We start from the raw sequence: 45486 nt of genomic DNA, 5'->3' as shown, positions 1-45486 counted from the left end.
AAAGGTAAATTCGAGCGGACCAAGCCGCACGTGAACGTGGGTACGATCGGTCACGTTGACCACGGCAAGACCACGCTGACGGCAGCGATCACGACGGTTCTCACGCAGAAGTTCGGCGGCGAGGCGAAGGCGTACGACCAGATCGACGCGGCGCCGGAAGAAAAGGCGCGTGGTATCACGATCAACACCGCGCACGTCGAGTACGAAACGGCTAACCGCCACTACGCACACGTCGACTGCCCGGGCCACGCTGACTATGTGAAGAACATGATCACGGGCGCGGCGCAGATGGACGGCGCCATCCTGGTGTGCTCGGCCGCTGACGGCCCGATGCCGCAAACGCGTGAGCACATCCTGCTGGCCCGTCAGGTTGGCGTGCCGTACATCATCGTGTTCCTGAACAAGTGCGACATGGTGGACGACGCCGAGCTGCTCGAACTCGTCGAAATGGAAGTGCGTGAGCTTCTGTCGAAGTACGACTTCCCGGGCGACGACACCCCGATCATCAAGGGTTCGGCCAAGCTGGCGCTGGAAGGCGACAAGGGCGAGCTGGGCGAAGTGGCGATCATGAACCTGGCCGACGCGCTGGATTCGTACATCCCGACGCCGGAGCGCGCAGTTGACGGTTCGTTCCTGATGCCGGTGGAAGACGTGTTCTCGATCTCGGGTCGCGGCACGGTGGTGACGGGCCGCGTCGAGCGCGGTGTGGTCAAGGTCGGCGAGGAAATCGAAATCGTCGGTATCAAGCCGACGGTGAAGACGACCTGCACGGGCGTGGAAATGTTCCGCAAGCTGCTCGACCAAGGTCAGGCGGGCGACAACGTCGGTATCCTGCTGCGCGGCACGAAGCGTGAAGACGTGGAGCGCGGCCAGGTTCTGGCCAAGCCGGGTTCGATCACGCCGCACACGCACTTCACGGCTGAAGTGTACGTGCTGAGCAAGGACGAAGGCGGCCGTCACACGCCGTTCTTCAACAACTACCGTCCGCAGTTCTACTTCCGTACGACGGACGTGACGGGCTCGATCGAGCTGCCGAAGGACAAGGAAATGGTGATGCCGGGCGACAACGTGTCGATCACGGTCAAGCTGATCGCCCCGATCGCCATGGAAGAAGGTCTGCGCTTCGCCATCCGCGAAGGTGGCCGTACCGTCGGCGCCGGTGTCGTTGCAAAGATTATCGAGTAAGAGCCAGAGATCTTCTCGGTAATTAGCGGTTTCGGGGTCGGCGAAGTCCGCCGGCCCCAAATGGTTTAGGGGTATAGCTCAACTGGCAGAGCGTCGGTCTCCAAAACCGAAGGTTGGGGGTTCGATTCCCTCTGCCCCTGCCAAATTCTTGCGCCAAGTGGCGCTGCTTAAGGTGTTATGGCGAATCCTTCCGTCGAAACTGTAAATACTTCCGGCGACAAGTTGATGTTGGTGGCGGGCGTATTGTTGGTCTTGGCCGGGTTCGTCGGGTTCTTCTGGCTCTCAGGCCAAGAATGGTACGTCCGCGGCGCAGCGCTTGCTGTTGGTGTCATCGCGGGTGTCGCAGTCGGTCTTCTCTCTGCGCCGGGCAAAGGGTTCATTGCGTTCGCCAAAGACTCGTACAAGGAAGTCCGCAAGGTTGTCTGGCCGACTCGCAAGGAGGCTACCCAGACAACTCTAGTGGTCTTCGCGTTTGTTCTGATCATGGCCATTTTCCTTTGGCTTAGTGATAAGTCGATTGAGTGGGTGATTTTCTCGGCGATTCTGGGTTGGAAATGATATGAGCGATACTCCGGCATCCCCGAGTGGAAAGCGTTGGTATGTGGTGCACGCCTACTCCGGCATGGAGAAGAGCGTGCAACGCGCGCTTCAAGAGCGCATTGAGCGTGCAGGCATGCAAGATCAGTTCGGTCAGATTCTTGTGCCGACCGAAGAAGTCGTAGAGGTAAAAGGTGGTCATAAGTCGGTCACCGAGCGTCGTTTTTTCCCGGGCTACGTCCTGGTTGAAATGGAAATGACGGACGAAACGTGGCACCTGGTAAAGAACACGGCCAAGGTCACTGGTTTTGTCGGCGGTGCGCGCAACCGCCCAAGTCCTATCTCGCCACGTGAAGTCGAAAAGATCATGTCGCAGATGCAGGAAGGCGTCGAGAAGCCGCGGCCGAAGACGCTGTTCGAGGTAGGCGAGATGGTCCGCGTGAAGGAAGGTCCATTCACCGACTTCAATGGCAACGTCGAAGAAGTGAACTACGAAAAGTCCCGAGTCCGTGTTTCCGTCACGATTTTCGGGCGATCGACACCGGTCGAACTCGAGTTTGGCCAGGTCGAAAAGCTTTAATCGAATACATCGCGCGTGGCTTTCGGGTCATCGCGCGATTCGCGCTTACGGTCCGCGGTATGGCCGTTGAGGAGCGTCAGTAGGCGGCACCGTCGAACACGCGCTATCACTCACCGAACGCTCACGCGTTCAGCAGAGGTTTCAACATGGCAAAGAAAATTATCGGCTTTATTAAACTGCAGATTCCTGCAGGTAAAGCCAACCCGTCGCCGCCGGTCGGTCCGGCACTGGGCCAGCGCGGCCTGAACATCATGGAGTTCTGCAAGGCGTTCAACGCGCAGACTCAAGGTATGGAGCCGGGTCTGCCGGTGCCGGTCGTCATCACGGCATTCGCGGACAAGAGCTTCACCTTCATCATGAAGACGCCGCCGGCAACCGTTCTGATCAAGAAGGCAGCCGCCGTGCAAAAGGGTTCGAGCAAGCCGCACACCGACAAGGTGGGCAACATTACCCGCGCTCAAGCGGAAGAAATCGCGAAGACCAAGATGCCGGATCTTACGGCAGCTGATCTGGATGCAGCCGTGCGCACGATCGCCGGCAGCGCGCGTTCGATGGGCATCACTGTGGAGGGCGTGTAAATGGCTAAGCTTTCTAAGCGCCTTCAGGCATTCGCGACCAAGGTAGATCGTCAGAAACTGTACGCAATCGACGACGCACTGGCTCTCGTGAAAGAGTGCGCGAGCGCGAAGTTCGATGAATCGATCGACGTCGCCGTTCAGCTCGGCATCGACGCGAAGAAGTCGGACCAGGTCGTTCGTGGCTCCGTCGTTCTTCCGGCTGGTACCGGCAAGTCGGTTCGCGTGGCGGTGTTCGCTCAAGGCGACAAGGCCGAACAGGCTCGCGCAGCTGGCGCGGACGTGGTCGGCATGGAAGACCTCGCCGAGCAAGTCAAGGCTGGCAATCTGAACTTCGACGTCGTGATCGCTTCGCCGGACACGATGCGTGTCGTCGGCACGCTGGGTCAGATCCTCGGTCCGCGTGGCCTGATGCCGAACCCGAAGGTTGGCACGGTTACGCCGGATGTCGCTCAAGCGGTCAAGAACGCAAAGGCCGGTCAGGTGCAGTTCCGCGTCGACAAGGCCGGTATCATCCATGGCACGATCGGTCGCGCATCGTTCGAGCCGGCATCGCTGCGTCAGAACCTGTCGGCGCTGATCGAAGCGCTGCAAAAGGCAAAGCCGGCGACGAGCAAAGGCGTGTACCTGCGCAAGATCGCCGTGTCGAGCACGATGGGCGTTGGCGTTCGCGTGGATCAAGCAACGCTGGCACAACAGTAACAATTTCGGGCGCGATCGGCTGATCGCGCTTCAAAAAGGGCTTTGGGCGGTTGCGAGACTGCAATATCGAGTCGAGCAACCGGTTGTCAAAGACCGTTGGTGGTGGTGCAGCAGGCAGGCATTGCCTTAATTCAAGCCAACGCAGATGGCGAACCCGAAACAGTTTTGCAGTGGTTGAAGTCGGTTGTCGATCATCCTGAATGATCACCAATCGATCGAAATACTCCTAACAATCGGACGCCGTTGTCGAACGTGGTGCATGAGGGTTGTGGCCCGAGTGCATCGAATCTGGAGGTTTAACCGTGCCACTGAACAAAGAAGATAAGCAGGCAGTCGTCGCTGAAGTCGCCGCGCAAGTCGCGAAGGCTCAGACGATGGTGCTCGCTGAGTATCGTGGGATCACGGTTGGCGATCTGACCAAGCTGCGCGCGAAAGCGCGTGAGCAACAGGTGTATCTGCGCGTGTTGAAAAACACGCTGGCGCGTCGCGCCGTGGAAGGTACGCCGTTCGCTCCGCTGGCTGAGCAGATGACCGGTCCTCTGATCTACGGCATCTCGGAAGATGCCATTGCCGCTGCCAAGGTCGTCAACGACTTCGGTAAGGGCAATGACAAGTTGATCATCAAGGCTGGTTCCTACGAAGGCAAGGTAATGGACAAGGCAGGCGTGCAAGCGCTGGCCAACATTCCGAGCCGCGAAGAACTGCTCTCCAAGCTGCTGTTCGTCATGCAAGCGCCTGTTTCCGGCTTTGCGCGCGCCCTGGCCGCGCTCGCTGAGAAGAAGCAAGGCGAAGCTGCGTAACGCACACGCTTGGGCACCAGTTGCTCAGTTAGGTATTAGCTAGATCGCTAGCTCGATCCGAATTCAATTTAGGAGTATTTCAAATGGCAATCGCAAAAGAAGACATCCTGGAAGCCGTTGGCTCGATGTCGGTTCTCGAACTGAACGAACTGGTCAAGGCGTTCGAAGAGAAGTTTGGCGTGTCGGCTGCTGCTGTCGCAGTTGCTGGCCCGGCAGGTGGCGGCGCAGCTGCTGCAGTCGAAGAGCAAACCGAGTTCACGGTCAACCTGCTCGAAGCAGGCGCGAACAAGGTTTCCGTGATCAAGGCAGTTCGTGAACTGACGGGTCTCGGCCTGAAGGAAGCGAAGGATCTGGTCGACGGCGCACCGAAGCCCATCAAGGAAGCGGTGCCCAAGGCTGCTGCTGAAGAAGCCAAGAAGAAGCTGGAAGACGCAGGCGCGAAGGCTGAAATCAAGTAAGTTTCATTGCGCTATGCGAAGGCTGGCGGTTTTCCACCGCCGGCCTTTTTGTGCTTTGTGGGGACGCAGTTTTTGTGCTTGTCGGCAAGCATGAAAGTCTCCACAGAAGCCAAAGAAAACGTTCGGAGCGGCAGATTTTTCCGATTGTTCTCTTTGTCTTCTGAAGCGACTGCAGAAGGCAAGTTTGGTCGGGTAGCGGGAAACACAGGCATCCGCTGCCGTCAGCCAGCGGTTGGTAGCGGCCAACCACCAAGCTTCTAGGCTCGCGCGTCCTCCCGGGCACGTGCGCGGGTCTCAGTCGGTGAACACCGGGCTGTGACATCGAGGTATCCCGCCTCGGTAACGCCCGCCGTGATTCGGAGATCGTATGCAATATTCCTTCACCGAGAAGAAGCGTATTCGCAAGAGTTTCGCGAAGCGCCCCATCGTTCACCAAGTTCCCTTTTTGCTGGCGACCCAGCTTGAATCATTCCAGACGTTTCTGCAAGCAGACACGTCGTCCTCGCAGCGCAAGTCGGAAGGCTTGCAGGCTGCGTTCACCTCTGTTTTCCCGATTGTCTCGCACAACGGTTTCGCGCGGCTCGAGTTCGTCAGCTACATGCTGTCATCGCCCGCATTCAACATCAAGGAATGCCAGCAGCGCGGCCTGACGTACTGCTCGGCTCTGCGCGCGAAAGTGCGTCTGGTTCTGCTCGACAAGGAGTCGCCGAGCAAGCCGGTCGTCAAGGAAGTGAAGGAACAGGAAGTGTACATGGGCGAAATTCCGCTCATGACGCCGACGGGTTCGTTCGTCATCAACGGAACGGAGCGCGTGATCGTGTCGCAGCTCCACCGTTCGCCTGGCGTGTTTTTCGAGCACGACAAGGGCAAGACGCACAGCTCCGGCAAGCTGTTGTTCTCGGCGCGCATCATTCCTTACCGCGGTTCGTGGCTCGACTTCGAATTCGACCCGAAGGACGTGCTTTACTTCCGCGTCGACCGTCGTCGCAAGATGCCGGTGACGATTCTGCTGAAAGCGATCGGCATGACGCCGGAGCAGATCCTCGCGAACTTCTTCGTGTTCGACAACTTCGGCCTGATGAGCGAAGGCGCGCAAATGGAATTTGTTCCCGAGCGCCTGCGCGGTGAAGTCGCGCGTTTCGACATCCAGGACCGCGACGGCAACGTCATTGTCACGAAGGACAAGCGGATCAACGCGAAGCATATTCGCGACCTCGAAAACGCCAAGACGAAGTTCATCTCGGTGCCGGAAGAGTACCTGCTCGGCCGCGTGCTGGCGAAGAACGTGATCGATCCGGAAACGGGCGAAGTGATCGCGAACGCCAACGAGGAAATCACCGAAACGGTTCTCGAGAAGCTGCGCGAGGCGAAGGTCAAGGACATCCAGACGCTCTACACGAACGACCTGGACCAGGGGCCGTATATCTCGTCGACGCTGCGTATCGACGAAACCGCCGACAAGATGGCCGCCCGCATCGCGATCTATCGTATGATGCGCCCGGGCGAGCCGCCGACCGAAGAAGCGGTCGAGGCGCTGTTCAACCGTCTGTTCTACAGCGAAGATGCGTACGATCTGTCGAAGGTCGGCCGTATGAAGTTCAACCGCCGTGTCGGCCGTGACGAAATCGTTGGCCCGATGACGCTGCAGGACGACGACATCCTCGCGACGATCAAGATCCTCGTCGAGTTGCGTAACGGCAAGGGCGAAGTGGACGACATCGACCACTTGGGCAATCGTCGTGTGCGTTGCGTCGGCGAGCTCGCGGAGAACCAGTTCCGTGCAGGTCTCGTGCGCGTGGAGCGCGCCGTGAAGGAACGCCTCGGCCAGGCCGAGAGCGAAAACCTGATGCCCCACGATCTGATCAACTCGAAGCCGATTTCCTCGGCGATCCGCGAGTTTTTCGGTTCGTCGCAGCTCTCGCAGTTCATGGACCAAACTAACCCGCTGTCGGAAATCACGCACAAGCGTCGTGTATCCGCACTGGGCCCGGGCGGTCTGACGCGCGAGCGCGCGGGCTTCGAAGTCCGCGACGTGCACCCGACGCACTACGGCCGGGTGTGCCCGATCGAAACGCCGGAAGGTCCGAACATCGGTCTGATCAACTCGCTCGCGCTGTATGCGCACCTGAACGAATACGGCTTCCTCGAAACGCCGTACCGCAAGGTCGTGGACAGCAAGGTGACCGACCAGATCGACTATCTGTCGGCAATCGAAGAAGGCCGTTACGTGATCGCTCAGGCGAACGCGGCAGTGGCCGACGACGGAACGCTGACCGACGAACTCGTGTCGTCGCGTGAAGCGGGCGAAACGCTGATGGTCACGCCGGATCGCATCCAGTACATGGACGTGGCGCCGTCGCAGATCGTGTCGGTGGCTGCATCGCTGATTCCGTTCCTCGAGCACGACGACGCGAACCGCGCGTTGATGGGCTCGAACATGCAGCGTCAGGCCGTGCCGTGTCTGCGTCCGGAAAAGCCGGTCGTCGGTACGGGCATCGAACGCACGGTGGCGGTCGACTCGGGTACGACCGTGCAGGCGCTGCGCGGTGGCGTGGTGGATTACGTCGACGCGGGCCGTATCGTGATTCGCGTGAACGACGATGAAGCCGTTGCCGGCGACGTCGGCGTGGACATCTACAACCTGATCAAGTACACGCGTTCGAACCAGAACACGAACATCAACCAGCGTCCGATCGCAAAGGTGGGCGACAAGGTCTCGCGCGGCGACGTGCTGGCCGACGGCGCCTCGACGGATCTGGGCGAGCTCGCGCTCGGCCAGAACATGCTGGTCGCGTTCATGCCGTGGAACGGCTACAACTTCGAAGACTCGATCCTGATCTCGGAAAAGGTCGTTGCGGACGATCGCTACACGTCGATCCACATCGAAGAACTGAACGTCGTTGCTCGCGACACGAAGCTCGGACCGGAAGAAATCACGCGCGACATTTCGAACCTCGCGGAAGTGCAGCTTGGCCGTCTCGACGAGTCGGGCATCGTGTATATCGGCGCGGAAGTCGAAGCGGGCGACGTGCTGGTCGGCAAGGTCACGCCGAAGGGCGAAACCCAGCTGACGCCGGAAGAAAAGCTGCTGCGCGCGATCTTCGGTGAGAAGGCATCGGACGTGAAGGACACGTCGCTGCGCGTGCCGTCGGGCATGAGCGGCACGGTCATCGACGTGCAGGTGTTCACGCGCGAAGGCATCACGCGGGACAAGCGCGCGCAACAGATCATCGACGATGAACTGAAGCGCTATCGCCTCGACCTGAACGACCAGCTTCGTATCGTGGAAGGCGACGCGTTCCAGCGTCTCGCGCGCATGCTGAACGGCAAGGTCGCGAACGGCGGTCCGAAGAAGCTCGCGAAGGGCACGAAGATCGACCTCGCTTACCTCGAAGATCTCGACCACTACCACTGGTTCGACATCCGTCTCGCGGACGAAGAAGCAGCGGCACAACTGGAAGCGATCAAGGACTCGATCGAGCAAAAGCGTCACCAGTTCGACCTCGCGTTCGAAGAGAAGCGCAAGAAGCTCACGCAAGGCGACGAACTGCCGCCGGGCGTGCTGAAGATGGTCAAGGTGTATCTCGCCGTTAAGCGTCGCCTGCAGCCTGGCGACAAGATGGCGGGTCGTCACGGTAACAAGGGTGTCGTGTCGAAGATCGTGCCGATCGAAGACATGCCGTACATGGCCGATGGCCGTCCGGCCGACGTCGTGCTGAATCCGCTCGGCGTGCCGTCGCGGATGAACGTGGGTCAGATTCTCGAAGTGCATCTGGGCTGGGCCGCGAAGGGTCTCGGCTGGCGTATCGGCGAAATGATGCAGCGTCAGGCGAAGGTCGAAGAACTGCGTCAGTTCCTAACGCAGATCTACAACGAGTCGGGCCGCAAGGAAGAGCTGGAAAGCTTCTCCGACGACGAGATCGTCGAACTGGCGAAGAACCTGCGCGAGGGCGTGCCGTTCGCGACGCCGGTGTTCGACGGTGCGACGGAAGACGAAATGTCGCGCGCGCTGGATCTGGCCTACCCGGACGAGATCGCAACGAACCTCGGCATGACGCCGTCGAAGAACCAGGTCACGCTGTACGACGGCCGCACCGGCGAGGCATTCGAGCGCACGGTCACGGTCGGCTACATGCACTACCTGAAGCTGCACCACCTGGTCGATGACAAGATGCACGCACGTTCGACCGGTCCGTACTCGCTCGTCACGCAGCAGCCGCTGGGTGGTAAGGCACAGTTCGGTGGTCAGCGCTTCGGTGAGATGGAAGTGTGGGCGCTCGAGGCGTATGGCGCGTCGTACGTGCTACAGGAAATGCTGACGGTCAAGTCGGACGACGTGACGGGCCGGACGAAGGTTTATGAGAACCTCGTCAAGGGCGATCACGTGATCGACGCGGGCATGCCGGAATCCTTCAATGTGCTGGTGAAGGAAATCCGCTCGCTCGGTATTGATATCGATCTGGACCGCAATTAATCGGACTACGGAGAGAAAGCAATGAAAGCTCTGCTCGATCTATTCAAGCAAGTCCAACAAGAAGAAGTTTTTGATGCGATCAAGATCGGCCTCGCGTCGCCCGACAAGATTCGTTCTTGGTCGTTCGGCGAAGTGAAGAAGCCTGAGACCATCAACTACCGCACGTTCAAGCCGGAGCGGGATGGTCTGTTCTGCGCGAAGATTTTTGGTCCGATCAAGGACTACGAATGCCTTTGCGGCAAGTACAAGCGCCTGAAGCACCGCGGCGTGATCTGCGAGAAGTGCGGCGTCGAAGTGACGCTGGCGAAGGTGCGTCGTGAGCGGATGGGCCACATCGAACTGGCCTCGCCGGTTGCGCACATCTGGTTCCTGAAGTCGTTGCCGTCGCGTCTGGGCATGGTGCTCGACATGACGCTGCGCGACATCGAGCGCGTGCTGTACTTCGAAGCCTATGTGGTGATCGATCCGGGCATGACGCCGCTGAAAGCGCGGCAGATCATGACGGAAGAGGATTACTACAACAAGGTCGAAGAGTACGGTGACGAATTCCGTGCCGAAATGGGTGCGGAAGGCGTTCGCGAGCTGCTGCGCGCGATCAACATCGACGAACAGGTCGAAATGCTGCGCACCGAACTCAAGAACACGGGTTCGGAAGCGAAGATCAAGAAGTACGCGAAGCGCCTGAAGGTGCTCGAGGCTTTCCAACGCTCGGGCATCAAGCCTGACTGGATGGTGCTCGAAGTGCTGCCGGTGCTGCCGCCGGAACTGCGTCCGCTGGTGCCGCTGGATGGCGGCCGTTTCGCGACGTCGGATCTGAACGACCTGTATCGCCGCGTGATCAACCGTAACAACCGGTTGAAGCGTCTGCTCGAACTGAAGGCGCCTGAAATCATCGTCCGCAACGAAAAGCGGATGCTGCAGGAAGCCGTCGATTCGCTGCTCGACAACGGCCGTCGCGGCAAGGCGATGACCGGCGCGAACAAGCGTCCGCTGAAGTCGCTCGCCGACATGATCAAGGGTAAGGGCGGTCGTTTCCGTCAGAACCTGCTCGGTAAGCGCGTCGACTACTCCGGCCGTTCGGTGATCGTGGTGGGTCCGACGCTCAAGCTGCATCAGTGCGGTCTGCCGAAGCTGATGGCGCTCGAACTGTTCAAGCCTTTCATCTTCAACAAGCTGGAAGTGATGGGCGTCGCGACGACCATCAAGGCCGCGAAGAAGGAAGTCGAGAACCAGACGCCGGTGGTGTGGGACATCCTCGAAGAGGTGATCCGCGAGCATCCGGTGATGCTGAACCGTGCGCCTACGCTTCACCGTCTCGGTATTCAGGCGTTCGAGCCCGTGCTGATCGAAGGCAAGGCGATTCAGCTGCACCCGCTCGTCTGCGCGGCGTTCAACGCCGACTTCGACGGTGACCAGATGGCCGTTCACGTGCCGCTGTCGCTCGAAGCGCAGATGGAAGCGCGCACCCTGATGCTGGCGTCGAACAACGTCCTGTTCCCGGCGAACGGCGATCCGTCGATCGTGCCGTCGCAGGATATCGTGCTGGGCCTTTACTACGCGTCGCGTGAAGCGATCAACGGCAAGGGCGAAGGCATGACGTTCACGGGCGTGTCGGAGGTGATCCGCGCGTACGAAAACAAGGAAGTCGAGCTGGCTTCGCGCGTCAACGTGCGTATCACCGAAATGGTGGCGAACGAGGACACGAGCGAAGGCGTGCCGGCGTTCGTGCCGAAGATCTCGCTGTACGCGACCACGGTCGGCCGTTCGATCCTGTCGGAGATTCTGCCGCCGGGTCTGCCGTTCTCGGTGCTGAACAAGCCGCTGAAGAAGAAGGAAATCTCGCGCCTGATCAACACGGCGTTCCGCAAGTGCGGTCTGCGCGAGACGGTGATCTTCGCCGACCAGCTGATGCAGATGGGCTTCCGCCTCGCAACGCGCGCCGGTATCTCGATCTGCGTGGACGACATGCTCGTGCCGCCGCAGAAAGAGACGATCGTCGGCGACGCTGCGAAGAAGGTGAAGGAGTACGACCGTCAGTACATGTCGGGTCTCGTCACCGCGCAGGAACGCTATAACAACGTGGTCGACATCTGGTCGGCGACGTCGGAAAGCGTCGGCAAGGCGATGATGGAGCAGCTCGCGACGGAACCCGTCACCGACCGTGACGGCAACGAAACGAAGCAGGAGTCGTTCAACTCCATCTACATGATGGCCGACTCGGGCGCTCGTGGTTCCGCGGTGCAGATTCGTCAGCTCGCGGGTATGCGCGGCCTGATGGCGAAGCCGGACGGCTCGATTATCGAGACGCCGATCACCGCGAACTTCCGCGAAGGTCTGAACGTGTTGCAGTACTTCATCTCGACGCACGGCGCTCGTAAGGGTCTGGCGGATACGGCACTGAAGACTGCGAACTCGGGCTACCTGACGCGTCGTCTCGTCGATGTGACGCAGGACTTGGTCGTCGTCGAAGACGATTGCGGCACCTCGAACGGCGTGGCGATGAAGGCGTTGGTCGAAGGCGGTGAAGTCGTCGAAGCGCTGCGTGACCGTATTCTCGGTCGTGTCGCGGTGGCGGACGTCGTCAATCCGGAAACGCAGGAAACGCTGTACGCGTCGGGCGATCTGCTCGACGAAGACGCGGTCGAGGAAATCGAACGCCTCGGCATCGACGAAGTGCGCGTGCGCACGCCGCTGACCTGCGAAACGCGCTATGGCCTGTGCGCCGCGTGCTACGGCCGTGACCTCGGCCGCGGTTCGCGCGTGAACGTCGGTGAGGCAGTGGGCGTGATCGCTGCGCAGTCGATCGGTGAGCCGGGCACGCAGCTGACGATGCGTACGTTCCACATCGGTGGTGCGGCATCGCGTGCGGCGGTTGCTTCGACGGTCGAAGCGAAGTCGAACGGTACGGTGCGCTTCACGGCGACGATGCGTTACGTCACCAACGCGAAGGGCGAGCAGGTCGTCATCTCGCGTTCGGGCGAGGCGATCATCGCGGACGACTTCGGTCGCGAGCGTGAGCGTCACAAGGTTCCGTACGGCGCGACGCTGCTGCAACTCGACGGCGCGCAGATCAAGGCCGGTGCGCAACTGGCTCAATGGGATCCGCTGACGCGTCCGATCATCACCGAGTGGGGCGGTACGGTGAAGTTCGAAAACGTCGAGGAAGGCGTGACCGTTGCGAAGCAGATCGACGACGTGACTGGTCTTTCGACCCTGGTCGTGATCGACGTGAAGCGTCGCGGCTCGCAAGCGTCGAAGAGCGTGCGCCCGCAGGTGAAACTGCTCGACGCGAACGGCGAGGAAGTGAAGATCCCGAACACCGAGCATTCGGTGCAGATCGGCTTCCAGGTCGGCGCACTGATCACCGTGAAGGATGGTCAGCAAGTGCAGGTCGGTGAAGTGCTGGCGCGTATCCCGGTTGAAGCGCAGAAGACGCGTGACATTACCGGTGGTCTGCCGCGCGTGGCCGAACTGTTCGAAGCGCGCTCGCCGAAGGACGCGGGTATTCTCGCGGAAGTCACGGGCACGACGTCGTTCGGTAAGGACACGAAGGGCAAGCAGCGTCTCGTCATCACGGATCTCGAGGGCAATCAGCACGAGTTCCTGATCGCGAAGGAAAAGCAGGTGCTGGTGCACGATGGTCAGGTCGTCAACAAGGGCGAAATGATCGTCGACGGTCCTGCCGATCCGCACGACATCCTGCGTCTGCAGGGTATCGAGGCGTTGTCGCGCTACATCGTGGACGAAGTGCAGGACGTGTACCGTCTGCAGGGCGTGAAGATCAACGACAAGCACATCGAAGTGATCGTGCGTCAGATGCTGCGTCGTGTGCAGATCGTCGACAACGGCGATACGCGCTTCATTCCGGGCGAGCAGGTCGAACGTTCGGACATGCTGGACGAGAACGACAAGATGATCGCGGAAGACAAGCGTCCGGCGACGTACGACAACGTGCTGCTCGGTATCACGAAGGCATCGCTGTCGACCGACTCGTTCATCTCGGCGGCATCGTTCCAGGAAACGACCCGCGTGCTGACCGAAGCGGCGATCATGGGCAAGCGCGATGATCTGCGTGGCCTGAAGGAAAACGTGATCGTCGGCCGTCTGATTCCGGCTGGTACGGGTCTCGCGTTCCACAAGGCACGCAAGGCGAAGGAGTCGTCGGATCGCGAGCGTTTCGACCAGATCGCGGCCGAAGAGGCATTCGACTTTGGTACGCCGGAAACCCCGGCAGCGGAGCAGCAGCCGCATACCAACGAGTAAGCGTCTTTCGCTGTAGTAGCCACGAACCGCTCAGCTTCGGCTGAGCGGTTTTTTTTTGCCTCTGCCATTCGGCTAACAACATATTCCTGCGCCTCGGCGCGCGCGGATGCGTTGGTAGAATTCGTTATCTCTCACGTTGCAGTGCACATCCCTCTTCCATGGCTCGGTCGCTCGAAATACTCAACGAAATCTTCGGCTATCCCGCATTTCGCGGACAACAGGCGGAGATCGTCGAGCATGTCGCGAACGGCGGCGATTCGCTCGTGCTGATGCCGACGGGCGGCGGCAAGTCGCTGTGCTACCAGATTCCCTCGCTCGTGCGCAGCGAGGCCGGGCTCGGCGCGGGTATCGTGGTGTCGCCATTGATCGCGCTGATGCAGGACCAGGTCGCGGCTCTGACGGAAGTCGGCGTGCGCGCCGCATATCTGAATTCGACTTTGTCGGGCGCGGAGGCCGCGGCCACCGAGCGGGCGCTGCGCGAAGGCGACATCGATCTCCTTTACGTCGCACCCGAACGCCTGATGACGCCGCGCTTTCTCGAACTGCTCGAGCGCGCGCGCGTCGGACTTTTCGCCATCGACGAAGCGCATTGCGTGTCGCAATGGGGGCACGATTTCCGTCCTGAGTACATCCAGCTTTCCGTGCTGCACGAGCGGTTTCCGGATGTGCCGCGGATCGCGCTCACCGCGACTGCCGATGCGATCACGCGCGATGAGATCGTCCATCGGCTCGCGCTGGACGATGCGCGCATATTCGTTTCCAGCTTCGATCGGCCGAACATTCGCTATCGGATCGTCGAGAAGGACAACGCGCGTTCGCAACTGCTCGATTTCATCCGCGCCGAGCATACGAACAAGGACGGCACGACCGATGCGGGCGTCGTGTATTGCCTGTCGCGGCGGAAAGTCGAAGAAACCGCGGACTGGCTGAAAGGCCAGGGCATCCGCGCGCTGCCTTACCACGCGGGCATGGAGTTCGAGACGCGCCAGAAGCATCAGGAGATGTTTCAGCGCGAGGAAGGCATCGTCATGTGCGCGACGATCGCGTTCGGCATGGGCATCGATAAACCGGATGTCCGCTTCGTCGCGCATCTGGATTTGCCCAAGAGCGTCGAAGGCTATTACCAGGAGACGGGCCGCGCCGGCCGCGACGGTCTGCCGGCGAATGCATGGATGGCGTACGGGCTGGGCGACGTCGTGCAACAGCGCAAGATGATCGACGAATCCGAGGCTGACGACGCACACAAGCGCGTGCAGAGCGGCAAGCTCGATGCCTTGCTGGGTCTGTGTGAGGCGGCGTCCTGTCGTCGCGTGCGCCTCCTCGCGTATTTTGGCGAGACGAGCAAGCCGTGCGGCAACTGCGATACATGTCTCGAGCCGCCCGCGTCATTCGATGCCACCCGCGAAGCGCAAATGGCGCTGTCGTGCGTGTATCGTGCGCAGAAAGCGAGCGGGTTCCATTTCGGCGCGGGCCATCTCATCGACATCCTTCGTGGTACCCGCAGTGAGAAAGTCCTGCAGCGCGGACACGAGAAGATATCGACCTTCGGCGTCGGCGCCGCGCTCTCCGAACCCGAATGGCGCGCCGTGTTCCGGCAACTCGTCGCGTTCGGCTATCTCGCTGTCGATCACGACGGTTTCGGCGCGCTCGTGCTGACCGACGCCAGCAAGCCCGTGCTGAAGGGCGAAGAGCAAGTCACGCTGCGCAAGTATGTGAAGCCGACTCGGGCGCGCCAGTCCTCCAGCCGTACTGGTGAACGCGCGGATCCGACCGCCGGCATGTCGGCACGCGAAAGGGCGCGTTGGGAGCGCCTGCGCGCCTGGCGCGCAGAGACCGCGAAGAGCGACGGCGTGCCGGCCTACGTCATCTTCCACGATGCCACGCTCGCCGAGATCGTCCGCAGCGATCCCGACACGATCGACGATCTGCGCCACATTCCCGGGATCGGCGTGCGCAAGTTGGAGCGCTTCGGCGACGAATTGCTCGCCGTTGTCGGCTCCGACTGATGTCTGGCTTGCGAAAAGCCTCGAAATCATCGCAACCTATTGACCCGATTGCGATTTTCGGAATATCATGCTTGGTTCTCGTTCGCGGTCCGACTTTGGGCCTGGCTCAGCGCCGGGTGTGAATGGCGGAATTCATCGGCGAGATAGTCAAACGCGTAGCTCTTTTCGCTTTGCCCGAAAGAGTTTCGCGGATTTTGTTCATTTTTAGGATTAAACAATGCCAACCATCAATCAACTGGTTCGCAAAGGCCGCGCGTCGGAAACGACGAAAAGCAAGTCGCCGGCCCTGCAGGACTGCCCTCAGCGTCGTGGCGTGTGCACTCGCGTGTACACCACGACGCCGAAGAAGCCGAACTCGGCACTCCGTAAAGTCGCCAAGGTTCGTCTGACGAACGGCTTCGAAGTCATTTCGTACATCGGCGGTGAAGGCCACAACCTGCAAGAGCACTCGGTTGTGCTGATCCGCGGCGGCCGTGTGAAGGACTTGCCGGGTGTGCGTTACCACATGGTTCGCGGCTCGCTGGATACCCAGGGCGTCAAGGATCGTAAGCAAGCTCGCTCGAAGTACGGTGCGAAGCGCGCGAAGGCCGGCAAGTAAGTCGCGGTCGGAAGTAAGAATCAGGAATCAGGTCGCCGCAAGGCGGTTAAGGCGGTGGTGCCGGAAGCGCCGGTGCTGTCGAGTAAGTGGTCACCCGGCCAAGCTGGTTTAGTCGAATAGATGGATCGGGTTTGTTGGTGGCCGCGGAGTTGAGAATCAGCTCCAACTGAAAAAGTAAAGGAAGAATCATGCCGCGTCGTCGCGAAGTCCCCAAGCGGGAAGTGTTGCCGGATCCGAAGTTCGGTAACGTAGATGTAGCCAAGTTCATGAACGTGCTGATGCTCTCCGGCAAGAAGTCGGTTGCCGAGCGTATCGTGTACGGCGCTTTTGAACAGATCCAGACCAAGGGTGGCAAGGACCCGCTGGAAGTGTTCACGGTTGCGCTCAACAACGTGAAGCCGGTGGTCGAAGTGAAGAGCCGTCGCGTTGGTGGTGCCAACTATCAGGTTCCGGTCGAAGTGCGTCCCTCGCGTCGTATGGCATTGGCGATGCGTTGGTTGCGTGAAGCCGCGAAGAAGCGCAGCGAAAAGTCGATGGCCCTGCGCCTGGCAGGTGAACTCTCCGAAGCGGCTGAAGGCCGTGGCGGCGCGATGAAGAAGCGCGATGAAGTTCACCGCATGGCAGAGGCCAACAAGGCATTCTCGCACTTCCGTTTCTAAGCTCCCGCTCGTAGAGCAAACGGAAAAATCAGGGCGGGTGCGCTACTCCAGGCGCCTCGCCCGTTTGTGTTAGGGCGCGCTCGCATTCGCAGGCGCGTCGACCGAAAAAGGATCGAAAGTGGCTCGCAAGACACCTATCGAGCGCTACCGCAATATCGGTATCAGCGCTCACATCGACGCCGGCAAAACGACGACGACCGAGCGCATCCTGTTCTACACGGGCGTGAATCACAAGATCGGTGAAGTTCACGACGGCGCAGCAACGATGGACTGGATGGAGCAGGAGCAGGAGCGCGGCATCACCATCACGTCGGCTGCTACTACGGCCTTCTGGAAGGGCATGGGCGGCAACTATCCCGAGCACCGCATCAACATCATCGACACCCCGGGGCACGTCGACTTCACGATCGAAGTGGAGCGCTCGATGCGCGTTCTCGACGGCGCGTGCATGGTCTACTGTGCAGTGGGCGGCGTGCAGCCGCAGTCGGAAACCGTGTGGCGTCAGGCTAATAAGTACAAGGTTCCCCGTCTCGCGTTCGTCAACAAGATGGACCGTACCGGCGCGAACTTCTTCAAGGTCTACGACCAGTTGAAGAACCGCCTGAAGGCGAACCCGGTTCCCGTCGTGGTGCCGATCGGCTCGGAAGAAAACTTCAAGGGCGTGGTTGATCTCCTGAAGATGAAGGCGATCATTTGGGACGAAGCGTCCCAGGGCACGAAGTTCGACTACGTCGAGATTCCCGCTGAACTCGTCGATACGTGCAACGAGTGGCGCGAGAAGATGATCGAGTCGGCTGCCGAAGCCAGCGAAGAGCTGATGGAAAAGTATCTCGGCGGCGAAGAGCTGACCGAAGCGGAAATCGTCAAGGCGATCCGCGACCGGACGATCGCGTGCGAAATCCAGCCGATGCTCTGCGGCACCGCGTTCAAGAACAAGGGCGTGCAGCGCATGCTCGACGCTGTGATCGACTTCCTGCCGTCGCCGGTCGACATTCCGCCGGTTACGGGCGAACTCGAAAGCGGCGAGAAGGCCGAGCGCCGTGCTGCCGACGACGAGAAGTTCTCCGCGCTGGCGTTCAAGATCATGACGGACCCGTTTGTCGGTCAGCTGATCTTCTTCCGCGTGTACTCTGGCGTCGTGAATTCCGGTGACACCGTGCTGAACGCGACCAAGGACAAGAAGGAACGTCTGGGCCGTATTCTGCAGATGCACGCGAACCAGCGCGAAGAAATCAAGGAAGTGCGCGCGGGCGACATTGCGGCGGCCGTCGGCCTGAAGGAAGCGACCACCGGCGACACGCTGTGCGATCCGCAGCACCCGATCGTGCTCGAACGCATGATTTTCCCGGAGCCGGTGATTTCGCAGGCTGTGGAGCCGAAGACCAAGGCTGACCAGGAGAAGATGGGCCTGGCGCTGAACCGTCTCGCGCAGGAAGACCCGTCTTTCCGCGTTCAAACGGACGAGGAATCGGGCCAGACGATCATCTCGGGCATGGGCGAGCTCCACCTCGAAATTCTCGTCGACCGCATGAAGCGCGAGTTCAACGTGGAAGCAACGGTCGGCAAGCCGCAGGTTGCGTATCGCGAAACCATTCGCACGACGGCTGCAGATGTTGACGGCAAGTTCGTCAAGCAGTCGGGTGGTCGCGGCCAGTACGGTCACGCGGTCATCACGCTCGAGCCGAACGAGCAGGGCAAGGGCTACGAGTTCCTGGACGAGATCAAGGGCGGCGTGATTCCGCGCGAATACATCCCGGCCGTGGACAAGGGTATCCAGGAAACGCTGAAGTCGGGCGTGCTGGCGGGCTTCCCGGTGGTCGACGTGAAGGTTCACCTGACGTTCGGTTCGTATCACGACGTGGACTCGAACGAAAACGCGTTCCGCATGGCCGGCTCGATGGCCTTCAAGGAAGCAATGCGCAAGGCGAGCCCGGTCATCCTCGAACCGATGATGGCTGTGGAAGTCGAAACGCCGGAAGACTACATGGGTAACGTGATGGGCGACCTGTCGGGCCGTCGCGGTATCGTGCAGGGCATGGAAGACATGGTCGGCGGCGGCAAGATCGTCCGCGCTGAAGTGCCGCTGTCGGAAATGTTCGGCTACTCGACGTCGCTGCGTTCGCTGACACAAGGCCGCGCCACGTACACGATGGAGTTCAAGCACTACGCCGAAGCTCCGCGTAACGTCGCCGACGCGATCATCAACGCGAAAAGCAAGTAATTCGGCGCAAGCCACAAGCTTTAACCGATAACCAAACTTTGGAAGAAGGTAATCATGGCAAAAGGTAAATTCGAGCGGACCAAGCCGCACGTGAACGTGGGTACGATCGGTCACGTTGACCACGGCAAGACCACGCTGACGGCAGCGATCACGACGGTTCTCACGCAGAAGTTCGGCGGCGAGGCGAAGGCGTACGACCAGATCGACGCGGCGCCGGAAGAAAAGGCGCGTGGTATCACGATCAACACCGCGCACGTCGAGTACGAAACGGCTAACCGCCACTACGCACACGTCGACTGCCCGGGCCACGCTGACTATGTGAAGAACATGATCACGGGCGCGGCGCAGATGGACGGCGCCATCCTGGTGTGCTCGGCCGCTGACGGCCCGATGCCGCAAACGCGTGAGCACATCCTGCTGGCTCGTCAGGTTGGCGTGCCGTACATCATCGTGTTCCTGAACAAGTGCGACATGGTGGACGACGCCGAGCTGCTCGAACTCGTCGAAATGGAGGTGCGTGAGCTTCTGTCGAAGTACGACTTCCCGGGCGACGACACCCCGATCATCAAGGGTTCGGCCAAGCTGGCGCTGGAAGGCGACAAGGGCGAGCTGGGCGAAGTGGCGATCATGAACCTGGCCGACGCGCTGGATTCGTACATCCCGACGCCGGAGCGCGCAGTTGACGGTTCGTTCCTGATGCCGGTGGAAGACGTGTTCTCGATCTCGGGTCGCGGCACGGTGGTGACGGGCCGCGTCGAGCGCGGTGTGGTCAAGGTCGGCGAGGAAATCGAAATCGTCGGTATCAAGCCGACGGTGAAGACGACCTGCACGGGCGTGGAAATGTTCCGCAAGCTGCTCGACCAAGGTCAGGCGGGCGACAACGTCGGTATCCTGCTGCGCGGCACGAAGCGTGAAGACGTGGAGCGCGGCCAGGTTCTGGCCAAGCCGGGTTCGATCACGCCGCACACGCACTTCACGGCTGAAGTGTACGTGCTGAGCAAGGACGAAGGCGGCCGTCACACGCCGTTCTTCAACAACTACCGTCCGCAGTTCTACTTCCGTACGACGGACGTGACGGGCTCGATCGAGCTGCCGAAGGACAAGGAAATGGTGATGCCGGGCGACAACGTGTCGATCACGGTCAAGCTGATCGCCCCGATCGCCATGGAAGAAGGTCTGCGCTTCGCCATCCGCGAAGGTGGCCGTACCGTCGGCGCCGGTGTCGTTGCAAAGATTATCGAGTAAAATCTCCGATTCGCTCGATTTGAAGTTGCAGTACTGAAGTACAGATTGGAGCCGGGTGCTCGCCCTCAGCGAGTGTCCGGTTCCACGCTCTTTTGCCTAATGTGCGGTGCAACACCGCCTCGCTCTTTTCAAGGAATCGTCATGCAAAACCAGAAAATCCGCATTCGTCTGAAGGCTTTCGACTATCGTCTGATCGATCAATCGGCAGCCGAAATCGTCGATACGGCGAAGCGGACTGGCGCGATCGTCCGTGGCCCGGTGCCGCTGCCCACGCGTATTCAGCGTTTTGACATCCTGCGTTCGCCGCACGTCAACAAGACCTCGCGCGACCAGCTCGAAATCCGTACCCACCAGCGCCTGATGGACATCGTCGATCCGACGGACAAGACCGTCGACGCGTTGATGAAGCTCGATCTGCCGGCTGGCGTCGACGTCGAGATCAAGCTGCAGTAAATCCCAAAAGCATGTCCGGCGCGCTTCCTGGCGCGTCGGAAGGTGCTAAGTCTTTGATTGCTTGCGGGATTCGAAAAGCCTTGTTATACTCCAAGGCTTTTCGCGCCTATGCGCACGAAAAAGACGCAAGAAAGCCGCCCCAGTTTCTCGTAACGAAGCCGGCATTTGTAAATCAGCCCCGACCAATCGCAGTTGGGAATGGAGAAAACGATGAGCCTTGGACTCGTAGGTCGCAAGGTTGGCATGACCCGTATCTTCACGCCTGAAGGGGATTCGATCCCCGTCACCGTGCTGGACGTGTCGGACAACCGCGTGACGCAGATCAAGACCGTTGAAACGGATGGTTATACCGCCGTTCAGGTTGCATTCGGTGCTCGCCGCGCGTCTCGCGTGACGAAGCCTCTGGCGGGTCATCTCGCCAAAGCCGGCGTTCAAGCCGGTGAAATCCTCAAGGAATTCCATATCGAAACGGCCAAGGCAGGCGAACTGTCGAACGGCGCCGTTATCGGTACGGACATCTTCGAAGTCGGCCAGAAGGTTGACGTGCAAGGCACGTCGATCGGTAAGGGTTATGCCGGCACGATCAAGCGCTACAACTTCGCCTCGGGCCGGGCAACGCACGGTAACTCGCGTTCGCACAACGTCCCGGGTTCGATCGGTATGGCGCAGGATCCGGGTCGCGTGTTTCCGGGTAAGCGCATGACGGGTCACCTCGGTGACGTCACCGTCACGGTTCAAAATCTCGAAATCGCCCGCATCGACGCTGAGCGTAATCTTCTGCTCGTCCGCGGTGCTGTTCCGGGTGCGAAGGGCGGCAAGGTCTTCGTGACCCCGGCCGTCAAGACGCGTGCTGTGAAAGGAGCGAAATAATGGAACTTAAGCTCCTGAATGCCAATGGTCAGGAAGGCGCTGGCGTGAACGCATCGGACGTCGTGTTCGGTCGCGATTACAACGAAGCCCTGATTCACCAGGTCGTCGTCGCTTATCAGGCGAACGCACGTAGCGGTAACCGCGCGCAGAAGGACCGCGAGCAGGTCAAGCACACCACCAAGAAGCCGTGGCGTCAGAAGGGTACGGGCCGCGCTCGTGCCGGTATGTCGTCGAGCCCGTTGTGGCGTGGCGGTGGTCGCATTTTCCCGAACTCGCCGGAAGAAAACTTCTCGCACAAGGTCAACAAGAAGATGCATCGTGCAGGCCTCTGCTCGATCTTCTCGCAGCTGGCTCGCGAAGGCCGCATCGCCGTGGTCGAAGACCTCGCGCTCGAAGCCCCGAAGACCAAGCTGTTGGCCGAAAAATTCAAGGCGATGGGTCTCGAATCCGTGTTGGTGATTACCGATACGGTCGACGAGAACCTGTACCTCGCGTCGCGCAACCTGGCCCACGTGGCGGTTGTCGAGCCGCGTTACGCCGACCCGCTCTCGCTGATCTACTTCAAGAAGATTCTGATCACGAAGGCTGCGGTCGCTCAGATCGAGGAGTTGCTGTCATGAGCGAAGTTCGCAAAAACGATCATCGTTTGATGCAAGTTCTGCTCGCGCCGGTGATCTCCGAAAAGGCGACGCTGGTTGCCGACAAGAACGAACAAGTCGTGTTCGAAGTCGCGCCGGACGCCACGAAGCAGGAAGTAAAGGCTGCTGTCGAGCTGCTGTTCAAGGTCGAAGTCAATTCCGTCAACGTGCTCGTCACGAAGGGCAAGGCAAAGCGCTTTGGCCGCTTCAACGGCAAGCGCAAGGACGTGAAGAAGGCGTACGTCTGCCTGAAGCCCGGCCAGGAAATCAACTTTGAAGCGGAGGCCAAGTAATCATGGCAATCGTGAAAGTTAAGCCGACCTCGCCGGGTCGCCGCGCGATGGTCAAGATCGTCAACAAGGATCTGCACAAGGGCAAGCCGCACGCGGCGCTGCTCGACTCGCAATCCAAGTCGGCGGGCCGTAACAACAACGGCCGTATCACCACGCGTCACCAGGGTGGTGGTCACAAGCAGCACTATCGTATCGTCGATTTCCGTCGCAACAAGGACGGCATTCCGGCGAAGGTCGAGCGTCTCGAGTACGACCCGAACCGTAGCGCGAACATCGCGCTGGTTCTGTACGCAGACGGCGAGCGTCGCTACATCATCGCGCCGAAGGGCGTGGCCGTTGGCGCGCAGCTGATGTCCGGTTCGGAAGCGCCGATCCGCGCAGGCAACACCCTGCCGATCCGCAACATCCCGGTCGGTACCACGATCCACTGCATCGAAATGCTTCCGGGCAAGGGTGCGCAAATCGCACGTTCGGCCGGTACGTCGGCGATGCTGCTGGCTCGCGAAGGCGTCTACGCTCAAGTGCGTCTGCGTTCGGGCGAAATCCGCCGCGTGCACGTCGAGTGCCGCGCGACGATCGGCGAAGTGGGTAACGAAGAGCATAGCCTCCGTCAAATCGGTAAGGCTGGTGCAAACCGCTGGCGCGGTATCCGTCCGACGGTGCGCGGTGTTGCAATGAACCCGATCGATCACCCGCACGGTGGTGGTGAAGGCCGCACGGCAGCAGGTCGCGATCCGGTGAGCCCGTGGGGCACGCCGACGAAGGGCTATCGCACCCGCAGCAACAAGCGCACGACGACGATGATCGTCCAGCGCCGTCACAAGCGTTAAGGAGTAGGCAATGACACGTTCTGCTAAAAAAGGTCCGTTCTGCGACGCTCATTTGCTGAAGAAGGTTGAGGCGGCTGCATCGACGCGTGACAAGAAGCCGATCAAGACCTGGTCGCGTCGTTCGACGATTCTGCCGGACTTCATCGGTCTGACGATCGCTGTTCACAACGGCCGTCAACACGTTCCGGTGTACGTCACGGAAAACATGGTCGGCCACAAGCTTGGCGAGTTCGCACTGACCCGTACGTTCAAGGGTCACGCGGCCGACAAGAAGGCCAAGAAATAAGGGGCTATCAAGATGGAAGTGAAAGCAATTCATCGCGGTGCCCGCATCTCGGCGCAGAAAACGCGCCTTGTGGCTGACCAGATTCGTGGTTTGCCGGTCGACAAGGCGCTGAACGTTCTGACGTTCTCGCCGAAGAAGGCGGCGGGTATCGTCAAGAAGGTCGTGCTGTCTGCGATCGCAAATGCGGAACACAACGAAGGCGCCGATATCGACGAGCTCAAGATCACGAGCATCTACGTCGACAAGGCTGCTTCGCTGAAGCGTTTCACCGCACGCGCAAAGGGTCGCGGTAACCGCATCGAGAAGCAATCCTGTCACATCACTGTGACGGTCGGGAATTAAGGAGCCATACGATGGGACAGAAAATTCATCCGACTGGCTTCCGTTTGGCCGTCAGCCGTAATTGGGCTTCGCGCTGGTATGCGAACAACAACAATTTCGCGGCGATGTTGCAGGAAGACATCGGTGTTCGTGAATACCTGAAGAAGAAGCTGAAGAACGCTTCGGTCGGTCGCGTCGTCATCGAGCGTCCGGCGAAGAACGCGCGCATCACGATTTACAGCTCGCGTCCGGGCGTTGTCATAGGCAAGAAGGGCGAGGACATCGAATCGCTGAAGGCTGAACTGCAGAAGCGCATGGGCGTTCCGGTTCACGTCAACATCGAAGAGATCCGCAAGCCGGAAACCGATGCTCAGCTGATCGCTGACTCCATCACGCAACAGCTCGAGCGCCGGATCATGTTCCGCCGCGCGATGAAGCGCGCGATGCAGAACGCGATGCGTCTTGGCGCCCAGGGCATCAAGATCATGAGCGCGGGCCGCCTGAACGGTATCGAAATCGCTCGTACCGAGTGGTATCGCGAAGGTCGCGTGCCCCTCCATACGCTGCGTGCGGATATCGACTACGCGACGTCGGAAGCGAAGACCACGTACGGCATCATCGGCGTGAAGGTGTGGGTCTACAAGGGCGACACGCTGGGCCGTAACGAAGCGCCGGTGGTGGAAGAAGTGGCGGAAGAAAAGCGTCCGCGCCGCAACGCACGTCCGGGTGGCGATCGCCGTCCGCGCCGTGACGGTGAAGGCGCTCCGGCTGGTGCGCGTCGTGGTGCACCCCGTCGCGCTGGCGGTGACGCGAAGACTGGAGAATAACGATGCTGCAACCGAAACGCAGAAAGTATCGCAAAGAGCAGAAAGGTCGTAACACCGGCAAGGCGACGCGCGGCAACGCAGTGTCGTTCGGTGAATACGGTCTGAAGGCTATCGGTCGCGGCCGTTTGACCGCGCGTCAAATCGAAGCGGCGCGTCGTGCAATGACGCGTCACATCAAGCGTGGCGGCCGGATCTGGATCCGTATTTTCCCGGACAAGCCGATTTCGCAGAAGCCGGCCGAAGTGCGTATGGGTAACGGTAAGGGTAACCCGGAGTACTACGTCGCTGAAATTCAACCGGGCAAGATGCTGTACGAAATGGACGGTGTCTCCGAAGAACTGGCGCGCGAAGCGTTCCGTCTGGCTGCAGCCAAGCTGCCGCTCAAGACGAACTTCGTCGTTCGTCAGCTCGGCGCCTAAGGAGTAAATGATGAAGGCATCTGAACTTCACCAGAAAGACCAGGCCGCGCTCAACAAAGAGCTGTCGGACCTGCTGAAGGCGCAATTTGGCTTGCGTATGCAACTCGCGACCCAGCAGCTCACGAACACGAGCCAGCTGAAGAAGGTCCGTCGCGACATCGCACGTGTGCGCACCGTCCTGACTGAGAAGGCGAACCAGAAATGAACGATAGCGTAAAAACCTCGCTCAAGCGGACGCTGGTCGGCAAGGTCGTCAGCAACAAGATGGACAAGACGGTCACCGTTCTGGTCGAGCACCGCGTGAAGCATCCGATCTACGGCAAGTACGTCGTGCGCTCCAAGAAGTACCACGCGCATGACGACGCGAACACGTACAACGAAGGCGATCTCGTCGAAATCCAGGAAACCCGTCCGATTTCGAAGACGAAGGCTTGGGTTGTGTCGAAGCTTGTTGAAGCGGCTCGCGTGATCTAAAGCCGAAGTAGCAGTACCACGATGCAGTAGCAAATCGTGTCGCAGTAAGTTTCGCTTGCAAGACCGAGATTATTTGTTATAATCTCGGTCTTCCCTCTTTGTGGGAGCCCCGTCGCGGGCGAAACTGGTGGGGGAAGCCGGTTCGGGCGCCAGCCTGAGTCGACAGATTCACCGGATTGCGATGGCGGGTTTCGTCTGCCCTCGCTGCCTGTTCTAACCCAAGCAGCCAGTTGGCTGACGGGACCAAGACTGACCGGCTGTGCCATGGTGGTGCGACCGGATTAAGTTGGGAAAGATAAACCATGATCCAGACCGAAACTCGGCTTGAAGTGGCCGACAACACGGGTGCGCGTGAAGTCATGTGCATCAAGGTGCTCGGCGGTTCGAAGCGTCGTTACGCTAGCATTGGCGACATCATCAAGGTGACCGTCAAGGAAGCGACGCCGCGCGGACGCGTGAAGAAGGGCGAAATTTACAACGCCGTGGTCGTTCGTACGGCCAAGGGCGTGCGTCGCCAGGATGGCTCGCTCATCAAGTTCGACGGCAATGCCGCCGTTCTGTTGAATACGAAGCTCGAGCCGATCGGCACGCGTATTTTCGGGCCGGTTACGCGTGAACTGCGTAGCGAACGATTCATGAAGATCGTTTCGCTCGCGCCGGAAGTGCTGTAAGGAGTCGCGATGAACAAGATTCGCAAGGGTGACGAAGTCATCGTCATCACCGGCAAGGACAAGGGCAAGCGCGGTACCGTGCTGGCCGTTGCGGAAGACCGTGTCACGGTCGAGGGCATCAACCTCGTCAAGAAGCACGTGAAGCCGAACCCGATGAAGGGTACGACGGGCGGTGTGGAAGCCAAAACGATGCCGCTGCATATTTCGAACGTCGCATTGGTCGACGCGAATGGCAAGGCATCGCGTGTGGGCATCAAGGTCGAAGACGGAAAGAAGGTTCGCTTCTTGAAGTCGACCGGCGCCACGCTTAACGCCTGACGCGGAGTTAAAAAATGGCTCGTCTGCAAGAGATTTATAAAGAAAAGGTTGTGCCGCAACTCGTCGAAAAGTTCGGCTACAAGTCTGTCATGGAAGTGCCGCGCATCACCAAGATCACCCTGAACATGGGTCTTGGCGAAGCCGTCGCCGACAAGAAGATCATCGAAAACGCCGTGGGCGACCTGACGAAGATCGCTGGCCAGAAGCCGGTCATCACGAAGGCGCGCAAGGCAATCGCAGGCTTCAAGATTCGTCAGGGCTACCCGATCGGCGCGATGGTCACGCTGCGCGGCCAAGCGATGTACGAATTCCTCGACCGTTTCGTGACCGTTGCGCTCCCGCGTGTGCGCGACTTCCGTGGCGTGTCGGGCCGTGCATTCGACGGTCGTGGCAACTACAACATCGGTGTGAAAGAGCAGATCATTTTCCCCGAAATCGACTACGACAAGATCGACGCGCTGCGTGGGCTGAACATCAGCATCACGACCACCGCGAAGACTGACGACGAAGCAAAGGCGCTGCTCGCCGGCTTCAAGTTCCCGTTCAGAAACTGAGGTTACCGTGGCTAAACTGGCACTGATCGAACGTGAAAAGAAGCGCGCGCGCCTGGCAGCCAAGTACGCTCCGAAGCGTGCTGAGCTGAAGGCTGTGATCGATGACGCAAGCAAGTCGGACGAAGAGCGTTACTTCGCGCGTCTGGCGCTGCAACAACTGCCGCGTAACTCGAACCCCACTCGCAAGCGTAACCGCTGCGCGATCACGGGTCGCCCGCGTGGCACGTTCCGTAAGTTCGGACTCGCACGCGGCAAGATTCGTGAAATCGCTTTCCGCGGCGAAATCCCTGGCCTGACCAAGGCGAGCTGGTAATAGGAGAAACATAAATGAGCATGAGTGATCCTATCGCCGATATGCTGACTCGCATCCGCAATGCGCAGATGGTCGAGAAGGTTTCGGTGACTATGCCCTCGTCGAAAGTCAAGGTTGCGATTGCGCAGGTTTTGAAGGACGAAGGTTATATCGACGACTTCGCAGTGAAAGCTGAAGGCGCGAAGATCGAATTGAACATCGCGTTGAAGTACTACGCTGGCCGTCCGGTGATCGAGCGCCTCGAGCGCGTCTCGAAGCCTGGTCTGCGCGTGTACCGCGGTCGCAACGACATTCCGCAGGTCATGAATGGCCTCGGCGTTGCAATCGTGTCGACGCCGAAGGGTGTGATGACCGACCGCAAGGCGCGCCAGAACGGCGTCGGCGGTGAAGTCATCTGCTACGTCGCTTAACGCCTAAGGAGAAGAAACATGTCTCGAGTAGGTAAAAGCCCGATCGCGCTGCCGCAAGGCGCCGAAGTGGCCATCAAGGGCGACGTCATCACCGTTAAGGGCCCGCTCGGCACGATCTCGCAACCGGCCAACAAGCTGGTGACCGTGACGAACGACAACGGCACGTTGAAACTCGCTCCGGCCGACGAAAGTCGTGAAGCGAACGCGATGTCCGGCACGATGCGCGCCCTGGTGGCGAACATGGTGCAGGGCGTCACCAAGGGTTTCGAGCGCAAGCTGACGCTGGTTGGCGTTGGTTATCGTGCGCAAGCGCAAGGCGACAAGCTGAACCTGTCGCTGGGTTTCTCGCACCCCGTGGTGCACCAGATGCCGGAAGGCGTCAAGGCTGAAACCCCGTCGCAGACCGAAATCGTGATCAAGGGGATCGACAAGCAGAAAGTCGGACAGACCGCAGCAGAAGTGCGCGGCTATCGTCCGCCTGAGCCGTACAAGGGCAAAGGCGTGCGCTATTCCGACGAGGTCGTGATCCTCAAAGAAACGAAGAAGAAGTAAGGGTGCGCAATCATGGATAAGACTCAATCTCGCCTGCGCCGCGCTCGTCAGACGCGTATCAAGATCGCTGAGCTGCAGGTTCCGCGTCTGGCCGTGCATCGCACGAATACGCATATCTACGCGCAAGTGTTCTCGGCATGCGGTACGAAAGTCGTGGCTAGCGCCTCGACGCTCGAAGCTGAAGTGCGCGCTGAACTCGCCGACAAGTCGGGCAAGGGCGGCAACGTCAATGCTGCGACCCTGATCGGCAAGCGTATCGCCGAAAAGGCCAAGGCTGCCGGCATCGAATCCGTCGCCTTTGACCGCTCGGGTTTCCGCTACCACGGCCGCGTGAAGGCGCTGGCTGATGCGGCGCGTGAAGCCGGGCTCAAGTTCTAAGGGAAGAATTCGTCATGGCAAAGATGCAAGCGAAAGTTCAGGCTGACGAACGCGACGACGGCCTGCGCGAAAAGATGATTTCGGTCAACCGCGTGACCAAGGTCGTGAAGGGTGGCCGGATTCTCGGCTTCGCCGCACTGACCGTGGTTGGCGACGGTGACGGCCGGATCGGCATGGGCAAGGGCAAGGCCAAGGAAGTTCCGGTCGCCGTTCAAAAGGCAATGGAACAGGCCCGCCGCAACATGTTCAAGGTGCCCCTGAAGAACGGCACGCTGCAACACGAAGTGCACGGCAAGCACGGCGCATCGGCGGTCCTCCTCGCTCCGGCGAAGGACGGTACCGGCGTGATCGCTGGCGGCCCGATGCGCGCAGTGTTCGACGTGATGGGCGTGCAAAACGTTGTGGCCAAGAGCCACGGTTCGACGAACCCGTACAACCTCGTTCGCGCAACGCTGGACGGTCTGCGCAAGCAGTCGACCCCGGCCGACATCGCGGCGAAGCGTGGTAAGTCCGTCGAAGACATTCTGGGCTAAGGTGGTCACCATGTCTGAAAAAACTGTCAAGGTTCAGCTCGTCAAGAGTCTGATCGGGACCCGCGAAACGCACCGGGCGACGGTGCGTGGCCTCGGCCTGCGCCGCCTCAACTCGGTCTCCGAGTTGCAGGACACGCCGGCAGTGCGCGGGATGATCAACAAGGTTTCGTACCTCGTTAAGGTCATCAGCTAAGCGGCTGACCCTAGGATCCAAGGAGTTGAACATGGAATTGAATAACCTGAAGCCGGCAGAAGGCGCGAAGCACGCTAAGCGTCGCGTCGGTCGCGGTATTGGTTCGGGCCTCGGCAAGACCGCCGGCCGCGGCCATAAGGGTCAGAAATCGCGTTCGGGCGGCTTTCACAAGGTCGGCTTCGAAGGCGGTCAGATGCCTCTGCAGCGTCGTCTGCCGAAGCGTGGCTTTACCTCGCTGACGAAGGAATTCGTCGGTGAAGTGCGCCTCTCTGATCTGGAAAAGCTGCCGGTCGACGAAATCGATCTGTTGGCGCTGAAGCAAGCGGGTCTGGTCGGCGAACTCATCAAGAGCGCAAAGATCATCAAGACCGGCGAGATTACGCGCAAGGTCACGGTGAAGGGCCTGACGGCAACGAAGGGCGCCCGTGAGGCAATCGAAGCCGCTGGCGGCTCGTTCGCCGAGTAACGCGCTTTCGCCGTTACTAGCACTAGCATCGGAGAAGGTACTTGGCTAACAGCCCGAGTCTCGCAAAAACCGGTCGAAGCGCGGCGAAATTCGGCGATCTGCGTCGGCGTGCAGTGTTCCTGCTGCTGGCGCTGATCGTCTACCGCATTGGTGCGCATATTCCGGTACCCGGCATCGATCCGGATCAACTGGCCAAGCTGTTCCAAAGCCAGTCAGGCGGCATCCTGGGCATGTTCAACATGTTCTCGGGTGGCGCGCTGTCGCGATTCACGATCTTTGCACTGGGCATCATGCCCTACATTTCGGCGTCGATCATCATGCAGTTGCTGTCGATCGTGTCGCCGCAGATGGAGGCGTTGAAGAAGGAAGGGCAAGCGGGACAACGGAAGATCACGCAGTACACGCGTATCTTTACGGTGGTTCTGGCGACCTTCCAGGCGTTCGGTATCGCGGTTGCGCTGGAAAATCAGCCGGCTTTGGTGCTGGACCCCGGCATGGTGTTCCGGCTGACGACGGTCGTCACGCTGGTGACGGGCACGATGTTCCTGATGTGGCTCGGTGAGCAGATCACGGAGCGCGGTCTCGGCAACGGCATCTCGATCATCATCTTCGGTGGTATCGCGGCGGGCTTCCCGAACGCAATCGGTGGCCTGTTCGAGCTGGTTCGCACCGGTTCGATGAGCATCATCTCGGCGATCATCATCGTCGTGTTGATCGCGGCGGTCACGTATCTGGTCGTGTTCATCGAACGCGGTCAACGCAAGATCCTCGTGAACTACGCGAAGCGCCAGGTCGGTAACAAGATTTACGGCGGACAGTCATCTCATCTGCCGCTGAAGCTGAACATGTCGGGTGTGATTCCGCCGATCTTCGCATCGTCGATCATTCTCTTCCCGGCAACCATCCTGAACTGGTTCAGTTCGGGTACGCGCACCAACTGGTTCGCGAACACGCTGCACAACGTGGCCGAGGCGCTGAAGCCCGGTCAGCCCGTGTACGTGCTGCTGTATGCGTTGGCGATCGTTTTCTTCTGCTTCTTCTACACCGCACTGGTGTTCAACAGCCGAGAGACCGCCGACAACTTGAAGAAGAGCGGTGCTTTCGTTCCGGGTATCCGTCCGGGCGATCAGACTGCACGATATATCGACCGCATCCTGACGCGTCTCACGCTGGCTGGTGCGATCTACATCGTATTCGTGTGCCTGCTGCCTGAGTTTCTGGTGTTGCGCTGGAACGTGCCGTTTTATTTTGGTGGAACGTCGCTGCTGATCATTGTCGTCGTCACGATGGACTTCATGGCTCAGGTGCAGTCGTACGTTATGTCGCAACAATATGAATCGCTGCTCAAGAAGGCAAACTTCAAGGGTGGCAACGTCCCGATGCGTTAATAAGGACTATGGCCAAAGACGATGTTATCCAGATGCAGGGTGAGGTCATCGAAAACCTTCCCAACGCTACTTTCCGGGTGAAATTGGAAAATGGCCATGTCGTCCTGGGACATATCTCCGGAAAGATGCGGATGCACTACATCCGCATCCTGCCGGGCGACAAGGTTACGGTTGAATTGACGCCTTACGATCTGTCTCGTGCACGGATCGTGTTCCGGGCGAAGTGATTTGAAAAAAGGGTAATATCATGAAAGTGATGGCATCGGTTAAGCGCATTTGCCGCAATTGCAAGATCATCAAGCGCAAGGGCGTTGTGCGCGTGATTTGCAGCTCTGATCCGCGCCACAAACAGCGTCAAGGCTGAACGCCGCGCTTTTGCTTGCGCTTTTTGTTTGAGGAAAAACAATGGCTCGTATCGCAGGGGTTAACATCCCGAATCACCAGCATACCGAGATCGGCCTTACGGCAATCTTCGGCATCGGTCGCACGCGTTCCCGCGGCATTTGCACGGCAGCTGGTGTGGAATTTTCGAAGAAGGTCAAGGACCTCACTGACGCAGACCTCGAAAAGCTGCGTGACGAAGTGGGCAAGTTCATCGTCGAAGGCGACCTGCGTCGTGAAGTGACGATGAATATCAAGCGCCTGATGGACTTGGGTTGCTACCGCGGCATGCGCCATCGCAAGGGTCTGCCCCTGCGTGGCCAGCGTACGCGCACGAATGCCCGTACCCGTAAGGGTCCGCGTCGTGCAGCGCAATCGCTGAAGAAGTAAGCGGAACTGACAGTTACAGGAAAACGTAATGGCTAAGGCTTCGAACAACTCCGCGGCGCAACGCGTTCGCAAGAAGGTCAAGAAGAACGTCGCCGAGGGCGTGGTTCACGTTCACGCGTCGTTCAACAACACCATTATCACGATCACTGACCGTCAAGGTAACGCGCTGGCATGGGCGACCTCGGGTGGTCAGGGCTTCAAGGGCTCGCGTAAGTCGACGCCGTTTGCAGCTCAGGTCGCAGCCGAATCGGCTGGCCGCGTGGCATTGGAATACGGCGTGAAGAACCTCGAAGTGCGGATCAAGGGCCCCGGTCCTGGCCGCGAATCGGCGGTGCGCGCGCTGCATGGTCTTGGCATCAAGATCACCGCGATCTCCGACGTGACGCCGGTCCCGCACAACGGCTGCCGTCCGCCGAAGCGCCGTCGTATCTAAAGTCCGACGACGCGACCGCACGTTTTCCTGTCGATGCGAAAGTATCGGCGGGTTTCGTGCGTTATGAAGTTTTGACTAAGCCCACCGTTCGGCCCAAGGGGTTCGGACTAGCGCAGACGAAAGTGTGCGTGATCAATATTTAAGGATGCAAAGTGGCACGCTATACCGGTCCCAAAGCAAAACTGTCCCGCCGTGAAGGCACCGATCTGTTCCTGAAGAGCGCACGCCGCTCCCTCGCTGACAAGTGCAAGCTCGACAGCAAGCCCGGCCAGCACGGCCGCACCTCGGGCGCGCGTACGTCCGACTACGGCACCCAGTTGCGCGAGAAGCAGAAAGTGAAGCGTATCTACGGCGTGCTGGAGCGTCAGTTCCGCCGCTACTTCGCTGAAGCCGACCGCCGCAAGGGTCCGACGGGCGAAAACCTGCTGCAATTGCTCGAATCGCGTCTCGACAACGTCGTCTATCGCATGGGCTTCGGCTCGACGCGCGCCGAAGCGCGTCAGCTCGTGAGCCACAAGTCGATCATGGTGAACGGCCAAGTCGTGAACATTCCGTCGATGCAAGTGAAGTCGGGCGACGTCGTGTCCGTGCGCGAGCAGTCGCGCAAGCAGGCTCGTATCGTCGAAGCCCTGTCGCTGGCCGAGCAAGGCGGAATGCCGAGCTGGGTGTCGGTCGACGCGAAGAAGTTCGAAGGCACGTTCAAGTCGATGCCGGAGCGTAGCGACATCGCTGGCGACATCAACGAAAGCCTGATCGTCGAATTGTATTCGCGTTAATCGCGGCGGTAATGGATTAACAGCCGGGGAGCCTGATTGCTCGTGGCAAGGGGTGGCCTCGGCTGTTTATTTTCAGGTTGTTACCGGTCAGCCTTATCGGTGTAACGAGCCGAGGGTATTGAAAAGGAAAACCTATGCAAACCAGTTTGTTGAAGCCCAAGATCATTGCAGTTGAATCGCTTGGTGAAAACCATGCGAAGGTGGTTATGGAGCCGTTCGAACGCGGCTATGGCCACACCTTGGGTAACGCGCTTCGGCGCGTGCTGCTGTCGTCGATGATCGGCTACGCGCCGACCGAAGTGACGATCGCAGGCGTCGTGCATGAATACTCGACGCTCGATGGTGTGCAAGAGGATGTGGTCAACCTGCTGTTGAACCTGAAGGGCGTCGTCTTCAAGCTGCACAACCGCGATGAAGTCACGGTGACGCTGCGCAAGGAAGGCGAAGGGCTCGTGACGGCCGGCGATATCGAACTCGCGCACGACTGCGAGGTGATCAACCCGGAGCACGTAGTCGCACACCTGTCGAAGGGCGGCAAGCTCGACGTTCAGATCAAGATCGAAAAGGGCCGCGGCTATGTGCCGGGCAACGTGCGTCGTTACGGTGAAGAGTCGGCGAAGATCATTGGCCGCATCGTGCTGGACGCGTCGTTCTCGCCGGTTCGCCGCGTGAGTTATGCGGTGGAAAGCGCGCGCGTCGAACAGCGTACCGACCTCGACAAGCTCGTGATGAACATCGAGACCAACGGCGTGATTTCGCCGGAAGAAGCGATTCGCCAGTCGGCTCGTATTCTGGTCGACCAGTTGTCGGTGTTCGCCGCGCTCGAAGGCACCGAAGCGGCAGCGGAAGCGCCGTCGCGCGCGCCGCAGATCGATCCGATCCTCCTGCGTCCGGTGGATGACCTCGAACTCACGGTTCGTTCCGCGAACTGCCTGAAGGCCGAGAACATCTATTACATCGGCGATCTGATCCAGCGCACGGAAAACGAACTGCTGAAGACGCCGAACCTGGGCCGCAAGTCGCTGAACGAAATCAAGGAAGTGCTCGCTTCGCGCGGTCTGACGCTGGGTATGAAGCTCGAAAACTGGCCGCCGGCTGGTCTCGACAAGTAATAGACGAAGTCGCTGCGTAACTTTGCAAAGACGCGGATTCTGCTTTAAAATCCGCGTCTTGCTTTATTTTCGACCGGCCCGTGCGCTGATGTAGGGCGCAATAGAAGAGCTGGATCAAAACTCGTTAAAGGAACTGAAAATGCGTCATAAGCATGGTCTGCGGAAACTGAACCGCACGAGCAGCCATCGTCTGGCAATGCTCCGCAATATGTCCAATTCGCTCATCGAGCACGAAGTCATCAAGACGACGCTGCCGAAGGCCAAGGAACTGCGCAAGGTCGTCGAGCCCCTCATCACGCTCGGCAAGAAGCCGTCGCTCGCGAACCGCCGTCTGGCGTTCAACCGCCTGCGCGATCGTGATTCCGTCGCGAAGCTGTTCGACGTCCTCGGCCCGCGCTACGCGAACCGTCCGGGCGGCTACCTCAGCATCCTGAAGTTCGGTTTCCGCGTCGGCGACAACGCCCCGATGGCGCTGGTCCAGTTGATGGATCGCCCGGAAGTCGAAGAAGCGGAAGAAGTGCAAGAAGCGGAATAAATTCCGTTTCCAGCTGTTAGCAGAAAGGCCAGGCTCGATGCTTGGCCTTTTTGCTTTCTGCCTGCGACGTTGCGGCGCGCCGATGCGTAAAAGTGTGTGTCGGCCGCCGATGCTACGATAGATGGCTAGTCTGCCGTTTTTGGAGTACCGCGTGAACGTTCCTGTCGTTTTGATTCTTTCCACGCTGCCTGACGCCGCCGCGGCCGATGCGCTCGCGCAGGCTGCGCTGGACGCGCGGCTCGCCGCGTGCGTGACGAGCCTCGGCGCGGTGTCCTCGCAGTATCACTGGAAGGGCGCGCTGGAGTCGTCGCAGGAAGTGCAGTTGTTGTTCAAGACGAGCATCGCGCGCAGCGAAGAGTTGCAGCGCTTCGTCGAGGCTCGGCATCCGTACGAAACACCCGAAATCCTCGTCTGGCAGGTGAACGCATCGCCCGGCTACGGTCAGTGGGTCAACGCAGAAACGCAGCGCCCTCTTCATGTGTGAGTTTTCCCGTCTTTTCGCGCGGCGATTCTTCGGCGCGTTCCTGTTTCTGGCAGCGTTCGCATTGCTGTCGGGCGCCGCGCGCGCAGCGGACGATTTCCTCGATCCCGATGTCGCGTTCAGGTTCAGCGCATCGGAGAAGCCCGGCGAAGTGGACGTGCGCTACAAGATCGCCGACGGCTACTACATGTACCGTGAGCGCTTCGCGTTCGCCGTGAAGAGCGGCGATGCGACCATCGGCGCTGCGCAACTGCCGGCGGGCAAAGTCCACTTCGATCAGACGTTCAACAAGGACGTCGAGACCTATCGCGGAGAGTTGCACATCCGCATTCCCGTCATGCAGGCAAAGGGTCCTTTCGAACTCGCGGTGACGTCGCAAGGATGCGCGGATCAGGGCATCTGCTATCCGCCGATGGAGAAGACCTACCGTGTCAGAGGCGACGCGCTGCAACCGGCAGGCGTCGCGCCGACTGGCCCCAAGGCAGACACGGACAGTTCGTGGTTCGAGCGCGCAACGAGCGCGGACTACGCGCAGTCCATGCTCGAAGGCGGCGGATTCCTCACGGTCGTCGGCATGTATTTTCTGGCCGGCATGGTGCTGAGCCTCTTGCCGTGCTCGTATCCGATGATTCCGATTCTGTCCGCGATCATCGTCGGAGAGGGCGCGCGCGTAACGCGTTCGCGCGGGTTCGCGCTGTCGGTTTCGTATGTGATCGGCATGGCGCTCGTCTACACGGTGCTCGGTATCGTTGCCGCGCTGATCGGACAAAGCCTCGGCGCGTGGTTGCAGAATCCCTGGGTGCTCGGCGCGTTCGGCCTGCTGCTCGCGGCGTTTGCAGTCGCGCTGATTTCAGGCGTCGATATCGCGTTGCCCGAACGCTGGCAAAGCGGTGTGAACGAGGCGTCGCAGAAGCGCAGCGGCGGCAAGTTTGCGGCGGTGGCGGTGATGGGCGCGTTATCCGCGCTCGTCGTCGGCGCGTGCATGACAGCGCCGCTTTTCGCGGTGCTCGCATTCATCGCGCATACCGGCAACGCCGTGCTCGGCGGCGCGGCGCTTTTCGCGATGGGTATCGGGCTAGGCGTGCCGCTTTTGATCATCGGCTTGGGCGCGGGATCGGTCCTGCCTCGCGCGGGCGCCTGGATGGACGGCGTGAAGGTGTTCTTCGGCGTGGTCCTGCTCGCGGCCGCGCTGTGGATCGTGTGGCCGGTTATCGGCGGTGTCGCGCAGATGCTGCTCGTGGCGTTGTGGCTTTTGATCGCGGCTGCATCGCTCGGATTGTTCTCGTCGGGCACGTCGACGCCTGTCGGCGTCTGGAAACGACTCGGACGCGGGCTCGCCGCGGCGTTCGCGGTCTGGGCCGCGACGCTGCTCGTCGGCCTTGCTGCGGGTTCGACGGATCCGCTGCGTCCGCTCGCGGTCCTCGCTTCCCGAGGCGCGTCGTCCGCGTCTGCGAATGCGCAAGCGGAAGGACCCACGTTCGCGCTGGTGCGTTCGTCGGCGGAGCTGGATTCCGCCGTGAAGGCCGCCGCGCGACCTGCGATGCTCGACTTCTACGCCGATTGGTGCGTCTCCTGCAAGGAGATGGAGAAGCTGACTTTCTCCGATTCCCGCGTGCAAGCGCGGCTCGCGCAGTTGAAACTTCTGCGCGCCGACGTGACCGCCAACAACGCGGACGACCAGGCGCTTCTCAAGCGCTTCAAGCTTTTCGGGCCGCCGGGCATCATCTTCTTCGATGCGCAAGGCAACGAAGTCGCCCGCGTGGTCGGGTACGAATCGGCCGATACTTTCCTGAAGAGTCTCGACCGGGTCGGGACGTCGAACGGATAAAAAGAGGGCGATGCATCGAGCATCGCCCTCTTCATATCGCCACTCAGAGACTCACTTCGACGCCCGCAGAATCCGCGCCGCATCCAGCGCGAAATACGTCAGCACGCCATCCGCGCCCGCGCGTTTGAACGCGAGCAGCGCTTCCATCATCACCTTGTCGTGGTCGATCCAGCCGTTTTGCGACGCGGCCTTGATCATCGCGTACTCGCCGCTGACCTGATACGCGTACGTCGGGAAGCGGAATTCGTCCTTCACGCGGCGCACGATGTCGAGATACGGCATGCCCGGCTTGACCATCACCATGTCCGCGCCTTCCTCGATGTCCATGCGCACTTCGCGCATCGCTTCATCGGAGTTGGCCGGGTCCATCTGATACGTCATTTTGTTGCCCTTGCCGAGATTCGCGGCCGAGCCGACTGCGTCGCGGAACGGGCCGTAGAAGGCCGACGCGTACTTCGCCGCGTACGCCATGATGCGCGTGTGGATGTGGTTCTCACTTTCGAGCATCTCGCGGATCGCACCGATGCGACCGTCCATCATGTCCGACGGCGCCACGATATCGACACCCGCTTCCGCCTGCGTGCGCGCCTGCTCGACGAGAATTTCGCTCGTTTCGTCGTTCTTCACGTAGCCTTCCTCGTCGAGCACGCCGTCCTGGCCGTGGCTCGTGTACGGATCGAGCGCGACGTCCGTCAGCACGCCGAGCATCGGGAAGTTTTTTTTCAGCTCGCGCACGGCGCGCGGAATAAGACCTTCCGGATTCGTGGCTTCGCGGCCATCCGGCGTTTTGATCGACGGCTCGATCGCCGGAAAGAGCGACAGCACCGGCACACCCAGTTCGACGCACTGCTCGGCGACCTTCATGAGGAGATCGACGGATGTGCGCTCGACGCCCGGCATCGACGGCACCGCTTGGCGCACATTCGTGCCTTCGACGATGAACACCGGATAAATGAGGTCGTTCGTCGTGAGGAGGTTCTCGCGCATCAGACGGCGTGAGAAGTCATCCCGGCGCATCCGGCGCGGGCGATGGTGGGGGTAGAAGCTCATGTCTTGACTCGAATTGGAATGGTCTTCGGGAGATCGAAAAAACGGCTTTCTGAAATGCGTAAATCCTTGCCGAACAAGCACTTGGACGCGTCTGAAACCGTTTTGAGACAATGGTATATCATACCGATCGAGCGAGGCGCTTGCCGCCGGACTCCCCGCTTCTCCTCCCTGAGCGGGTGCCTGTCGATGTTCGATTAGGCTGTTAACCCGCCGTCATGCGGCGGGTTTTTTTATGCCGCCGCGTGCTCGCGACGTTTCATCCGGCTGCGTCTTGTGACGCGTTCTCGCCGGCTTCCCCGGGCATCAGCCAGCTTTCGATCTGTTCGTGCGCTTCTTCGAGTCCAGTGCGCTTGAGCGCGGAGAAGAGTTGCACCGTGAGTTCGCCGCGATAGCCCGCATCCTTGTATTCGGCCAGCGACTTCTTCGTTGCGCGCAGGGCGTTGGTCATCTCCTGTCGCGTCAATTTGTCGCATTTTGTGAGCAGCGCGTGAATCGGCTTTCCGGTCGGCGCGAACCAGTCGATCATGATGCGATCGAGGTCGGTAAGCGGCCGGCGCGAATCCATCATCAGGATCATGCCGCGTAGTTGAGCTCGGCTCTGGAGGTAAGTCGACAACAGACGCTGCCAGTGCTCCTTCGCGGCGCCCGGCACTTCGGCGTAACCGTAGCCGGGAAGATCGACGAGATAGCCGGTCGGCGCGGCTTCCGGCCCTACGGAGAAGTAGTTGATGTGCTGCGTGCGTCCCGGCGTCTTACTGGCGAACGCGAGCCGCTTCTGGTTGCACAGAATGTTGATGGCCGTCGATTTTCCAGCGTTCGAGCGTCCCCCGAACGCGATTTCGGGCTGCGGCGTCGGCGGCAGATCGCGCAAATGATTGACGGTCGTGAAGAAGCGGGATTGGTGAAGCAGAAATGACATGGCGGGCCCAATCGAAAGAGCTGCGAAAACTTCAAGCCTTGAGAACCCGGCAAATACTGGGCATGCCCCGACTGGCGTCTTTGCGTGGAGCGGGTTATTGTACAATACGACGGATTTTTAAAGACCAGCACGGGCACGCAAGACCCAGGCCGCAGGCGGCACCCACAGAGGAGCGAGACAGTTTTCGGGGCACTTTTTGAGCCTCTTCGTTCAGCGAGTTCGGGTATCTTGCGGCGATAATCGGTCGCCGTCGTTTTTTGCAGAACCTCACATTCTCACAAGACGAAAAACAGGGTACGCGAATGAACCGACTGTACAGGTCTCTGGTGGTGATTCGAGCAGCGGCGGCTTTCGGTGCGGGTTTGAGTGGACTAGCGGTGTCGGTGAATGCGGCGGAGCCTGCCCAAGCGGCGAAGCCGGATGTGGCGCGAGGCCAGGCCATCGCGACCCAGGTGTGCGCGGCGTGTCACGCAGCGGACGGCAACAGCGCCGGCGCCGCGTTTCCGAAACTCGCGGGGCAGCACGCCGAATACATCGTCAAGCAGTTGAAGGATTACAAGACGCAGCCGGGCGCGAAGGCGCCGGCGCGCAACAATCCGATCATGGCGGGCATTGCGGGCGCGCTGTCGGATCAGGACATGGTGAACGTCGCGGCGTATTTCGCGTCGCAGAATGCCAAGCCGAACTACGCGCGTGACAAGAACGACGTCGCGCTGGGTCAGAAAATTTACCGCGGCGGCATCGCGGACAAGGGCGTGCCAGCGTGCGCGGCTTGCCACGGTGCGACCGGCATGGGCATTCCGGTGCAGTATCCGCGGCTGTCGTGGCAGTGGGGCGACTACACGGTGGCACAGTTGAACGCCTTCGCATCGGGACAACGCGCCAACAGTGAGCCGATGCACCAGATTTCCTCGCGCCTGAACGAAGCGGAGATGAAGGCGGTTGCCGACTACATCGCCGGCTTGCATTAAGCGCGCAGCAGTCAGCGTCCAGCGGTTCCCGGCGGCAATCGCGGGAATCGCCCATACTACGAAGCCGGTCCCGGGAAGATCCGAGAAGGCCGGCGCGAGAACAAGAAAAGGGTGGGACGTCGGTCGATGAGACCGCCAGCGTCTCCACCCTTTTTTGCTGTCCAGCCGGAGTTTGAATGAGCGTCACCACATCGAGTTTGCAGTCGAAGTCGGCCCGTCGGGCCATCCGGCATTTCGTCGAACTCGTCAGTTCGATGCGCTTCGCCATCGCGTTGCTCGTCATTCTGGCGATCGCGAGCATCATCGGTACGGTGCTCACGCAAGAAGACCCGTATCCCAACTACGTGAATCAGTTCGGTCCGTTCTGGGCCGACATCTTCCGCGGCCTGAGCCTCTACAACGTGTACAGCGCGTGGTGGTTCATGCTCATCCTGATCTTCCTCGTGATTTCGGTGTCGCTGTGCGTCGTGCGCAATAGCCCGAAGATGATCGCGGACCTCAAGAGCTGGAAGGATCGCGTGCATGAAGGCGGCCTGCGCGCATTCCATCACAAGGGCGAATTCACGGTTTCGACGAACCGCGCGCAGACAGCCGCGACGCTCGAGCGGCTCGCCGCGAAGATGGGCTACCGCACCGTCACGCGCCAGACCGACAACGGCGCGACGCTCATCGCCGGCAAGCGCGGCGCGATGACGAAGATCGGCTATATCTCGGCGCACGTCGCGATCGTCGTGATCTGTATCGGAGGGCTGCTCGACAGCAATCTGCCCATCAAATTGCAGATGTGGATGTTCAACAAGACGCCGATCAACAGCAACGCCGTCATCAACGACATTCCGCGCGAGCATCGTCTTTCGACGTCGAACCCGACTTTCCGCGGCTACGCGTGGGTGCCGGAAGGGCAAAACGTCGGCACGGCGATCCTGAATCAGCAGGACGGCTCGATCATTCAGGATCTGCCCTTCTCGATTCAGTTGAACAAGTTCATCGTCGATTACTACTCGACCGGCATGCCGAAGCTCTTCGCGAGCGACATCGTCGTGATCGATCACAAGACGGGCAAGCGCATTCCGGCGCGCGTCGAGGTGAACAAGCCGTTCACGTACGACGGCATCTCGATCTATCAGTCGAGCTTTCAGGACGGCGGCTCGAAGCTCGAAATGACCGCGTGGCCGATGGCCGGCGGCAGCGCGAAGACCGAGCCTTTCAACGGCACGATCGGCGGCACGTCGCCCATCGGCACGCAGTTCACCGGCGCGCAGGGTGAAACCGTCGAGTTCACGGATTTCCGCGCGATCAACGTCGAGAACATGACAGACGGCAGCGGCGCGCCGGACGCGCGCGGCGTCGGCAAGCAGGAAACGCTGCGCGACGCGTTCGACGAGCGTCTCGGCTCCGGCGCGAAGACCTCGAAGCCGACGGATCTACGCAACATCGGCCCTTCGGTGCAATACAAGGTGCGGGGTACGGACGGTCAGGCGCGCGAGTACAGCAATTACATGCTGCCGGTCGACGTGAGCGGGCAGCGCATGTTCCTCGCGGGCATGCGCGTGAGCCCGAACGATCCATTCCGCTACTTGCGCATTCCCGCCGACGAACAGGGCACGATCAAACAGTGGATGGACCTGCGCGCCGCGCTTGCCACGCCCGCGACGCGCGCCGCAGCCGCGCATCGTTTCGCGTTGCGCTCGGTACCGCAGGAAAACCGCGAATTGCAGGAACATCTGGAAGAAAGCGCGGTTCGCGTGCTGAATCTCTTCGCCGGCGTTGACGAAACAGGCAAGGCGACGACGAATCCCCAGATGATTGGCGGCTTTCAGAGCATCGCGACGTTCATCGACCGCTCGGTGCCGAAGGGTGAGCAGGAAAAAGCCGCGGGCCTTTTGATGCGCATGCTCGAAGGCGCGATGTGGGACGTATGGCAGATTTCCCGAGAGCAAAACGGCCAGCCCGACGCTAAAGTGGATGACAAGAACTCCGCGTTCGTTCAGGCGTCCATCAACGCGCTTTCCGACAGCTTTCTGTACGGTTCGCCCGTCTTTCTGCAACTGGACAACTTCAGGCAGGTGCAAGCTTCGGTATTCCAGTTGACGCGCGCGCCGGGTAAAAATCTGGTGTATCTTGGCAGCCTTCTGCTGGTGGTCGGGATTTTCTCGATGTTCTACGTCCGCGAACGCCGGCTCTGGTTCTGGCTCAAAGATGCAGGACAGGGCGGCGCCAGCGTGCTGATGGCAATGTCTACGGCGCGCCGGACGTTCGATTTCGAGAAGGAGTTCGTACGCACGCGCGCGCAGATCGCGACGGCGCTCGACGCGAAGCCGGCAGAACCGGCCGATCCGTCCCCGGCATCCAGTGCGCCCCCGCACTCGCAATCCGAGACTCCGAGCTCGGAAGTTTCGACACGGTAAGATCATGGACCTCACACAGACTTCCTCACACGCCTCCGCCAAAACGGAACGTCCGGCATCGGGCCTTCCCGATGTCGCCGTGTTCGACGATCGTCCGTTCCTGCGCCGGCTGACGCCGATCGACTGGCTCTTCGCCCTCGCGATGGTCGCAGGCGCGGGTTTCGCGCTGAACCGCTATCACGCATACATGGACGTGTACGACACGGCGGTGCTGGTCGGCGCGGTGCCTACGTTCGTCGTGCTGGGATGGCGCTGGAAACCGGTTCGCCTGCTGATCGCGATGATCGCAGTGCTCGCGCTGTCGTCGATCCAGCTTTACCAGCACGATCTGGCGCGCGCCGACACCAACTTCTTCCTCAAATACTTCCTGTCCAGCCAATCCGCGATTCTATGGATGAGCGCGCTTTTCATCCTCGCGACGCTCTTTTACTGGATCGGTCTGGTGACGCGCTCGCAGACCGGCGGCGCGATCGGCTCGCGCATGACGTGGGTCGCGGTGCTGATGGGCTTCACCGGTCTGATGGTGCGCTGGTACGAGTCGTACATGATCGGCTCGGACGTCGGCCATATTCCGATCTCGAATCTGTATGAAGTGTTCGTGCTGTTCTGCCTGATCACGGCGCTCTTCTATCTCTACTACGAACAGCACTATTCGACGCGGCAGATGGGCGCGTTCGTGCTGCTCGTGATCAGCGCGGCTGTCGGATTCCTGATGTGGTATTCGATCGCTCGCGACGCGCAGCAGATTCAACCGCTCGTGCCCGCGCTGCAAAGCTGGTGGATGAAGATCCACGTGCCGGCGAACTTCATCGGTTATGGCAGCTTCGCGCTCTCGGCGATGGTTTCCGTCGCGTATCTCGCGAAACAGCGCGGCTTCATGGCGGACCGCCTCCCGTCCCTCGAAGTCCTCGACGACGTGATGTACAAGTCGATCGCCGTCGGTTTCGCGTTCTTCACCATCGCGACGATTCTCGGCGCGCTGTGGGCCGCGGAAGCCTGGGGCGGTTACTGGAGCTGGGACCCGAAGGAAACGTGGGCACTGATCGTATGGCTGAATTACGCGGCGTGGCTGCATATGCGCCTCATGAAGGGGCTGCGTGGCGCGGCGGCGGCATGGTGGGCGCTGACTGGCCTGATCGTCACGACGTTCGCGTTCCTCGGCGTGAACATGTTCCTGTCGGGGTTGCATAGCTACGGCAAGCTCTGATCGGTTGAGCCGACTGTGAAAAACCGCCATGCATCGCGCTGGCGGTTTTTTTTCGTTTTGCGGTGGAATACTGGCATCCAGACTGCTGTTTTCCACCTATGAGCATTCAGCAGCGATGCCTTACGCGTCGCAATAGAAGGAGCGCACATGTTTATCAGAAGAAATCGTCAGCTATACGGTGACGACATCGCGGGTCATGAAATCACGCCGCGCGAGGTGTTCGAGAATCGTCGACGCGCGCTGCGCTCGATCGGCGCGTTCGCCGCGACGGGACTCGCCGGCGCGAGCGGTCTCGCCCACGCGACGCTCACGTCGCCGGATGCCAACGGCCAGAAGCTCGCGGCGAAAATCAATCCGAAGTTCGTCGCGCTGGACAAGGCGACGTCGTTCAAGGACATCACGACCTATAACAACTTCTACGAGTTCGGCACCGATAAGGGCGATCCCGTCGAGCACGCGGGCACGCTGCGTCCGCGTCCGTGGAAGGTGTCAGTCGAAGGCGCGATCAAGAACCCGAAGGTCTACGACATCGACGACATCCTGAAGCTCGCGCCGCTCGAGGAGCGTGTGTACCGGTTGCGCTGCGTCGAAGGCTGGTCGATGGTGATTCCGTGGATCGGCGTGTCCTTGTCCGAGCTCATCAAGCGGGCTGAGCCGACGGGCAGCGCGAAGTACGTGCAGTTCATCACGCTCGCCGATCCGTCGCAGATGCCGGGACTCTCGACGCCGATTCTCGAATGGCCCTACTCGGAAGGTCTGCGCATGGACGAGGCGATGAATCCGCTCACGCTCCTGACCGTCGGGTTGTACGGCCAGGTGCTGCCGAACCAGAACGGCGCGCCGGTGCGCGTGGTCGTGCCGTGGAAGTACGGCTTCAAGAGCGCGAAGTCGCTCGTGAAGATCCGCTTCGTCGAGAAGCAGCCGCCTACAAGCTGGAACCTCTACGCGCCCAGCGAATACGGCTTCTATTCGAACGTGAATCCGAACGTCGATCATCCGCGCTGGAGTCAGGCGACCGAGCGGCGCATCGGCGAGGACGGCTTCTTTTCGCCGAAGCGCAAGACGCTCATGTTCAACGGCTACGGCGACCAGGTCGCGTCGCTGTATCAGGGCATGGATCTCAAGAAGAACTTCTGAACGATGCCGACCGTTTCCGAGATCAAAGGCGCGCGGGCAAACGCGGGCATTCGCTGGCTTGTTCCCGCGAAGGTCGCCGTGTTCATCGCGATGCTGTTTCCGCTCGCGCGTCTCGTGGTGCTGGGCATGACGGGCGGCCTGGGCGCAAATCCGATCGAATTCATCACGCGTTCGACCGGCCTCTGGACGCTCGTCTATCTGTGCATCACGCTGGCGATCACACCGGTGCGCCGCATGACCGGCATCACGGCACTCGCGCGCTTTCGCCGGATGATCGGGCTGTACGCCTTCTTTTTCGCCGTGCTGCACTTCACGACATATATCTGGTTCGACAAATGGTTCGATGTCGCCGCGATGCTGAAGGACAT

Annotated in this window: 52 protein-coding genes and 1 tRNA gene (1 of these 53 only partly in view); 51 read left to right on the top strand and 2 right to left on the bottom strand. The window is 60.3% G+C overall.

Annotation, left to right across the window (positions count from 1 at the left end):
- The 46 genes from tuf (NCR38_RS12525) to dsbD form a co-directional block, all read left to right on the top strand.
- Positions 1-1185 (top strand): elongation factor Tu (tuf, locus tag NCR38_RS12525; protein WP_250477167.1); only part of this gene is annotated, 1185 nt, incomplete at its 5' end.
- 67 nt (positions 1186-1252) lie between these two features.
- Positions 1253-1328, top strand: a tRNA-Trp gene (locus NCR38_RS12520).
- A 34-nt stretch (positions 1329-1362) separates the two neighbouring features.
- Positions 1363-1743, top strand: a complete 381-nt coding sequence (secE, locus tag NCR38_RS12515; RefSeq protein ID WP_008343790.1) for a preprotein translocase subunit SecE — start codon at positions 1363-1365, stop codon at positions 1741-1743.
- Position 1744: 1 nt separating this feature from the next.
- Positions 1745-2302 (top strand): transcription termination/antitermination protein NusG, encoded by a 558-nt coding sequence (nusG, locus tag NCR38_RS12510; protein WP_061120232.1) that lies wholly within the window; start codon positions 1745-1747, stop codon positions 2300-2302.
- 146 nt (positions 2303-2448) lie between these two features.
- Positions 2449-2880, top strand: coding sequence for a 50S ribosomal protein L11 (gene rplK, locus NCR38_RS12505; protein WP_008343796.1), 432 nt, complete (start codon positions 2449-2451; stop codon positions 2878-2880).
- Positions 2881-3579, top strand: coding sequence for a 50S ribosomal protein L1 (rplA, locus tag NCR38_RS12500; RefSeq protein ID WP_061120231.1), 699 nt, complete (start codon positions 2881-2883; stop codon positions 3577-3579).
- A 302-nt stretch (positions 3580-3881) separates the two neighbouring features.
- Positions 3882-4379 carry a 50S ribosomal protein L10 gene (gene rplJ / locus NCR38_RS12495; protein ID WP_061120230.1) on the top strand — a complete coding sequence of 166 codons (498 nt, stop codon included), beginning with the start codon at positions 3882-3884 and terminating at the stop codon, positions 4377-4379.
- Positions 4380-4462: 83 nt separating this feature from the next.
- Positions 4463-4837: a 50S ribosomal protein L7/L12 gene (rplL, locus tag NCR38_RS12490; RefSeq protein WP_014192486.1), complete on the top strand. Its 375-nt coding sequence runs from the start codon at positions 4463-4465 to the stop codon at positions 4835-4837.
- 367 nt (positions 4838-5204) lie between these two features.
- Positions 5205-9311, top strand: coding sequence for a DNA-directed RNA polymerase subunit beta (gene rpoB / locus NCR38_RS12485; RefSeq protein WP_061120229.1), 4107 nt, complete (start codon positions 5205-5207; stop codon positions 9309-9311).
- Positions 9312-9332: 21 nt separating this feature from the next.
- The gene (rpoC, locus tag NCR38_RS12480; RefSeq protein ID WP_250477166.1) at positions 9333-13574 is read left to right on the top strand and encodes a DNA-directed RNA polymerase subunit beta'; all 4242 of its coding nucleotides are present in this window, start codon (positions 9333-9335) and stop codon (positions 13572-13574) included.
- A 158-nt stretch (positions 13575-13732) separates the two neighbouring features.
- Complete coding sequence (gene recQ / locus NCR38_RS12475) at positions 13733-15580, top strand: DNA helicase RecQ (protein ID WP_061120227.1); 1848 nt, start codon at positions 13733-13735, stop codon at positions 15578-15580.
- Between the two features lie 217 nt (positions 15581-15797).
- Positions 15798-16178, top strand: coding sequence for a 30S ribosomal protein S12 (gene rpsL / locus NCR38_RS12470; protein ID WP_006998493.1), 381 nt, complete (start codon positions 15798-15800; stop codon positions 16176-16178).
- 188 nt (positions 16179-16366) lie between these two features.
- A complete protein-coding gene (rpsG, locus tag NCR38_RS12465; protein ID WP_006053291.1) occupies positions 16367-16837 on the top strand; it encodes a 30S ribosomal protein S7 in 471 nt (156 codons plus the stop codon).
- Between the two features lie 118 nt (positions 16838-16955).
- Positions 16956-19058, top strand: coding sequence for an elongation factor G (gene fusA, locus NCR38_RS12460; RefSeq protein WP_061120226.1), 2103 nt, complete (start codon positions 16956-16958; stop codon positions 19056-19058).
- Positions 19059-19112: 54 nt separating this feature from the next.
- A complete protein-coding gene (tuf, locus tag NCR38_RS12455) occupies positions 19113-20303 on the top strand; it encodes an elongation factor Tu (RefSeq protein ID WP_061120225.1) in 1191 nt (396 codons plus the stop codon).
- A gap of 141 nt (positions 20304-20444) precedes the next feature.
- Positions 20445-20756 (top strand): 30S ribosomal protein S10, encoded by a 312-nt coding sequence (gene rpsJ / locus NCR38_RS12450; protein ID WP_006998489.1) that lies wholly within the window; start codon positions 20445-20447, stop codon positions 20754-20756.
- A gap of 210 nt (positions 20757-20966) precedes the next feature.
- Positions 20967-21626 (top strand): 50S ribosomal protein L3, encoded by a 660-nt coding sequence (rplC, locus tag NCR38_RS12445; RefSeq protein WP_061120237.1) that lies wholly within the window; start codon positions 20967-20969, stop codon positions 21624-21626.
- The gene (rplD, locus tag NCR38_RS12440; RefSeq protein ID WP_061120224.1) at positions 21626-22246 is read left to right on the top strand and encodes a 50S ribosomal protein L4; all 621 of its coding nucleotides are present in this window, start codon (positions 21626-21628) and stop codon (positions 22244-22246) included. The genes rplC and rplD overlap by 1 nt, the downstream gene beginning before the upstream one ends.
- On the top strand, positions 22243-22557 hold the full coding sequence (gene rplW, locus NCR38_RS12435; RefSeq protein ID WP_035967599.1) for a 50S ribosomal protein L23: 315 nt from the start codon (positions 22243-22245) through the stop codon (positions 22555-22557). Before rplD ends, rplW begins: the two co-directional genes overlap by 4 nt.
- Positions 22558-22559: 2 nt before the next feature.
- Positions 22560-23387, top strand: coding sequence for a 50S ribosomal protein L2 (gene rplB / locus NCR38_RS12430; protein ID WP_061120223.1), 828 nt, complete (start codon positions 22560-22562; stop codon positions 23385-23387).
- Between the two features lie 10 nt (positions 23388-23397).
- Positions 23398-23673: a 30S ribosomal protein S19 gene (rpsS, locus tag NCR38_RS12425; protein WP_008343850.1), complete on the top strand. Its 276-nt coding sequence runs from the start codon at positions 23398-23400 to the stop codon at positions 23671-23673.
- A gap of 12 nt (positions 23674-23685) precedes the next feature.
- Positions 23686-24015: a 50S ribosomal protein L22 gene (gene rplV, locus NCR38_RS12420; protein WP_007730533.1), complete on the top strand. Its 330-nt coding sequence runs from the start codon at positions 23686-23688 to the stop codon at positions 24013-24015.
- 11 nt (positions 24016-24026) lie between these two features.
- Positions 24027-24821: a 30S ribosomal protein S3 gene (rpsC, locus tag NCR38_RS12415; protein ID WP_035506762.1), complete on the top strand. Its 795-nt coding sequence runs from the start codon at positions 24027-24029 to the stop codon at positions 24819-24821.
- Positions 24822-24823: 2 nt separating this feature from the next.
- Complete coding sequence (rplP, locus tag NCR38_RS12410) at positions 24824-25240, top strand: 50S ribosomal protein L16 (protein WP_008343852.1); 417 nt, start codon at positions 24824-24826, stop codon at positions 25238-25240.
- A 10-nt stretch (positions 25241-25250) separates the two neighbouring features.
- A complete protein-coding gene (rpmC, locus tag NCR38_RS12405) occupies positions 25251-25445 on the top strand; it encodes a 50S ribosomal protein L29 (RefSeq protein WP_007180130.1) in 195 nt (64 codons plus the stop codon).
- Entirely contained in the window at positions 25442-25714 is a 273-nt protein-coding gene (gene rpsQ / locus NCR38_RS12400; RefSeq protein ID WP_008343854.1) for a 30S ribosomal protein S17, read from the top strand. The genes rpmC and rpsQ overlap by 4 nt, the downstream gene beginning before the upstream one ends.
- A 302-nt stretch (positions 25715-26016) precedes the next feature.
- Positions 26017-26385: a 50S ribosomal protein L14 gene (gene rplN, locus NCR38_RS12395; protein WP_006998478.1), complete on the top strand. Its 369-nt coding sequence runs from the start codon at positions 26017-26019 to the stop codon at positions 26383-26385.
- Between the two features lie 9 nt (positions 26386-26394).
- On the top strand, positions 26395-26703 hold the full coding sequence (gene rplX, locus NCR38_RS12390) for a 50S ribosomal protein L24 (RefSeq protein ID WP_061120222.1): 309 nt from the start codon (positions 26395-26397) through the stop codon (positions 26701-26703).
- Between the two features lie 14 nt (positions 26704-26717).
- Positions 26718-27257, top strand: coding sequence for a 50S ribosomal protein L5 (gene rplE, locus NCR38_RS12385; RefSeq protein WP_016346472.1), 540 nt, complete (start codon positions 26718-26720; stop codon positions 27255-27257).
- Between the two features lie 7 nt (positions 27258-27264).
- Positions 27265-27570 (top strand): 30S ribosomal protein S14, encoded by a 306-nt coding sequence (rpsN, locus tag NCR38_RS12380; protein ID WP_016346471.1) that lies wholly within the window; start codon positions 27265-27267, stop codon positions 27568-27570.
- Positions 27571-27584: 14 nt separating this feature from the next.
- Positions 27585-27980 (top strand): 30S ribosomal protein S8, encoded by a 396-nt coding sequence (rpsH, locus tag NCR38_RS12375; RefSeq protein ID WP_035506756.1) that lies wholly within the window; start codon positions 27585-27587, stop codon positions 27978-27980.
- A gap of 18 nt (positions 27981-27998) precedes the next feature.
- Positions 27999-28532 (top strand): 50S ribosomal protein L6, encoded by a 534-nt coding sequence (gene rplF, locus NCR38_RS12370; RefSeq protein ID WP_061120221.1) that lies wholly within the window; start codon positions 27999-28001, stop codon positions 28530-28532.
- A gap of 12 nt (positions 28533-28544) precedes the next feature.
- Positions 28545-28910 (top strand): 50S ribosomal protein L18, encoded by a 366-nt coding sequence (rplR, locus tag NCR38_RS12365; RefSeq protein WP_008343872.1) that lies wholly within the window; start codon positions 28545-28547, stop codon positions 28908-28910.
- A gap of 14 nt (positions 28911-28924) precedes the next feature.
- Positions 28925-29443: a 30S ribosomal protein S5 gene (gene rpsE, locus NCR38_RS12360; protein ID WP_008343875.1), complete on the top strand. Its 519-nt coding sequence runs from the start codon at positions 28925-28927 to the stop codon at positions 29441-29443.
- Positions 29444-29453: 10 nt separating this feature from the next.
- A complete protein-coding gene (rpmD, locus tag NCR38_RS12355) occupies positions 29454-29636 on the top strand; it encodes a 50S ribosomal protein L30 (protein WP_006052220.1) in 183 nt (60 codons plus the stop codon).
- 31 nt (positions 29637-29667) lie between these two features.
- A complete protein-coding gene (gene rplO, locus NCR38_RS12350) occupies positions 29668-30102 on the top strand; it encodes a 50S ribosomal protein L15 (RefSeq protein ID WP_035506750.1) in 435 nt (144 codons plus the stop codon).
- Positions 30103-30143: 41 nt separating this feature from the next.
- Positions 30144-31490 (top strand): preprotein translocase subunit SecY, encoded by a 1347-nt coding sequence (gene secY / locus NCR38_RS12345; protein WP_008343935.1) that lies wholly within the window; start codon positions 30144-30146, stop codon positions 31488-31490.
- A gap of 8 nt (positions 31491-31498) precedes the next feature.
- Complete coding sequence (gene infA, locus NCR38_RS12340) at positions 31499-31717, top strand: translation initiation factor IF-1 (protein WP_004521905.1); 219 nt, start codon at positions 31499-31501, stop codon at positions 31715-31717.
- Between the two features lie 20 nt (positions 31718-31737).
- Positions 31738-31854, top strand: coding sequence for a 50S ribosomal protein L36 (gene rpmJ / locus NCR38_RS12335; RefSeq protein ID WP_004199844.1), 117 nt, complete (start codon positions 31738-31740; stop codon positions 31852-31854).
- Between the two features lie 41 nt (positions 31855-31895).
- Positions 31896-32261, top strand: a complete 366-nt coding sequence (rpsM, locus tag NCR38_RS12330) for a 30S ribosomal protein S13 (protein ID WP_008344037.1) — start codon at positions 31896-31898, stop codon at positions 32259-32261.
- Between the two features lie 28 nt (positions 32262-32289).
- The gene (gene rpsK, locus NCR38_RS12325) at positions 32290-32694 is read left to right on the top strand and encodes a 30S ribosomal protein S11 (RefSeq protein WP_035506748.1); all 405 of its coding nucleotides are present in this window, start codon (positions 32290-32292) and stop codon (positions 32692-32694) included.
- A gap of 152 nt (positions 32695-32846) precedes the next feature.
- Positions 32847-33470: a 30S ribosomal protein S4 gene (gene rpsD, locus NCR38_RS12320; RefSeq protein WP_061120219.1), complete on the top strand. Its 624-nt coding sequence runs from the start codon at positions 32847-32849 to the stop codon at positions 33468-33470.
- A gap of 134 nt (positions 33471-33604) precedes the next feature.
- A complete protein-coding gene (locus NCR38_RS12315; protein ID WP_014192467.1) occupies positions 33605-34582 on the top strand; it encodes a DNA-directed RNA polymerase subunit alpha in 978 nt (325 codons plus the stop codon).
- A gap of 139 nt (positions 34583-34721) precedes the next feature.
- The gene (gene rplQ / locus NCR38_RS12310) at positions 34722-35117 is read left to right on the top strand and encodes a 50S ribosomal protein L17 (RefSeq protein ID WP_061120218.1); all 396 of its coding nucleotides are present in this window, start codon (positions 34722-34724) and stop codon (positions 35115-35117) included.
- A 151-nt stretch (positions 35118-35268) separates the two neighbouring features.
- Entirely contained in the window at positions 35269-35601 is a 333-nt protein-coding gene (gene cutA / locus NCR38_RS12305) for a divalent-cation tolerance protein CutA (protein WP_061120236.1), read from the top strand.
- Positions 35594-37426, top strand: a complete 1833-nt coding sequence (gene dsbD / locus NCR38_RS12300; protein WP_250477165.1) for a protein-disulfide reductase DsbD — start codon at positions 35594-35596, stop codon at positions 37424-37426. The genes cutA and dsbD overlap by 8 nt, the downstream gene beginning before the upstream one ends.
- 51 nt (positions 37427-37477) lie before the next feature.
- On the opposite strand, the gene hemB is transcribed toward dsbD, so the two are convergent.
- On the bottom strand, positions 37478-38476 hold the full coding sequence (hemB, locus tag NCR38_RS12295; protein WP_061120216.1) for a porphobilinogen synthase: 999 nt from the start codon (positions 38474-38476) through the stop codon (positions 37478-37480).
- 256 nt (positions 38477-38732) lie between these two features.
- Positions 38733-39395: a ribosome biogenesis GTP-binding protein YihA/YsxC gene (gene yihA, locus NCR38_RS12290; protein ID WP_061120215.1), complete on the bottom strand. Its 663-nt coding sequence runs from the start codon at positions 39393-39395 to the stop codon at positions 38733-38735.
- 302 nt (positions 39396-39697) lie between these two features.
- Between yihA and NCR38_RS12285 the strand changes: the two genes are divergently transcribed.
- From NCR38_RS12285 to msrQ, 5 genes are all read left to right on the top strand, one after another.
- Positions 39698-40366, top strand: coding sequence for a cytochrome c (locus tag NCR38_RS12285; protein ID WP_061120214.1), 669 nt, complete (start codon positions 39698-39700; stop codon positions 40364-40366).
- A 176-nt stretch (positions 40367-40542) separates the two neighbouring features.
- The gene (locus tag NCR38_RS12280; RefSeq protein ID WP_250477164.1) at positions 40543-42774 is read left to right on the top strand and encodes a cytochrome c biogenesis protein ResB; all 2232 of its coding nucleotides are present in this window, start codon (positions 40543-40545) and stop codon (positions 42772-42774) included.
- 4 nt (positions 42775-42778) lie between these two features.
- Positions 42779-43981, top strand: a complete 1203-nt coding sequence (gene ccsB, locus NCR38_RS12275) for a c-type cytochrome biogenesis protein CcsB (RefSeq protein ID WP_061120212.1) — start codon at positions 42779-42781, stop codon at positions 43979-43981.
- 147 nt (positions 43982-44128) lie between these two features.
- Positions 44129-45118 (top strand): protein-methionine-sulfoxide reductase catalytic subunit MsrP, encoded by a 990-nt coding sequence (gene msrP / locus NCR38_RS12270; RefSeq protein WP_061120211.1) that lies wholly within the window; start codon positions 44129-44131, stop codon positions 45116-45118.
- A gap of 3 nt (positions 45119-45121) precedes the next feature.
- Positions 45122-45486, top strand: the 5' portion of a protein-coding gene (msrQ, locus tag NCR38_RS12265; protein ID WP_250477163.1) for a protein-methionine-sulfoxide reductase heme-binding subunit MsrQ. It continues 286 nt past the right edge of the window; only the first 365 of its 651 coding nucleotides appear in the window; it begins with the start codon at positions 45122-45124; its stop codon lies off the right edge, out of view.

The sequence above is a fragment of the Caballeronia sp. INML1 genome (assembly GCF_023631085.1).
Classification (GTDB): domain Bacteria; phylum Pseudomonadota; class Gammaproteobacteria; order Burkholderiales; family Burkholderiaceae; genus Caballeronia; species Caballeronia turbans.
The sequence above is the reverse complement of the archived record's forward strand: the minus strand, read 5'-3'. Positions and strand labels throughout refer to the sequence as shown.

Bases quoted from the DNA above. Each gene is read 5' to 3' on its own strand.
- rpoB (WP_061120229.1), top strand. From the start codon at position 5,205: ATGCAATATTCCTTCACCGAGAAGAAGCGTATTCGCAAGAGTTTCGCG.
- rpsC (WP_035506762.1), top strand. From the start codon at position 24,027: ATGGGACAGAAAATTCATCCGACTGGCTTCCGTTTGGCCGTCAGCCGT.
- secE (WP_008343790.1), top strand. From the start codon at position 1,363: ATGGCGAATCCTTCCGTCGAAACTGTAAATACTTCCGGCGACAAGTTG.
- ccsB (WP_061120212.1), top strand. From the start codon at position 42,779: ATGGACCTCACACAGACTTCCTCACACGCCTCCGCCAAAACGGAACGT.
- rplR (WP_008343872.1), top strand. From the start codon at position 28,545: ATGGATAAGACTCAATCTCGCCTGCGCCGCGCTCGTCAGACGCGTATC.
- msrP (WP_061120211.1), top strand. From the start codon at position 44,129: ATGTTTATCAGAAGAAATCGTCAGCTATACGGTGACGACATCGCGGGT.
- rplX (WP_061120222.1), top strand. From the start codon at position 26,395: ATGAACAAGATTCGCAAGGGTGACGAAGTCATCGTCATCACCGGCAAG.
- rplK (WP_008343796.1), top strand. From the start codon at position 2,449: ATGGCAAAGAAAATTATCGGCTTTATTAAACTGCAGATTCCTGCAGGT.
- rplB (WP_061120223.1), top strand. From the start codon at position 22,560: ATGGCAATCGTGAAAGTTAAGCCGACCTCGCCGGGTCGCCGCGCGATG.
- rpsL (WP_006998493.1), top strand. From the start codon at position 15,798: ATGCCAACCATCAATCAACTGGTTCGCAAAGGCCGCGCGTCGGAAACG.
- rpsQ (WP_008343854.1), top strand. From the start codon at position 25,442: ATGAACGATAGCGTAAAAACCTCGCTCAAGCGGACGCTGGTCGGCAAG.
- NCR38_RS12285 (WP_061120214.1), top strand. From the start codon at position 39,698: ATGAACCGACTGTACAGGTCTCTGGTGGTGATTCGAGCAGCGGCGGCT.
- rplA (WP_061120231.1), top strand. From the start codon at position 2,881: ATGGCTAAGCTTTCTAAGCGCCTTCAGGCATTCGCGACCAAGGTAGAT.
- rpmC (WP_007180130.1), top strand. From the start codon at position 25,251: ATGAAGGCATCTGAACTTCACCAGAAAGACCAGGCCGCGCTCAACAAA.
- rplD (WP_061120224.1), top strand. From the start codon at position 21,626: ATGGAACTTAAGCTCCTGAATGCCAATGGTCAGGAAGGCGCTGGCGTG.
- rplP (WP_008343852.1), top strand. From the start codon at position 24,824: ATGCTGCAACCGAAACGCAGAAAGTATCGCAAAGAGCAGAAAGGTCGT.
- rpsH (WP_035506756.1), top strand. From the start codon at position 27,585: ATGAGCATGAGTGATCCTATCGCCGATATGCTGACTCGCATCCGCAAT.
- hemB (WP_061120216.1), bottom strand. From the start codon at position 38,476: ATGAGCTTCTACCCCCACCATCGCCCGCGCCGGATGCGCCGGGATGAC.
- rpsJ (WP_006998489.1), top strand. From the start codon at position 20,445: ATGCAAAACCAGAAAATCCGCATTCGTCTGAAGGCTTTCGACTATCGT.
- rpmD (WP_006052220.1), top strand. From the start codon at position 29,454: ATGTCTGAAAAAACTGTCAAGGTTCAGCTCGTCAAGAGTCTGATCGGG.
- rpsE (WP_008343875.1), top strand. From the start codon at position 28,925: ATGGCAAAGATGCAAGCGAAAGTTCAGGCTGACGAACGCGACGACGGC.
- rplQ (WP_061120218.1), top strand. From the start codon at position 34,722: ATGCGTCATAAGCATGGTCTGCGGAAACTGAACCGCACGAGCAGCCAT.
- rplE (WP_016346472.1), top strand. From the start codon at position 26,718: ATGGCTCGTCTGCAAGAGATTTATAAAGAAAAGGTTGTGCCGCAACTC.
- NCR38_RS12280 (WP_250477164.1), top strand. From the start codon at position 40,543: ATGAGCGTCACCACATCGAGTTTGCAGTCGAAGTCGGCCCGTCGGGCC.
- NCR38_RS12315 (WP_014192467.1), top strand. From the start codon at position 33,605: ATGCAAACCAGTTTGTTGAAGCCCAAGATCATTGCAGTTGAATCGCTT.
- rplN (WP_006998478.1), top strand. From the start codon at position 26,017: ATGATCCAGACCGAAACTCGGCTTGAAGTGGCCGACAACACGGGTGCG.
- rpsG (WP_006053291.1), top strand. From the start codon at position 16,367: ATGCCGCGTCGTCGCGAAGTCCCCAAGCGGGAAGTGTTGCCGGATCCG.
- nusG (WP_061120232.1), top strand. From the start codon at position 1,745: ATGAGCGATACTCCGGCATCCCCGAGTGGAAAGCGTTGGTATGTGGTG.
- rplL (WP_014192486.1), top strand. From the start codon at position 4,463: ATGGCAATCGCAAAAGAAGACATCCTGGAAGCCGTTGGCTCGATGTCG.
- rplV (WP_007730533.1), top strand. From the start codon at position 23,686: ATGGAAGTGAAAGCAATTCATCGCGGTGCCCGCATCTCGGCGCAGAAA.
- rplF (WP_061120221.1), top strand. From the start codon at position 27,999: ATGTCTCGAGTAGGTAAAAGCCCGATCGCGCTGCCGCAAGGCGCCGAA.
- rplW (WP_035967599.1), top strand. From the start codon at position 22,243: ATGAGCGAAGTTCGCAAAAACGATCATCGTTTGATGCAAGTTCTGCTC.
- rpoC (WP_250477166.1), top strand. From the start codon at position 9,333: ATGAAAGCTCTGCTCGATCTATTCAAGCAAGTCCAACAAGAAGAAGTT.
- rplO (WP_035506750.1), top strand. From the start codon at position 29,668: ATGGAATTGAATAACCTGAAGCCGGCAGAAGGCGCGAAGCACGCTAAG.
- tuf (WP_061120225.1), top strand. From the start codon at position 19,113: ATGGCAAAAGGTAAATTCGAGCGGACCAAGCCGCACGTGAACGTGGGT.
- rplC (WP_061120237.1), top strand. From the start codon at position 20,967: ATGAGCCTTGGACTCGTAGGTCGCAAGGTTGGCATGACCCGTATCTTC.
- rpsK (WP_035506748.1), top strand. From the start codon at position 32,290: ATGGCTAAGGCTTCGAACAACTCCGCGGCGCAACGCGTTCGCAAGAAG.
- rpmJ (WP_004199844.1), top strand. From the start codon at position 31,738: ATGAAAGTGATGGCATCGGTTAAGCGCATTTGCCGCAATTGCAAGATC.
- yihA (WP_061120215.1), bottom strand. From the start codon at position 39,395: ATGTCATTTCTGCTTCACCAATCCCGCTTCTTCACGACCGTCAATCAT.
- rpsM (WP_008344037.1), top strand. From the start codon at position 31,896: ATGGCTCGTATCGCAGGGGTTAACATCCCGAATCACCAGCATACCGAG.
- rpsS (WP_008343850.1), top strand. From the start codon at position 23,398: ATGACACGTTCTGCTAAAAAAGGTCCGTTCTGCGACGCTCATTTGCTG.
- dsbD (WP_250477165.1), top strand. From the start codon at position 35,594: ATGTGTGAGTTTTCCCGTCTTTTCGCGCGGCGATTCTTCGGCGCGTTC.
- recQ (WP_061120227.1), top strand. From the start codon at position 13,733: ATGGCTCGGTCGCTCGAAATACTCAACGAAATCTTCGGCTATCCCGCA.
- infA (WP_004521905.1), top strand. From the start codon at position 31,499: ATGGCCAAAGACGATGTTATCCAGATGCAGGGTGAGGTCATCGAAAAC.